The sequence below is a fragment of the Herbaspirillum sp. CAH-3 genome, from assembly GCF_009668275.1.
Lineage (GTDB): Bacteria > Pseudomonadota > Gammaproteobacteria > Burkholderiales > Burkholderiaceae_D > Herbaspirillum > Herbaspirillum aquaticum.
This window is the reverse complement of sequence record NZ_VSWE01000003.1, coordinates 1-56,008: the sequence shown is the minus strand read 5'-3', so window position 1 is coordinate 56,008 and position 56,008 is coordinate 1. Positions and strand designations below refer to the sequence as shown.

At 63.2% G+C, this 56,008-nt stretch carries 53 protein-coding genes, 1 rRNA gene and 1 pseudogene (1 of these 55 cut by a window edge); 24 read left to right on the top strand and 31 right to left on the bottom strand.

Features of this window, described 5'->3' with window-relative positions; all coding sequences use genetic code 11:
• The 3 genes from dxs to FYB76_RS04675 all read right to left on the bottom strand — a co-directional run.
• On the bottom strand, positions 1–34 hold the start of the coding sequence (gene dxs, locus FYB76_RS04685) for a 1-deoxy-D-xylulose-5-phosphate synthase (protein WP_154132845.1). The gene continues 1,832 nt to the left of window position 1, outside the view; the window shows 34 of its 1,866 coding nt (coding positions 1–34); the start codon lies at positions 32–34; its stop codon lies off the left edge, out of view.
• Between the two features lie 78 nt (positions 35–112).
• Positions 113–1,060, bottom strand: a complete 948-nt coding sequence (locus FYB76_RS04680) for a polyprenyl synthetase family protein (RefSeq protein WP_154132844.1) — start codon at positions 1,058–1,060, stop codon at positions 113–115.
• On the bottom strand, positions 1,060–1,332 hold the full coding sequence (locus FYB76_RS04675) for an exodeoxyribonuclease VII small subunit (RefSeq protein ID WP_088755705.1): 273 nt from the start codon (positions 1,330–1,332) through the stop codon (positions 1,060–1,062). Before FYB76_RS04675 ends, FYB76_RS04680 begins: the two co-directional genes overlap by 1 nt.
• 267 nt (positions 1,333–1,599) lie before the next feature.
• Between FYB76_RS04675 and FYB76_RS04670 the strand changes: the two genes are divergently transcribed.
• The 3 genes from FYB76_RS04670 (at position 1,600) to FYB76_RS04660 (ending at position 4,784) form a co-directional block, all read left to right on the top strand.
• Positions 1,600–2,721, top strand: coding sequence for an aromatic ring-hydroxylating dioxygenase subunit alpha (locus FYB76_RS04670; protein ID WP_088755706.1), 1,122 nt, complete (start codon positions 1,600–1,602; stop codon positions 2,719–2,721).
• A gap of 221 nt (positions 2,722–2,942) precedes the next feature.
• Entirely contained in the window at positions 2,943–3,860 is a 918-nt protein-coding gene (locus tag FYB76_RS04665) for a DMT family transporter (protein WP_088755707.1), read from the top strand.
• Between the two features lie 66 nt (positions 3,861–3,926).
• On the top strand, positions 3,927–4,784 hold the full coding sequence (locus tag FYB76_RS04660; protein ID WP_154132843.1) for a sulfurtransferase: 858 nt from the start codon (positions 3,927–3,929) through the stop codon (positions 4,782–4,784).
• 25 nt (positions 4,785–4,809) lie between these two features.
• On the opposite strand, the gene FYB76_RS04655 is transcribed toward FYB76_RS04660, so the two are convergent.
• From FYB76_RS04655 to FYB76_RS04635, 5 genes and pseudogenes are all read right to left on the bottom strand, one after another.
• Positions 4,810–5,751 carry a LysR family transcriptional regulator gene (locus FYB76_RS04655; protein WP_154132842.1) on the bottom strand — a complete coding sequence of 314 codons (942 nt, stop codon included), beginning with the start codon at positions 5,749–5,751 and terminating at the stop codon, positions 4,810–4,812.
• Positions 5,752–6,004: 253 nt separating this feature from the next.
• Positions 6,005–6,739 carry a ZIP family metal transporter gene (locus tag FYB76_RS04650; RefSeq protein WP_241517345.1) on the bottom strand — a complete coding sequence of 245 codons (735 nt, stop codon included), beginning with the start codon at positions 6,737–6,739 and terminating at the stop codon, positions 6,005–6,007.
• Positions 6,740–6,843: 104 nt separating this feature from the next.
• Positions 6,844–9,021: a chemotaxis protein CheA gene (locus FYB76_RS04645; protein WP_154132841.1), complete on the bottom strand. Its 2,178-nt coding sequence runs from the start codon at positions 9,019–9,021 to the stop codon at positions 6,844–6,846.
• An 11-nt stretch (positions 9,022–9,032) separates the two neighbouring features.
• A pseudogene (locus FYB76_RS04640) lies at positions 9,033–11,250 on the bottom strand (methyl-accepting chemotaxis protein).
• Between the two features lie 128 nt (positions 11,251–11,378).
• Complete coding sequence (locus tag FYB76_RS04635; RefSeq protein WP_154132840.1) at positions 11,379–11,963, bottom strand: chemotaxis protein CheW; 585 nt, start codon at positions 11,961–11,963, stop codon at positions 11,379–11,381.
• A gap of 95 nt (positions 11,964–12,058) precedes the next feature.
• On the opposite strand from FYB76_RS04635, the gene FYB76_RS04630 reads away from it, so the two are divergent.
• Complete coding sequence (locus FYB76_RS04630; RefSeq protein WP_154132839.1) at positions 12,059–12,265, top strand: hypothetical protein; 207 nt, start codon at positions 12,059–12,061, stop codon at positions 12,263–12,265.
• A 147-nt stretch (positions 12,266–12,412) separates the two neighbouring features.
• Here the strand turns inward: FYB76_RS04630 and FYB76_RS04625 are convergent, their stop codons facing one another.
• Complete coding sequence (locus tag FYB76_RS04625) at positions 12,413–12,565, bottom strand: rubredoxin (protein WP_006461975.1); 153 nt, start codon at positions 12,563–12,565, stop codon at positions 12,413–12,415.
• 98 nt (positions 12,566–12,663) lie between these two features.
• Between FYB76_RS04625 and FYB76_RS04620 the strand changes: the two genes are divergently transcribed.
• Together FYB76_RS04620 and hemL are read left to right on the top strand one after the other, a co-directional pair.
• Entirely contained in the window at positions 12,664–13,512 is an 849-nt protein-coding gene (locus FYB76_RS04620) for a bifunctional hydroxymethylpyrimidine kinase/phosphomethylpyrimidine kinase (protein ID WP_088755713.1), read from the top strand.
• A gap of 34 nt (positions 13,513–13,546) precedes the next feature.
• Complete coding sequence (gene hemL, locus FYB76_RS04615; RefSeq protein ID WP_154132838.1) at positions 13,547–14,830, top strand: glutamate-1-semialdehyde 2,1-aminomutase; 1,284 nt, start codon at positions 13,547–13,549, stop codon at positions 14,828–14,830.
• 164 nt (positions 14,831–14,994) lie between these two features.
• On the opposite strand, the gene erpA is transcribed toward hemL, so the two are convergent.
• From erpA to rplM, 6 genes are all read right to left on the bottom strand, one after another.
• Positions 14,995–15,360: an iron-sulfur cluster insertion protein ErpA gene (erpA, locus tag FYB76_RS04610; RefSeq protein WP_008331898.1), complete on the bottom strand. Its 366-nt coding sequence runs from the start codon at positions 15,358–15,360 to the stop codon at positions 14,995–14,997.
• A 73-nt stretch (positions 15,361–15,433) separates the two neighbouring features.
• Positions 15,434–15,829: a polymer-forming cytoskeletal protein gene (locus FYB76_RS04605; protein WP_088755715.1), complete on the bottom strand. Its 396-nt coding sequence runs from the start codon at positions 15,827–15,829 to the stop codon at positions 15,434–15,436.
• A 9-nt stretch (positions 15,830–15,838) separates the two neighbouring features.
• Complete coding sequence (locus FYB76_RS04600; RefSeq protein WP_088755754.1) at positions 15,839–16,543, bottom strand: DUF6776 family protein; 705 nt, start codon at positions 16,541–16,543, stop codon at positions 15,839–15,841.
• A 23-nt stretch (positions 16,544–16,566) separates the two neighbouring features.
• Positions 16,567–17,604: an N-acetyl-gamma-glutamyl-phosphate reductase gene (gene argC / locus FYB76_RS04595; protein ID WP_088755716.1), complete on the bottom strand. Its 1,038-nt coding sequence runs from the start codon at positions 17,602–17,604 to the stop codon at positions 16,567–16,569.
• A gap of 280 nt (positions 17,605–17,884) precedes the next feature.
• Positions 17,885–18,277 carry a 30S ribosomal protein S9 gene (rpsI, locus tag FYB76_RS04590; RefSeq protein WP_154132837.1) on the bottom strand — a complete coding sequence of 131 codons (393 nt, stop codon included), beginning with the start codon at positions 18,275–18,277 and terminating at the stop codon, positions 17,885–17,887.
• Positions 18,278–18,286: 9 nt separating this feature from the next.
• Positions 18,287–18,715 carry a 50S ribosomal protein L13 gene (gene rplM / locus FYB76_RS04585; protein ID WP_013235788.1) on the bottom strand — a complete coding sequence of 143 codons (429 nt, stop codon included), beginning with the start codon at positions 18,713–18,715 and terminating at the stop codon, positions 18,287–18,289.
• A 633-nt stretch (positions 18,716–19,348) separates the two neighbouring features.
• Between rplM and FYB76_RS04580 the strand changes: the two genes are divergently transcribed.
• Positions 19,349–19,807 (top strand): OsmC family protein, encoded by a 459-nt coding sequence (locus FYB76_RS04580; protein ID WP_034350979.1) that lies wholly within the window; start codon positions 19,349–19,351, stop codon positions 19,805–19,807.
• 89 nt (positions 19,808–19,896) lie between these two features.
• Here FYB76_RS04580 and coq7 read toward each other — a convergent pair whose 3' ends face one another.
• The 9 genes from coq7 to FYB76_RS04535 form a co-directional block, all read right to left on the bottom strand.
• On the bottom strand, positions 19,897–20,523 hold the full coding sequence (coq7, locus tag FYB76_RS04575; protein ID WP_039786897.1) for a 2-polyprenyl-3-methyl-6-methoxy-1,4-benzoquinone monooxygenase: 627 nt from the start codon (positions 20,521–20,523) through the stop codon (positions 19,897–19,899).
• Between the two features lie 96 nt (positions 20,524–20,619).
• Entirely contained in the window at positions 20,620–21,654 is a 1,035-nt protein-coding gene (pyrC, locus tag FYB76_RS04570) for a dihydroorotase (RefSeq protein WP_154132836.1), read from the bottom strand.
• A 230-nt stretch (positions 21,655–21,884) separates the two neighbouring features.
• Positions 21,885–22,613: an amino acid ABC transporter ATP-binding protein gene (locus tag FYB76_RS04565; RefSeq protein ID WP_006461963.1), complete on the bottom strand. Its 729-nt coding sequence runs from the start codon at positions 22,611–22,613 to the stop codon at positions 21,885–21,887.
• 84 nt (positions 22,614–22,697) lie between these two features.
• Positions 22,698–23,393, bottom strand: coding sequence for an amino acid ABC transporter permease (locus tag FYB76_RS04560; protein ID WP_006461962.1), 696 nt, complete (start codon positions 23,391–23,393; stop codon positions 22,698–22,700).
• A 3-nt stretch (positions 23,394–23,396) separates the two neighbouring features.
• A complete protein-coding gene (locus tag FYB76_RS04555; protein ID WP_088755719.1) occupies positions 23,397–24,146 on the bottom strand; it encodes an amino acid ABC transporter permease in 750 nt (249 codons plus the stop codon).
• Between the two features lie 187 nt (positions 24,147–24,333).
• Positions 24,334–25,281 carry an amino acid ABC transporter substrate-binding protein gene (locus FYB76_RS04550; RefSeq protein ID WP_088755720.1) on the bottom strand — a complete coding sequence of 316 codons (948 nt, stop codon included), beginning with the start codon at positions 25,279–25,281 and terminating at the stop codon, positions 24,334–24,336.
• A 927-nt stretch (positions 25,282–26,208) separates the two neighbouring features.
• Positions 26,209–27,501 (bottom strand): Glu/Leu/Phe/Val dehydrogenase, encoded by a 1,293-nt coding sequence (locus FYB76_RS04545; RefSeq protein ID WP_039786889.1) that lies wholly within the window; start codon positions 27,499–27,501, stop codon positions 26,209–26,211.
• A gap of 329 nt (positions 27,502–27,830) precedes the next feature.
• Complete coding sequence (locus FYB76_RS04540) at positions 27,831–28,847, bottom strand: LysR family transcriptional regulator (RefSeq protein WP_154132835.1); 1,017 nt, start codon at positions 28,845–28,847, stop codon at positions 27,831–27,833.
• 87 nt (positions 28,848–28,934) lie between these two features.
• A complete protein-coding gene (locus FYB76_RS04535) occupies positions 28,935–30,839 on the bottom strand; it encodes an ABC transporter ATP-binding protein/permease (RefSeq protein ID WP_154132834.1) in 1,905 nt (634 codons plus the stop codon).
• Positions 30,840–31,005: 166 nt separating this feature from the next.
• Between FYB76_RS04535 and FYB76_RS04530 the strand changes: the two genes are divergently transcribed.
• Both FYB76_RS04530 and FYB76_RS04525 read left to right on the top strand, forming a co-directional pair.
• Positions 31,006–31,440 carry an acyl-CoA thioesterase gene (locus tag FYB76_RS04530; RefSeq protein ID WP_008331921.1) on the top strand — a complete coding sequence of 145 codons (435 nt, stop codon included), beginning with the start codon at positions 31,006–31,008 and terminating at the stop codon, positions 31,438–31,440.
• 110 nt (positions 31,441–31,550) lie between these two features.
• A complete protein-coding gene (locus FYB76_RS04525) occupies positions 31,551–32,501 on the top strand; it encodes a 2-hydroxyacid dehydrogenase (protein WP_154132833.1) in 951 nt (316 codons plus the stop codon).
• A gap of 728 nt (positions 32,502–33,229) precedes the next feature.
• Here the strand turns inward: FYB76_RS04525 and FYB76_RS04520 are convergent.
• The 3 genes from FYB76_RS04520 to FYB76_RS04510 form a co-directional block, all read right to left on the bottom strand.
• On the bottom strand, positions 33,230–34,930 hold the full coding sequence (locus FYB76_RS04520; RefSeq protein ID WP_154132832.1) for a long-chain fatty acid--CoA ligase: 1,701 nt from the start codon (positions 34,928–34,930) through the stop codon (positions 33,230–33,232).
• 253 nt (positions 34,931–35,183) lie between these two features.
• A complete protein-coding gene (locus FYB76_RS04515) occupies positions 35,184–36,341 on the bottom strand; it encodes an aminopeptidase (protein WP_154132831.1) in 1,158 nt (385 codons plus the stop codon).
• A 9-nt stretch (positions 36,342–36,350) separates the two neighbouring features.
• Positions 36,351–38,453 (bottom strand): molybdopterin-dependent oxidoreductase, encoded by a 2,103-nt coding sequence (locus FYB76_RS04510; RefSeq protein WP_154132830.1) that lies wholly within the window; start codon positions 38,451–38,453, stop codon positions 36,351–36,353.
• Positions 38,454–38,560: 107 nt separating this feature from the next.
• Between FYB76_RS04510 and FYB76_RS04505 the strand changes: the two genes are divergently transcribed.
• Entirely contained in the window at positions 38,561–39,370 is an 810-nt protein-coding gene (locus tag FYB76_RS04505) for an AraC family transcriptional regulator (RefSeq protein WP_154132829.1), read from the top strand.
• Here the strand turns inward: FYB76_RS04505 and FYB76_RS04500 are convergent.
• The gene (locus FYB76_RS04500; protein ID WP_229296874.1) at positions 39,367–39,993 is read right to left on the bottom strand and encodes a LysE family translocator; all 627 of its coding nucleotides are present in this window, start codon (positions 39,991–39,993) and stop codon (positions 39,367–39,369) included. The two genes, FYB76_RS04505 and FYB76_RS04500, sit on opposite strands and share 4 nt — an antisense overlap.
• A gap of 154 nt (positions 39,994–40,147) precedes the next feature.
• Here FYB76_RS04500 and FYB76_RS04495 point away from each other — a divergent pair, with 154 nt between their 5' ends.
• From FYB76_RS04495 to FYB76_RS04480, 4 genes are all read left to right on the top strand, one after another.
• On the top strand, positions 40,148–41,341 hold the full coding sequence (locus FYB76_RS04495; RefSeq protein ID WP_154132828.1) for a M20 aminoacylase family protein: 1,194 nt from the start codon (positions 40,148–40,150) through the stop codon (positions 41,339–41,341).
• 131 nt (positions 41,342–41,472) lie between these two features.
• Positions 41,473–41,823, top strand: coding sequence for a DUF1304 domain-containing protein (locus FYB76_RS04490; protein WP_088755729.1), 351 nt, complete (start codon positions 41,473–41,475; stop codon positions 41,821–41,823).
• A gap of 15 nt (positions 41,824–41,838) precedes the next feature.
• On the top strand, positions 41,839–42,357 hold the full coding sequence (locus FYB76_RS04485; protein WP_154132827.1) for a DUF695 domain-containing protein: 519 nt from the start codon (positions 41,839–41,841) through the stop codon (positions 42,355–42,357).
• Between the two features lie 162 nt (positions 42,358–42,519).
• A complete protein-coding gene (locus FYB76_RS04480; protein WP_088755731.1) occupies positions 42,520–43,239 on the top strand; it encodes a DUF4088 domain-containing protein in 720 nt (239 codons plus the stop codon).
• A 19-nt stretch (positions 43,240–43,258) separates the two neighbouring features.
• Here the strand turns inward: FYB76_RS04480 and FYB76_RS04475 are convergent, their stop codons facing one another.
• Positions 43,259–44,044 carry a DUF3047 domain-containing protein gene (locus FYB76_RS04475; protein WP_088755757.1) on the bottom strand — a complete coding sequence of 262 codons (786 nt, stop codon included), beginning with the start codon at positions 44,042–44,044 and terminating at the stop codon, positions 43,259–43,261.
• 228 nt (positions 44,045–44,272) lie between these two features.
• On the bottom strand, positions 44,273–45,256 hold the full coding sequence (locus FYB76_RS04470) for a LysR family transcriptional regulator (RefSeq protein ID WP_088755732.1): 984 nt from the start codon (positions 45,254–45,256) through the stop codon (positions 44,273–44,275).
• 242 nt (positions 45,257–45,498) lie between these two features.
• On the opposite strand from FYB76_RS04470, the gene araD1 reads away from it, so the two are divergent.
• The 10 genes from araD1 to FYB76_RS04420 all read left to right on the top strand — a co-directional run bounded on the left by araD1 (position 45,499) and on the right by FYB76_RS04420 (position 55,278).
• Entirely contained in the window at positions 45,499–46,494 is a 996-nt protein-coding gene (araD1, locus tag FYB76_RS04465; protein ID WP_088755758.1) for an AraD1 family protein, read from the top strand.
• 172 nt (positions 46,495–46,666) lie between these two features.
• Positions 46,667–47,350 carry an amino acid ABC transporter permease gene (locus tag FYB76_RS04460; protein WP_088755733.1) on the top strand — a complete coding sequence of 228 codons (684 nt, stop codon included), beginning with the start codon at positions 46,667–46,669 and terminating at the stop codon, positions 47,348–47,350.
• A gap of 9 nt (positions 47,351–47,359) precedes the next feature.
• Complete coding sequence (locus FYB76_RS04455) at positions 47,360–48,010, top strand: amino acid ABC transporter permease (protein WP_088755734.1); 651 nt, start codon at positions 47,360–47,362, stop codon at positions 48,008–48,010.
• Positions 47,994–48,728, top strand: a complete 735-nt coding sequence (locus FYB76_RS04450; protein WP_034333235.1) for an amino acid ABC transporter ATP-binding protein — start codon at positions 47,994–47,996, stop codon at positions 48,726–48,728. Before FYB76_RS04455 ends, FYB76_RS04450 begins: the two co-directional genes overlap by 17 nt.
• A gap of 69 nt (positions 48,729–48,797) precedes the next feature.
• Positions 48,798–49,604, top strand: a complete 807-nt coding sequence (locus FYB76_RS04445; protein ID WP_039786863.1) for a transporter substrate-binding domain-containing protein — start codon at positions 48,798–48,800, stop codon at positions 49,602–49,604.
• A gap of 93 nt (positions 49,605–49,697) precedes the next feature.
• The gene (locus FYB76_RS04440) at positions 49,698–51,233 is read left to right on the top strand and encodes a UxaA family hydrolase (RefSeq protein WP_154132825.1); all 1,536 of its coding nucleotides are present in this window, start codon (positions 49,698–49,700) and stop codon (positions 51,231–51,233) included.
• 248 nt (positions 51,234–51,481) lie between these two features.
• Positions 51,482–52,657, top strand: a complete 1,176-nt coding sequence (locus FYB76_RS04435) for a fumarylacetoacetate hydrolase family protein (RefSeq protein ID WP_154132824.1) — start codon at positions 51,482–51,484, stop codon at positions 52,655–52,657.
• A 16-nt stretch (positions 52,658–52,673) separates the two neighbouring features.
• Entirely contained in the window at positions 52,674–53,438 is a 765-nt protein-coding gene (locus FYB76_RS04430; RefSeq protein WP_154132823.1) for an SDR family oxidoreductase, read from the top strand.
• Between the two features lie 175 nt (positions 53,439–53,613).
• Complete coding sequence (locus FYB76_RS04425; RefSeq protein ID WP_154132822.1) at positions 53,614–54,564, top strand: SMP-30/gluconolactonase/LRE family protein; 951 nt, start codon at positions 53,614–53,616, stop codon at positions 54,562–54,564.
• Between the two features lie 159 nt (positions 54,565–54,723).
• Complete coding sequence (locus FYB76_RS04420; RefSeq protein ID WP_088755739.1) at positions 54,724–55,278, top strand: acyloxyacyl hydrolase; 555 nt, start codon at positions 54,724–54,726, stop codon at positions 55,276–55,278.
• Positions 55,279–55,887: 609 nt separating this feature from the next.
• Here the strand turns inward: FYB76_RS04420 and rrf are convergent.
• Positions 55,888–56,000, bottom strand: a 5S ribosomal RNA gene (rrf, locus tag FYB76_RS04415).
• Positions 56,001–56,008: the final 8 nt, after the last annotated feature.

Below are 56,008 nucleotides of genomic sequence, written 5' to 3'. Positions count from 1 at the left end.
GGTCGGCCGGGTCGTTGATGGTATTGAGGAGCATCTGTTCTTACCGTGTTGGGGTCTGAAGGCCGCGCCTGGCACATGCCGCGCGGTCCGTCTTCATGCCTGGTTACGTCGCTTAAGTTTTTCTCTGCACGATCAGGTCGGCCAGCTCACGCAGGCGGCGCGCCTTCTCGCCGAAGGGCGCCAGCGCCGCATGGGCATTGCCGCGCAGCTTCTCGGCCAGCGCCTGCGATTCGGCCAGGCCCAGGATCGAGACATAGGTCGGCTTGTTGTCCGCCGCATCCTTGCCCGCCGTCTTGCCCAGCGTGGCCGAGTCGGCAGTGGCATCGAGGATGTCGTCCACTACCTGGAAGGCCAGGCCGATGGCGCGCGCGTAGTCGTCCAGCGCGGCGGTCTCATCGGCGGTGAGCGTCTTGCCGCCCAGCGCGCCCAAGAGCACCGCTGCGCGCAGCAGGGCACCGGTCTTGAGGCGATGCATCTGTTCCAGCTCGGCCAGCGACAAGGTCATGCCCACGCTGGCCAGGTCGATGGCCTGGCCGCCGCACATGCCCACCGAACCTGCGGCCTGGGCCAGCAGGTTCATCATGCGCAACTGGCGTGCAGTCACACCGGCGTCGCTCTTGCCCAGCTCGGCCTCCAGCGGTGCCGACAAGATATCGAAGGCCTGCGCCTGCAGGGCATCGCCGACCAAGAGCGCGGTGGCCTCGTCGTACTTCACATGCACCGTGGGCTTGCCACGGCGCAGGGCATCGTCATCCATGCAGGGCATGTCGTCATGCACCAGCGAATAGACGTGGATCATCTCCACGGCCGCCGCCGCCCGGTCCAGCAGCGCGCGCGGGGTATCGAAGATGTCGCCGGCGGCATAGACCAGCAGCGGACGTACGCGCTTGCCGCCATCCATGGCGGTGTAGCGCATGGCTTCGTGCAGGCGCGCCGGCACCACCGAGGTCGCCGGCAGGAAACGGTCCAGCACGTCTTCCATGCCGCCCTGCACCTGGCGCATCCAGTCGACAAACGCTAGCGGGGCCTGCGCACTGGCGGCCGGCATCTGTGCATTCATCAGTCGTCCCCGCCGGCAGCATCGGCTGCATTGAAGGGCTTGAGCATGTCGCCTTCGAGCAGCTTGACCTGGCTGTCCACCTTGTCGAGCTGGCCGGCGCAGAACTTCACCAGTTCGGAGCCGCGCTTGTAGGCGGCCACCGACGCTTCCAGCGGCAGTTCGCCGGCTTCCATGCGGGCCACGAGCTGCTCCAGTTCGGCCATCGCCTCTTCGAAGGAGGCAGGCAAGGCAGCAGCGGAAGCCGAAGGTGCGGCAGCAGAGGTTCTAGGCATATCGACCCATTCAAAATTCCAACCCGGTATTTTAGAACAAACCGGCGATACCCAAGTCAATCAAGGGCGTGGAAATGTCAGCGGATTTCGCGCCGAGCTTGTAAATTCGGCCAATTTACTGGCATTTTGGCCACAAAACCCGGCCCCTTATGGGGGTTTTGTGGCATAATCCACGGTTCTGTCCAAAATTTCCTCTTCATATTATTTGAACATAGGTTTTTGCGGATTTTCTTCCTTAGGTTGGTGCAAATTAATTTGGGGGCGGAAATGTCCGATCTTGCTACTTTTGCCAAATTGGCGCGCTCAAACGCGCAACTTCCAGTCCACGTCTACTTTGACGAACCGCTTCATCAGCGGGAACTGAAACAACTCTTCCAGCAGGGACCTCGTTACGTCGGCCATGAGCTGATGGTGCCCGAAGCCGGCGACTATTCCACCCTGCCGTGGGAAAAAGAAGGCCGCATGCTGGTGCGCAATGCGCAGGGTATTGAACTGCTGTCCAACGTATGCCGCCACCGCCAGGCCAAGATGCTCGACGGCCGCGGCAACGCCAGCAACATCGTCTGTCCCCTGCATCGCTGGACCTATGATCTGAAGGGCGAGTTGATCGGCGCGCCGCATTTCGGCGAGACGCCGTGCATGAACCTGTCCAAGACCCCGCTGCAAAGCTGGAACGGACTGCTGTTCGAGAACAACGGCGTCAACATCGCCGACAAGCTCAAGAACCTGGGCGTAACGCGCGACCTGGATTTCTCCGGCTACCTGTACGACCACACCGAAGTGCACGAGTGCGACTACAACTGGAAGACCTTCATCGAGGTCTACCTGGAGGATTACCACGTCGAGCCCTTCCATCCCGGTCTCGGCAACTTCGTCAGTTGCTCCGACCTGAAGTGGGAATTCGGTCGCGACTACAGCGTGCAGACCGTGGGCGTGAACCACGGCCTGATCAAGTCCGGCTCGCCGACCTATGCCAAGTGGCAGGAAAAGCTGCTGCAGTTCTCCAACGGCAAGCCGCCCAAGTATGGCGCCATCTGGCTCACGCTCTACCCCAACATCATGGTGGAGTGGTACCCGCACGTACTGGTGGTGTCCACGCTTTGGCCGACCGGTCCGCAGAAGACCACCAACGTGGTGGAGTTCTACTATCCGGAAGAGATCGCCCTGTTCGAACGCGAACTGGTCGAGGCCGAACGCGCCGCCTACATGGAGACCTGCGTCGAGGATGACGAGATCGCCCTGCGCATGGATGCCGGCCGTCGTATACTGATGGATCGCGGCACCAGCGAAGTCGGTCCCTACCAGTCGCCCATGGAAGACGGCATGCAGCACTTCCACGAGTGGTATCGCCAGCAGCTGGACGTGCCGCAAGGAACCAGCACACCATAACCAGGCCAACAGGCCGCGCAGGGGGAAAGCAGATGCAGGCAACGCGGCAAGCTCGCGACGGACGTAGTCTGCGCCGTCATTGTCGCCCGCCCTCCGGCGTCCGCTCCTCCCGCTCCCGCTGCACGACGGCAGCCCCGGTTCACGCCGGGGCTGCCGTTTTCTTTGGTGCGCGCCACGCGTGCGCCTTGCCCATTCTCCCCTCACCCTACTGAACCGCCGCCATGCAATCGCTCTGGATGCTCGTCGCCTCATTCCTCTTTGCCGTCATGGGCGTGTGCGTCAAGCTCGCCAGCCAGTACTACACGACCTCCGAGATCGTGCTCTGCCGTGGCGTGATCGGCGTGCTCTTCATCCTCTGCCTGATCCGCCTGCGCGGGGGCACGCTGCGCACGCCGTTCCCGCGTGACCACCTCATCCGTGGCGGCGTGGGCGTGGTCTCGCTGTGGATGTGGTTCTATTCCTTCAGCCTGCTGCCGATTGCCACGGCCACGACGCTGAACTACATGTCCTCGATCTGGATCGCGGTGATGCTGTTCGTGGCCGGCTGGTGGCAGGGCCACAAGAAATTCGAATGGGGCCTGGCCGGTACGGTGGCACTGAGCTTCCTCGGGGTGGCGCTGCTGATGCGACCATCGCTCAATGCCGAGCAGCTGCTGGGAGGCGCCATCTCGCTGGCCTCGGGCGTGCTCTCGGCACTGGTCTACCTGCAGGTGCGCAAGCTGGGGCTCTTGGGGGAACCGGAGTACCGCGTGGTGTTCTACTTTTCTGCCACGGGCGTCTTGGCCGGCCTGGTCGGCAGCGTGGTGACGGGCCGCGTGCCGCTGTGGCACAGCCACTCCTGGATCGGTGCGCTGCTGGTGCTCATGATAGGCTTGACGGCCACCACCGCGCAGATCGCCATGACGCGCGCCTACCGGCTCGGCAATACGCTGGTGACCGCCAACCTGCAATACACGGGCATCGTCTTTTCCAGCCTCTTCGGGGTGCTGATCTGGGATGATGCGCCGGGCTGGATAGGCTGGCTGGGCATGGCGATCATCCTGGCCAGTGGCATGCTGGCGACCTATCGCAACCAGCGCAAGAGCCAGGCCGTGGCCAAGAACGTACCCAAGGTGGACCCGATCGCCACCGAAGTCTGAATCCATGAACCCCCGAATCCCTGAATCCTGCCCGCCTGCAGGGCTTATGAACAAAAGGAGAGCCGCATGACCTACCAGACCCTCATCAGCGCCAGCGAATTGAAATCGCGCGCGCAGTATCTGAACATTGTGGTCGTGGACTGCCGTCACGACCTGACCAACCCGGCCTACGGCCGTGAAGCCTATGCCGCCGGCCATCTGCCCCAGGCGCGCTTCGCCCATCTCGATGAGCTGCTCTCCGGCGCCAAGACCGATGCCGCCGGCCGCTTCCATGGCCGCCATCCGCTGCCGGACCGCCAGCAATTCGTGCAGGCCATGCGCGAGCTGGGCATCAACAATGACACGCAAGTGGTGGCCTACGACGCGCATGGCGGCATGTATGCCGCGCGCCTGTGGTGGCTGCTGCGCTGGATCGGCCACAGCGACGTGGCCGTGCTCGATGGCGGCATGGCCGCATGGCAGGCGCTGGGTGAGACGCTGACCAGCGAGGTGCCGGAGGCGGCTGTACCGGGCAACATCCAGGATCTGTCCTCGCTGGTCAAGACCGTGGATGCACAGGCATTGCTGGACAATCTCAAGAGCCAAACCCTGCAAGTGGTCGATGCACGCGCACCGGATCGTTTCCGTGGCGAGAACGAAACCATCGATGCGGTGGGCGGACATATCCCGGGCGCGAAGAACCGCTTCTTCAAGGACAACCTGCAGGCTGATGGCCACTTCAAGAGCGCCACGCAATTGCGCGAGGAATGGCTGTCGGTGTTGGGCGATCCGCAGGCTGCGGTCATGCAGTGCGGCTCGGGCGTCACGGCCTGCCACAACCTGCTGGCGCTGGAAGTGGCCGGCCTGCCGGGCGCGCACCTGTATCCCGGTTCGTGGAGCGAGTGGAGTTCCGATCCGCAACGCCCGGTGGCCACGGGCAACTGATCCTGGCACCGGTGCGTGCGGCACCCTACGACAAGTCGGGTGCCACGCTCCCTGCCATTGCCGTGATCCCCGCCTCTTGCAGGCGGGCCACGAACGTCTCCACGAACTGCTGCACCATGGCCGGCGCATCGCGTCGGCGCAGCAGGGCCACTTCCGAATGGAAATCGGCATCCTTGAGTGCGGGAAAACTGACGCCGGCCGACAGTGAAATACTGGCCATGCTCTGCGGTACGACAGCGATGCCGAAACCTGCATTGACCAGGCTCAGCAAGGAATTCTTGCGCGAGGTGGCGCGCGCCACGCGCGGATAGAAACCGTGCGCAATGCAGCGCTCGGCCACCAGGTAGCTCAAGCCGCCGCGATCGCGGTGCGGCACCGTCACGAAGAAATCATCCCGCAATTCCGCAATCTCCACTTCGCTGCGGCCAGCCAGCCTGTGCGTGGCCGGTACGGCCGCCACCAGGCGCTCGCGGTAGAGCACGGTGCTCTCCAGATTCGGGTGCGCACGCAGGATGGGCAGCCGCGCCAGGCCGATATCGGCGCTGCCTTCGACGATCTCGCGGGCCTGGTATTCGGAAGGGGCCTGCGAGATTTCCAGCGAGATGCCGGGGAAATCCTTCAACGCTGCATTGAGGGTCGGACCCAGCGGTGCCGACAGTGGCACCGAGCTGGAGTGCAGCAGGCGCAAGGCCCCGTGCTCGCCCTTGCCGATGGTGCGTGCCTGCGCCACCGCGCGGTCCAGGTCAAGCAGGATGCGGCGGCTGCGTTCATAGAAATCCTGGCCCGCCTGGGTCAGTTCGAACGCCTTGGCCTCGCGCTTGATGAGCACCACATCCAGGTCCGCTTCCAGCTCCTTGACCTGGCGGCTCAGCGCTGACTGCGCGATGAAGAGGCGCTCGGAGGCGCGGGTGTAGCCGCGTGCCTCGACGATCTCGACGAAGTAGCGCAACTGCCGGATGGAAATCATGCTGTTCTCCCCTGCCCGGTTCTGGCGGCGCATCCATCTCGTTTCGAGATGGCGGGCCGGCTGATTTGATATTGGCGTACCGCGCGCGGCACCCCTACAGTGAAGCCATCCGCAACCCCGCCTGCGGCGATGAAAGGATGGATCGTGCTCCAGGATCTCTTGTTGTTCCTCGGCCTGCTGGGCCTGGTCTGCAGCGTGGGCATGCGCTGGATCTTGCGCCGCCAGCGCCCCACGCCTGAGCGGCCTGATCCCCTCAGTGAGCGTGCGCCTGATGCGTCAGTGCCAGCACGATCAGCACGCCCGCTGCAATCAGGATCACCTGCGGGATCGTCTCGCGCAGGGTGGCGCGGCGCTGCATCTGCGGCATCAAATCGGAAACGGCGATGTAGATGAAGCCCGAGGAGGCAAACACCAGCACGAAGGGAATCCATTCCATGCCACGCTCCAGCATGAAGTAGCCCAGCACGCCGCCGGCCACCGCCATCAGGCTGCAGATGAGGTTGTAGACGTAGGCGCGGGTGCGCGAGAAACCGGCATTGAGCAGCACGATGAAGTCGCCAATCTCCTGGGGGATCTCATGCGCGATGATGGCAAGCCCGGTGACCAGGCCCAGGTGCGGGTCGGCCAGGAAGGCCGCTGCAATCAGGATGCCATCGGTGAAATTGTGCAGGCCGTCGCCGACCAGGATCATCCAGCCGGCCTTGCCGGCTTCTTTCTTGTCGTGCCCGTGGTGATGGCCGTGGCCATCGTCTTCGTGATGGTGTGAATGCCGCAGGATGGCCGTCTTCTCCAAAAGGAAGAACACCAGCAGGCCGCCCAGCAGCACCGCGAAGAGCGTGTGCGGTTCAGCCCCGGATTCGAAGGCTTCCGGCAGCGCATGCAGCAGCGAGGTCGACAGCATGATGCCCACCGACAGGCTGACCATGCGCTCGACCACCTTCGACAGCAGTGCGAAGGAGAACACCGCCGCAGCGGTAATGCTGACCACGCCGGCCAGGGTGGTGGCCAGCAGGATGGAGACGAGTGTGGAGTCGATGACGGACCTCGGGCGAAAGACGATGCAGGGGCAACAGCAGGCGCACCCAAAGCCCGTTATTGTACGCCCGCCGCCCTGCCGCTGCCATCTAGGCGGCGCGAGCCAGCCAGCAGCAGTGGATTGATGATGAGCACGATCTGCCCATCCCCCAGCACGGTGGCGCCGACCATGCCGGCCAGCGTCGCCACCTGCGGCCCGACCGGCTTGACCACCACTTCGCGGTTGCCGCTGACGTGGTCGGCCATGATCACCATCAGTTCATCGCCGTTCTTGATGAGCAAGGCAAAGGCCGTACCGGTTTCGCTCGAGCCCGGCAGCGGCACCGGCGGCGGCTCGTCCAGCAGCACGTGCAGCGGGTGCAGCCGCAGTTCGCGGCCATTGATTTCCAAAGCGCGCCGCGCCAGGGCCTGGCGCGCCTGCTCGCTGCGCAGCTGGATGACGCTGTCGATGAGGGTGGAAGGAATGGCGTACTGCTGCTGCCCGTGATGCAGCAGGCAGACCTGCTGCACCGCCAGGGACAGCGGCAGGTAGAGCGTGAAGAGCACGCCCTGCCCGGGCTGCGAGTGCACCGTCATGCGCCCGCCCAGTGCGGCCACTTCGGCACGCACCACATCCATGCCGATGCCGCGTCCGGCCAGGGCAGAGACTTGCGACTGCGTACTGAAACCGGGTTCGAAGATCAGCTCGGCCAGGCGCGCCTGGCTCCAGTGCTCCACACCCGCCACGCCGCGCTGCATCGCCTTGTGGCCGATGGCGGCCAGGTCCAGCCCGCGGCCATCGTCGCTGACGCGGATGACCGCTTCATTGCCCTCGTGCCCCGCCTGGATGCGCAGGCGGCCACTGCCCGGCTTGCCGGCCGCGCGCCGCACCGCTGCATCCTCGATGCCATGCACGGCGGCATTGCGCAGCAGGTGTTCCAGCGGTCCCATCAGGCGTTCGAGGATGGCGCGGTCGATCTGCAGCCGGCAGTCCGACAGGTCCAGAGCCAGCGGCTTTCCGGTCTCGGCCGCGACCTGGCGTACCAGATGCTGCATGCGCGGCTCCATGCTGTTGAACTTGACCATGCGCGCATGCATCAGCTCCTGCTGCAGCTCGCGCGTGGTACGCCCCTGCAGGCGCAGCCCTTCGCGGGTTTTCAGCACCCGTTGCAGCAGCCGCTTCTGGCGCGCCACGGCAGCGCCCAGGGCGGCTTCCATGGCTTTGGCCAGTTCCGTCAGGGCGGTGCCGGCCTCGTGGGGTACCGGTCGGTCGCCATGCTCCCAGTTGCGCTGCCACTGCTGCAGCTGCAGGGCCAGCGCGTCCAGTTCTTCACCCAGCTCACGGGCGTCGCCCTGCATGGCGCCGATTTCGTTATCCAGCTGGGCACGGCTGATGGAAACTTCACCGACCTGGTTCAGCAGCTTGTCCAGCACGGTGGTGCGGATGCGTACCAGGGGCGCGCTCAGCCGCCCTTCCACCGCCGTCACGCCAGGTGCAGGCGTGGCAGGCGCCGCAAGCGGCAAGGCCGACATGCCCTGCTCCAGGGTACTGAAGTGTTCCACCGCCTGGTCATACAGGGCCAGCAGCGCAGCCACGGAGTGCGGTGCCGGGCTGCCGTCGGCCAGGCGCTGCAGGGCGCCTTCCATGTCGTGCAGGCAGCGGCTCAGGTGCAGCGCACCGACCATGCGGGCGCTGCCCTTGAGCGTATGCAGGGGCCGCGCCAGCTCGGCCAGCAGGCCGGTATCAAGCGCCGCGGGATGCTCGCTCTCGGGTAGCACCAGCAAGGTCTCGCCGATGCTGGCGATGAGTTCCTGCGCCTCTTCCAAGAAGACCGGCAGCAGCACCGGATCGATCAGCTCGGGAGGGACGGCGGGCGCGGGCGGTGTCAGGGGCGCTTCCAGCTGTGCCGCCAGGGCCTGGATGCCGGCGTCGAGCAAACCGCGTGTACGCGCCTGTGCGGCGATATCGCTGCCCTGGTTCTGTACGGAGGCCAGCAAGGCCGAGGCCGATTCGGCAAAGGCCGTGGCCCCGCTGCTGCCGGCGTAATCTCGCAGGGCCGCCAGGGCGCGCAGCACCAGTGCCGGCAGGCCACAGCTGACTCCCTCCTGGCCCAGGCGCGCAAACCAGGCTGCACTTTGCTGGCGCACGATGGCCAGCAGCGGGCGCAAGGTCTGGCGCAGGCGCTCGTCATCGCCGGCGGTGCGAGCCGTGCCGTCAATGAAATGCCCTGGAGCGCGCTCGGTGCTGGTAGTCATGGGGGCCTGGCTCAGGAAACCTTGACGCGGAAGCGCGAGACCGAGCTTTCCAGCTGGCGGGCGGCATCCCACAATTCCTCATAGAGCGTGGCGACCTGCTCGCGGCTTTGCTCGATGATGTCGTTCTCGCTCAGGATGCCCTGGATCTGCTGGGCCACGCCATTGGCCGAGACCGCCTGCTCGCGGGTCGACACCGCCATGCCCTGGATCAGGTCGGCCAGGCGTTTGGAGACGCTGCGGATATCGGCCAGTGCGCTGCCGGCGGCGTCCGACAGCACGGCGCCATCGGTGACCCCGTTGGTGGATTTTTCCATGGCCACCACCACGTCGCGGGTGTCGGCCTGGATCATGCGCACCAGCGCGCCGATTTCGCGGGTGGCGGCGCTGGAGCGCTCGGCCAGGTGCTGCACTTCCTCGGCCACCACCGAGAAGCCGCGCCCGGCCTCGCCCGCCGAGGCGGCCTGGATGGCAGCATTGAGGGCCAGCACATTGGTGCGTTCGGTGATGTCGGAAATCAGGTCGGTGATCTCGCCAATCATCTGCGAGGACGCCCCCCAGCCGCTTGATGCGCTCGGAAGTTTCGCGGATCTGCTCGCCGATGCCATCCATGGCCTTGACCGCGTCTTCCACCGCACGCGCGCCGCGTTCGGCCACCACCACGGCGTGACGGGCCACATCGGCGGACTCATCGGCCGAGACCGAAATACCGGTGATCTGGTTGGACATCTCCAGCATGGCCTGCGCGATGCGCTGGATGCGCCGGGCCTGCGCACGTGCAGCCGCGCCCAGCTCGGTGGTGGTCCCGCGCACGTGTTCGGAGCTCCAGGCCACCTTGGCGGCCATCTGCGTGACCTGCTCGACCAGCCCGCGCAAGGCTTCCACGGTGTAGTTGACGGAATCGGCAATGGCACCGGTGACATCGTCCGAGACCGTGGTGTGGACCGTCAGGTCGCCATCGGCCACGCGCTGCAGCTCGGTCATCAGGCGCAGCACGGCGGCCTGGGTCAGGTGGTTGGCGCGCATGGCCTTTTCTTCTTCCTGCTGGGCCAGCTGGCGCTGCAGTTCGGCTTCCTGGCGCCGGGCTTCGGCGGCAGCGGCATTGTTGCGGCTGCTCTGCAATTGCACCAGGGCGATGCCGATGGCGCTGAGCAGGGCCATCGCCATGGCGCACAGCATGGCCCAGAAAGTCCAGGAGCGCGCCTTCAGGGCGAGACGGTAGGCGTCTTCCAATTCGGTGAGATGGCGTTTCAAGGTTTCGTTTTCCATGAACACCAGTTGCTCGGAACGCTTGGCCGCGATGAAATTCTGCAGGTTGCCGAGGATGCCGGCGATCTGCGGCTGGTACTCGCCGAAGACCCGCGTGAGTTCCTGCAGCTTGCTGCGCAGGTCGGCATCGGTGGCGGCGCGCAGACGCAGCATCTCGTTGCCTGCCAGCAGGCTCTTCAACAGGTCGCCAAAGGTGGTCAGGTCCTTGCCGAGCATGAAGGCGGTTTCCGCGTTGACGCCCTCGGAGGTCAGGAACTCATTGGAGCTGCGGCCCAGGCGCAGGGTCAGCATCACCAGCTGGCTGGCGGCGGCCATCTCGCGCGTGGTCGGCCGGCCTTGCGACTGCAGCATGGCGATCTGCTCGCTCAGGTCCAGCATCACGGGCAGCAGCTGGTTGAGACGTTTCAAGGTGGCGCCGAAACCGGTCAACTCCTTTTCCATGCCGAGGATCGTCTCGGCAGCCAGGTCGGTGCGGCGCCACATGCGGGCCACATTCTCCAGCGCCGGCTTGAGCGCCGGGTCGGGCAAGCCGATGTTCTGGCCTTGATATGGACCACCGCTGCTCAGCAGCAGCAGGCCGCGATTGAATTCGAGCCGGCTTTGCGCCAGCTGCACGAAGGCCTGCGGATTGCCCTGGATGGCATTGGGCACGGCCTTGCCGATGCGCTGGGAATGCATCACCAGGTCCGAGGCCAGGTTGGTCTGCAGCGTAGCCAGCAGGTACAGCCGCGCACCCAGCCACATGAACAGGCACAGGGCAGCCAGCGACAGCGCCAGCACGCCCAGCAGGACCCTCGTCTGGGTACGCAGTGAATAAGCTTGCAGCCATGGCAGGCGCAGGCCAGCAGTGCCCCGCCCGTCCACCCTGGCCGGATCGGCGCTGGCTGAGGTGGCGTTCCCGTTGACGGACCCACGGGCGGCCGGGAGCTTCTTTTTCGACAGGTACGGCAAGGTCGGTTCCATGGCCGGCGTTCCTATTCCCTCTTTACAGATCTCGCAGATCTTCTGGATTTCTCAGGTTTTTCTGATTTACAGGCCTGGTGGTGCAATGGCTTGCAGAGCAGGCCTCGCCGCCGCTTGGGGCGCGGCAGCTAGCGGCCGATCTGCAGAAAACGGCTGTCCTGGCTCAGCAGCGACAGGTCAAGTTCATCCCATTGCTGGTCACCGCTGTCTTTATAACGTCCGGCAAGGCCCGGCAAGGGCATTTCCGCATCGTAATTTTTCGATATTTGCGTCATTTCTGTGATGTCACGCAGTCCCAATACCCTTGACACCAGCAAACCGCATTGCGGTGCCAGGCCCTGGGCCAGCAGCAGGACGTGGCTGCTGCGTCCGATTTCCTGGGGAACGGCACCGGCCAGGCCCATGAGGTCGGCCATGCCGATCAGGCTGCCCCGCAGGTTGAGCAGGCCGCGAAACCAGTCGCGGGTGGCGGGGACGGGGGTGATGGCAAGCCCGGAGAGCGGCACGATCTCGCCGGCCTGGGCCAGCGGGACCAGATAGCAGTGTTCGCCCATGGCCACCGCGAGGCGGCGCGAGCGCATGCTTTCGTTGTCGGAGGCGGCCATGCGGGCCAGCAGCGAGGCCTGGAACTGCTCCAGCCCCTCGCGCTCCGGCACGCCGTGAAAGCTGCGCGCGGCCGGCGCGTTGATGACGAAATCCTTGGTGTGTGGCATACCAGCCCTCATGAAACGGTTAAGAAAGGCCATGCCGCCGCACGCTTGCGCGCACGCCGAACCGGGCCAGCGGCGCGATGGCGGGGCTGGGCTCAATGGACAAGACCGAAGGGGGAATGCCGTACTGGGTCCGGGCGGACGTCTGTGCGTCCTGTTATCCGGTCATGCGGGCAAAGCTGGTACTGCAGCAGATTTTACCCAGAAAAGTTCGCCGCTTTTCCGCCCGGCAAAGACATGGCACCAGCAGGCAGAAGAAAATGATGGGAAAACGAGACGAAAATCGTGACAAAGCGGGAGCTTGATGTAGATCAAATCCCGTTAGGCAGGAAAACAGGGGGGGGTGAGCGGCGACTCCCGGCAGGACGGAAGCGCCGCCAGCGCCGCCGGGCAGATGACGGCGGGACGCAATGCCGAAGCCGTCGGCGGCGGTACAGCTGATCAGGAAGCGATCAGATCGCGACCATCTCGAAATCTTCCTTGCGGGCGCCGCATTCCGGGCAGGTCCAGTTGATGGGCACATCGTCCCAGCGGGTGCCCGGGGCGATGCCTTCTTCGGGCAGGCCTGCTTCTTCGTCGTAGATCCAACCACAGATCAGGCACATCCAGGTTTTGAATTCGGTTTGGCTGCTATTCGTCACGGCTGACTATCCCTAAAATCAATCAAGTAAAATGCTAAGTCAGCTATCTTAATCTACTCGACGTGCAAAACCAAACTCCTCCCCTCATCCTCAGCTTCGGCGCAGCCGATCCGGTCGGCGCCACGGGCGTGCAGGCCGATCTCGCCACTTTCGCCGCCATGGGCTGCCACGGTTTGTCGGTGGTGACGGCTTTGCTCATCGGTGACACCGCCCGCGTCGAAGACGTGCAGGTCGTCGAAGTCGACTGGGTCGCCGACCAGGCCCGCGTGATCCTCGAAGACATGGCGGTGGCCGCCTTCAAGGTGGGCGCGCTGGGCAGCATCGAGAACATCTCGGTGATTGCCGAGATCGTCTCGGACTATCCCGACGTACCGCTGATCCTGGATCCCTTCATCAGCGCCCTGGCCAACCAGGAAGACGAGGATGATCGCCTGATCGCCATCCGCGAACTGCTGATCCCGCAAGCCACCGTGCTGATCTGCTCGGCCGGCGAACTGACCCGCCTGGCCGAAACCTGGCGCGAGCCGGTGCCAGGCGATGCGCTGGAGCTGGACGCCATGCGCATCATCGAGATGGGCTGCGAATACCTGCTGGTGACCAATACCCAGACCGACCTGCAGGAAGTGGCCAATTCGCTCTTCGACGAATCCGGCCTGGTGCGCCAGGATGCCTGGCCGCGCCTGCCGGGCTCCTTCGTGGGTGCCGGCAGCACGCTCTCGGCGGCCATGGCCGCGATGCTGGCCAATGACCTGGAGGTGCCGCTGGCCGCTTCCGAGGCGCAGGAGTTCACGCTGGCCGCGCTGGCCAATGCGCAGCGCATCGGCATGGGCAAGCTGCTGCCGGACCGCTATTTCTGGGCGCGCGAATCGGAAGATCCTGCCGATCTGGACGCGCCGCCTTCCATCAACTGATTTTCTGTATCCGGACTGAATCGTCCGCACACTCATGACCAAGACCAATGCATCCCTGTTCGCCCGCGCCCAGCAAAGCACGCCGGGCGGCGTCAATTCCCCGGTACGCGCCTTCCGCTCGGTAGGCGGCACCCCGCGCTTCATCGAGCGCGCCGAAGGCCCCTGGTTCTGGGATGCCGAAGGCAAGCGCTACATCGACTACATCGGCTCCTGGGGCCCGGCCATCGTCGGCCATGCCCATCCGGAAGTGGTCAAGGCGGTGCAGCAGGCAGCCGCGCGCGGCCTGTCCTTCGGTGCACCGACCGAGGCCGAGATCGAGATGGCCGAAGAGATCATCAAGCTGGTGCCCTCCATCGAGCAGATCCGCCTGGTCTCCTCGGGTACCGAAGCCACCATGAGCGCACTGCGCCTGGCGCGCGGCGCGACCGGCCGGGACAAGATCATCAAATTCGAAGGCTGCTACCACGGCCACGCCGACTCCCTGCTGGTGAAGGCCGGCAGCGGCTTGCTGACGTTCGGCAACCCGACCTCGGCCGGGGTCCCGGAAGACTTCGCCAAACACACCCTGGTGCTGGACTACAACAATGCCGCCCAGCTGGAAGAGGCCTTCAAGAATGCCGGCAACGAGATCGCCTGCGTGATCGTGGAACCGGTGGCGGGCAACATGAACCTGGTGCGCGCTTCGGACGAGTTCCTGCGCACCATGCGCCGCCTGTGTACCGAGTACGGCGCCATCCTGATCTTCGATGAAGTGATGTCGGGCTTCCGCGTGGCACGCGGCGGCGCCCAGGAATTGAACGGCATCGTTCCCGACCTGACGGCGCTGGGCAAGGTGATCGGCGGCGGCCTGCCGGTGGCCGCTTTCGGTGGCCGCGCCGAGGTGATGAAGCACCTGGCGCCGCTGGGTGGCGTCTACCAGGCCGGCACCCTCTCGGGCAATCCGGTGACCGTGGCGGCCGGCATGGCGACCCTGAAGATCATCCAGCAACCGGACTTCTACACCCATCTGACGGCCCAGACCCGCAAGCTGGCCGATGGCCTCACCGCTGCGGCCAAGGCGGCCGGCGTGAGCTTCGCGGCCGATGCCATCGGCGGCATGTTCGGCCTCTACTTCGATGCCAAGGTGCCGACCAGTTACGCGGAGGTGATGCAGGGTGACAAGGAACGCTTCAACCGCTTCTTCCACAAGATGCTGGATGCGGGCGTGTACTTCGCGCCTTCGGCCTTTGAAGCCGGCTTCGTGTCGGCCCAGCACAGCGATGCGATCATCGAGGAAACCATCGCCGCTGCGGCCAAGGCCTTCACTGAACTGGGCTGAGGCTGGCGCGGGCGTTTCCGGCCGCGGCGGGCCGCTCCCGGAAATGCCCGTCGCATGGAGGGTCCGGGGCCATATGAAGGTTCCGGAAATGAAAAAAGGACGCCGCGGCGTCCTTTTTCTTCATCTCCCCGCAAAGCTGCACCAGGCGGGGAATCTGGCGGCGCTTACACCGAGAACGAGGAGCCGCAACCGCAAGTGGTCGTGGCGTTCGGGTTCTTGATGACGAATTGCGCGCCTTCCAGGTCGTCCTTGTAGTCGATCTCGGCGCCCACCAGGTACTGGTAGCTCATCGAGTCGATCAACAGCTGGACACCGTTCTTGCTCATGGTGGTGTCGTCTTCGTTGACGATTTCATCAAAGGTGAAACCGTACTGGAAACCCGAGCAACCACCGCCCTGCACGAAGACGCGCAGTTTCAGGTCGGGATTGCCTTCTTCCTCGATCAGCTGGGCCACCTTGGCGGCTGCGCTGTCGCTGAAGTTGATCGGGGCGGGCATGTCGGTTTGTTGCAGTTCGGCTACGGCGTTCATTTCGGGCTCCTGCTGGGCTTGAGGCGGATCAATACATTAGATCGATAAAGCCATTATAAGCGCTTGCGGATTTTCATGCTTCCGACGATGCAGCCAGCTTCAGCAGCGGCGTCTCGACCTGCTGGTCATGGCTGAGCTTGCCCGACACCAGGGCACCGCCATGCATCTCCAGCGCCTTGTAGAAGACATTGCCGGTAATGCGAGCCTTGGGCTGCAGCTCCAGCAGTTCGCTGGAGTGGACGTCGCCGACGATCTCGCCGTTGACGATCAGGTGCGCCGCACGCACCTCACCGACCACCTTGGCGTGCTCCGAGATGACCAGCACGCTGGGCTGGCCGGCTTCGGCATTGATGTTGCCGGTAATGGCGCCGTCGATGCGCAGGCCGCCCTTGAAGCCGACATCGCCCGTGATGCTGGTGGACATGCCGATCAGGCTGTCGATCGTGCTTTTGGTCTTGCGTGTAAACATGGAATCACCTCACAGATCTACCGACTGCTGGGCACGCACCTGGCCGCGGTCGAGAACACGGACGGCCACCGACTTGACGATGGCGCCCTCAGGAATGGTCAGCAGGCCCTCGACCCGCTGGTAGTACTTGAATGCGAGCCGGTAACGCGCCTGGTCAGAGGAATTGCTTTCCGGGAAGTTGATGGTAACACCTTTGCCGCCCTGCACCATATTGACACTAAGTTGCAGGTTTCCTGCAAACTGTTGCGTTCCCCCACCACCTTGCATGACCAGCACGCGATAGCGCAGTTGGTTGGGCGAGGCCTGTTCGGCCTTGAAGCGCTGGATGGTGATGCCGGGTGCGCCCAGGTTGGTCGGCAGCAGGCTGTCGAAGAACGCCAGGTCTTCCTTCTGGCGGTTGATTTCCGCCTCCAGGTTCTTGACCTGGGTGGCCAGCGTGGCTTGCGCCGTCTGGGCAATCTTCAGTTCATTTTGCGACGCGTTGGAGGCCGATTGCAAGCGCTCATTTTCGGCGGTCAGTTTCTTGACCTGTTCGCTGAGCTCCTCGATCTGTTCGCCAGCGTCACCATGCAGTCCAGGCAGGTTGTTGCGTCCCAGCTGGTAGGTCCAGACCGCCGCCGCCGCCCCCACGGCCACCACCGCTGCCCACAGCAGGATCAGCAGCGGCAGCGGGAGATGGCGCTTGATGGTCATTTTCGGCGCAGAAATGCTCATGCGCCGACGCCACAAGCGGTACTTCACGGCAGGACCGGGACCTGCTGCAGGCCGGTGGTTTCATCCAGTCCAAACATCAGGTTCATGCACTGCACGGCCTGGCCGGAAGCGCCCTTGACCAGATTGTCCTGGACCACCAGCACCACCACCGTGTCGCCATTGTCAGGACGATGCACGGCCAGGCGCAGCATGTTGGAGGCGCGCGTGGTGCGGGTCTCGGGATGCGAACCGAAGGGCAGCACGTCGACGAAGGGCTCATCCTTGTAGGCCTCTTCGAACAGGGCCTGCAGGGCGGCATTGTCGATATCCTTGGTCAGGCGCGCGTACAGGGTGGAGTGCATGCCACGGATCATCGGCACCAGGTGCGGCGTAAACAGCAGGCCGACCTTGTCACTGGTCAGGTGCGACAGGCGCTCGATGGTTTCGGGCGAGTGGCGATGGCCGGAGACGCCATAGGCCTTGAAGTTGTCGGAGGCTTCCGAGAACAGCAGGCTCAGTTCCGCCTTGCGGCCGGCGCCGGAGACACCGGACTTGCAGTCGGCGATCAGGTGCGAGGCATCGATCACGCCGGCCTTGAGCAGCGGCGCAAAGCCCAGCTGCATGGTGGTCGGATAGCAGCCGGGATTGCCCACCACGCGCGCCTTGCGGATGGCTTCACGGTTCAGTTCGGGCAGGCCGTAGGCGGCTTCCTTCAACAGGTCGGTGCAGCTGTGCGGCAGCTTGTACCACTTCTCGAAGGCGGCCACGTCCTGCATGCGGAAGTCCGCTGCCAGGTCGATCACCTTCACGCCAGCAGCCACCAGTTCGGGCGCCTGGGCCATGGCCACGCCGTGCGGGGTGGCGAAGAAGACCACGTCGCAATCGGTCAGGCGGGCCTTGTCGGGGGAGGAGAACGCCACGTCCACGCGGCCGCGCAGGGACGGATACATCTCGGCCACCGGCATGCCGTCTTCCTTGCGCGACGTCACGGCCTGCACGCGGGCCTGTGGGTGCGTCGCGAAAATACGCAGCAATTCGACGCCGGTGTAACCGGTTCCGCCAACGATACCTACCTTGATCATGTCTGGTCCTTGCGAGAAAAGGCGAAGAAAAAACGCCGTGGCGGACGAGCGCCGGACGTGCGTGCATGGCACGCTGAAAAGCGGTCAATTTTAGCAGGAGAATATTTCCCGCTGATTTCCGCTCGGACAGTAATTTCCGCAAATAGCCGAAATTATCGTCACACTACGAGACGTTGCGCAAGCAAGTGCAAAACTCCCCATGCAAAAGCACAGCGGCAACGCAGAAAAGCAAAAAGCCGCCGGCACAGATGCCGACGGCTTTCCGTAATGCAAGAAACGATTAACGCTTCGAGAATTGCTTTGCGCGACGTGCCTTGCGCAGACCAACCTTCTTACGTTCGACTTCACGCGCGTCACGGGTGACGAAGCCTGCGTTGGACAGGGCCGGCTTCAAGCCAGCATCGTAGTCGATCAGGGCGCGGGTGATGCCGTGGCGAACAGCGCCGGCCTGGCCGGATTCGCCGCCACCGTGGACGTTCACCTTGATGTCGAAACGCTCGACGTTGCCGGTCAGTTCCAGCGGCTGACGGATCACCATCAGGCCGGTTTCGCGGGAGAAGTACTCAGCGGCGGGCTTGCCATTGACGACGATGTTGCCCGAACCTGCCTTGATGAAAACACGCGCCACTGCACTCTTGCGACGGCCGGTTCCGTAATTGTAGTTACCGATCATGTCTGTTCCTTAGAGGGCGAGGGGTTTCGGTTGCTGCGCGGCGTGCGGATGGTTGCCATCTGCATAAACCTTCAGCTTCTTGATCATGGCGTAGCCCAGCGGACCCTTGGGCAGCATGCCCTTGACGGCCTTCTCCAGCGCACGGCCGGGGAAACGCTGTTGCATCTTCAGGAAGTTGGTTTCGTAGATGCCGCCCGGATAACCGCTGTGGCGGAAATAGGTCTTTTCAGTGGCCTTGGTGCCGGTCACGCGCAGCTTGCCTGCGTTGACGACGACGATGAAGTCACCGGTATCGACGTGCGGAGTGAATTCGGGTTTGTGCTTGCCGCGCAGTCGGAGTGCCACTTCGCTGGCAACACGTCCGAGGACCAAGTCCGTCGCGTCAATCACGAACCACTCGCGCTGAACCTCATGGGCTTTAGCGGAAAAGGTCTTCATGTTTGACTTTCTCTATCAGTATATAAACGCTCAAATGGCGGTTCCGCTCATGCGGGCCAGCGGGCCGAAACCTGCTGTCCTTTGTACTTCGCTTCGCGGACTCATCCTTTTATCTTCCCGAGCGCATGGGAAAGCCGGCAAGTATAGCCTTTTCAAGGACTTAGCGTCAAAAGGTTTTGGGGGATTGTGGCGTCGATCCGGCATTCTGCCTGGCTTTTATCGCCGGAAGACGGCATTTAGTTGCCCTCAGCGCAACTTTGCGAAGCGCCTGGCCGGAAAATGGACAAAAAAAACCCGGACACTCAGGTTCCGGGTTTAATCCACACCAATGAGGAGGGTGGAGGAGACATCGTTACGTGCTGCAAAAACTTCCGTTGAATTCAATATAGCAAAGCGGTTTGTGCAACGCAATAACGCGAGGCGAATAAATTTGTAACTGTCTGCAAGCAGCGTCACTATTGGGTTACAAGTTCCTGCAAGCCCTTCCGGAATGCGAAACAGGAATAATCATTCGTCAATTTTTCTGCAGCGCAAAAATCACCAAGTTTCATATGCCCTGCCCTGCACCGGCTGCAGGCGGGCGCGTCAAAAGCTACAATACGCAGCTTCATTGAACCCATTGGGACGAGACAGATGGAATGCACAGTACGTTGGACCGGCTTGTCCGGCATGACCTTCACGGCGGAAACCGGTTCGGGCCACCTGCTGACGATGGATGGCGCCCCTGATGGCGGCGGCCGCAACCTGGCGCCGCGCCCCATGGAAGTGGTGCTGGCCGGTACCGGTGGCTGCACCGCCTACGACGTGGTGGTCATCCTGCGCAAGAGCGGCCAGGACGTGCGCGGCTGCGACGTGACCCTGAAGTCCGAGCGCGCCGAGACCGATCCCAAGGTGTTCACCAAGATTCATTTCCACTTCACCGTGCGCGGCCGCAACCTCAAGACCAACGTGGTCGAGCGCGCCATCAAGCTGTCCCACGACAAGTACTGCTCGGCATCGATCATGCTGGAGAAGACAGCCGAGATCACGCACTCCTTCGAGATCATCGACGACCTGACCGATACCTCCTCGGCAGCCGCCCAGCAGCAGTAAGTGCCAAGGCAGCCAAGGCAGGATGCAGCAAGAAAAAAAGCGGCCGAGGCCGCTTTTTTCATGTCCGGCGATCCGGCCGCCTTCCGGGTTCAGATCCGGTAAGCCACCGTGGTCATGACCTTGGCCATGGCCTTCATCAATCCACGTACCGGTGCCGGCACTTCGGCTGCGCCCAGGTCACGCGCGGCCTGGCCGTGCTCGATCTCATCGAGGCGCATCTGGTCGACGATGGCGCGCGAGCGGTTGTCCTGGGCCGGCAGCTTGTCCAGGTGGCCCAGCAGGTGGTGCTCGACCTGGCGCTCGGTCTCGGAGACGAAACCCAGGTTGCGCGCATCGCCCAGCCGTGCCGCGATGCTGCCCAGCACGTAGGCGCCGCCATACCACAGCGGATTGAGCAGGCTGGTATGCGACCCCAGTTCGCGCAGGCGTTCGGCGGTCCAGGCGAGGTGATCCTCTTCCTCGATGCCGGCGCGCTTGAAGGCCGCTTTGATATCTTCCGTCTGGGCAAAGCGGCCCTGGGCGTCGTAGAGCGCCTGGGCGCAGACCTCGCCCACGTTGTTGACGCGCATCAGCCCGGCCGCATGGCGCTTCTCGGCCTCGTTCATGACACCGTCCGGCAGGCCACGTCCCGGGTTGGGACGGCTCTCGAACACCACGCCGCTGATCACGCGCAGCGCCTTGTCGAAATCGGTAATCAGTTCATCGACGACTTGCATACAGCTCGCCTTTCTCTCGTTGTGATGGACATCCCGGCCGCGCCACTCGTGCGGGCTGGCCGGGGACGAAGGAACATGGCTGATCCCTGAACCGGATCAGACCATCTTCCAATGGATCTGTTCGCCCGCCGACAGGGGCACCACGGTGGCATCGCCCATGGGCAGCTCGGCGGGAATGGCCCAGGTCTCGCGCTTCAGGGTGACGGTACCGGTGTTGCGCGGCAGGTTGTAGAAGTCCGGACCGTTGAAGCTGGCGAAGGCTTCGAACTTGTCCAGCGCACCGGCGCTGTCGAAGGCCTGGGCATACAGCTCCAGCGCATGCAGCGCGGTGTAGCAGCCGGCGCAGCCACAGGCGTGCTCCTTGGCCCCCTTGGCATGCGGGGCCGAATCGGTACCGAGGAAGAACTTGTCATTGCCCGACGTGGCTGCTGCTACCAGCGCCTTGCGATGGGTCTCGCGCTTCAAGACCGGCAGGCAGTAGTAGTGCGGACGGATGCCGCCCTTGAAGATCTCGTTGCGGTTGAAGAGCAAATGGTGCGCCGTGATGGTGGCGGCCGTCGGACCAACGCCAGCCAGCACGTAGTCGGCCGCTTCCTTGGTGGTGATGTGCTCGAAGACCACCTTCAGTTCCGGCATGGCCTTGCGCAGCGGCGTCATGATGCGGTCGATGAAGACGGCTTCGCGGTCGAACAGGTCGATCTCGGGATCGGTCACTTCGCCATGGACCAGGAAGGGCATGCCCACTTCCTGCAAGACTTCCAGGGTCTTGTAGCACTTCGACAGGTCCGTCACGCCAGCGTCGGAGTTGGTGGTGGCACCGGCCGGGTAGAGCTTGACGGCCTTGACGAAACCGCTTTCCTTGGCGCGGCGGATTTCTTCGGGCGGGGTATTGTCGGTCAGGTAGAGCACCATCAGCGGCTCGAAGGACATGCCTGCCGGCAAGGCGGCCAGGATGCGATCGCGATACGCACCGGCCTGTTCGGTGGTGGTCACCGGCGGCTTCAGGTTGGGCATGACGATGGCGCGTGCGAACTGGCGTGCCGTATGCGGCAGCACGTCCTGCATGGTGGCGCCGTCGCGCAGGTGCAGGTGCCAGTCGTCCGGGCGGGTGATGGTCAGTACGTTGCTCATTGCGGATCTTTCGGTCTTGGAGTGGTGTCGGTCTGAGGATTACGGATCAGGCAAGGCATCCCGGCCGATGCGGGCTGTGGAGAGCCAGCCGCGATGTCTTCAAGGGCGACATTCTACCGTAGCCGTCAAGCACCCCGGGACGCAAGGCCTGACCCGCTTTTGACCTGGCACAAACGACAAGGGCCGCCCCGTTGCCGGGGCAGCCCTTGCTGCGATACGAACCAGCGCGATCAGTGGGTGATGATCTTGGCCAGGAAGTCGCGTGCGCGTTCCGAGCGCGGCTGCGCGAAGAACTCGTCCTTGGCGCAGTCTTCCACGACCAGACCCTTGTCCATGAACACCACACGGTTGGCGACCTTGCGGGCGAAGCCCATTTCGTGGGTCACCACCATCATGGTCATGCCTTCCTGGGCCAGGCCCACCATGACGTCGAGCACTTCATTGATCATTTCCGGATCCAGCGCCGAGGTCGGTTCATCGAACAGCATGGCGATCGGGTCCATCGACAGTGCGCGGGCAATGGCCACGCGCTGCTGCTGGCCGCCGGAGAGCTGGCCGGGGAACTTGTCCTTGTGCGCCAAGAGGCCCACGCGGTCCAGGTACTTCAGGCCCTTTTCGGTGGCCTCTTCCTTGGAACGGCCCAGCACCTTGATCTGGCCGATGGTCAGGTTCTCGCGGATGGAGAGGTGCGGGAACAGCTCGAAGTTCTGGAACACCATGCCGATGCGCGCACGCAGCTTGGACAGGTTGGTCTTGGGGTCACCGACGGAGACGCCATCGACGGTGATGGTGCCCTTCTGGAACGGCTCCAGGCCGTTGACGGTCTTGATCAGCGTGGACTTGCCGGAGCCGGACGGGCCGCACACCACCACCACGTCGCCCTTCTTGACGGAGGTCGAGCAGTCGGTCAGGACCTGGAAGCTGCCGTACCACTTGCTGACATTGTTGAGTTCGATCATTTGGATTCTCCTGGATTTCTGAATTCTGGATTCACTGGCCGCCAGCTGGCGCTGCAGAGCGCGGGCGGCGGCCGTCAAAGACATTTAGCGGATGATGGCAATCTTCTTCTGGAAGCGCTTGACCAGGGTCGACAGGCCAAAGCTCAGCACGAAATACACCACGGCCACGAAGAGATACATTTCCACCAGGCGGCCGTCACGCTGCGCGATCTTGGAAGCGCTGGTGACGAAGTCCGGCACCGAGCCCAGCACGTAGACCAGCGAGACGTCCTGGAACAGCACGATGGTCTGCGTCAGCAGGATCGGGGTCATGTTGCGGAAGGCCTGCGGCAGCACCACGTTGCCCATCATCTGCCAGTAGTTCATGCCGATCGCATAGCCGGCAAACACCTGGCCACGCGGGATGGACTGGATGCCCGAGCGCATGATCTCGCAATAGTAGGCGGCTTCGAACAGGATGAAGGTGATCAGGGCCGACTGGAACGCACCGACCTGGATGGGTTCGGAGGCACCGATGATCCAGGCGCCGATGAAGGGCACCAGGAAGTAGAACCAGAAGATCACCAGCACCAGCGGAATGGAGCGGATCAGGTTGACGTAGGTGGTCGCGATGAACGACAGCGGCTTGTTGGACGACAGGCGCATCATGGCCAGCAGCGTGCCCAGGATGATCCCGCCCAGCATGGCCGAGAAGGTCAGGATGAGCGTGAACTTCAGGCCCGTCGTGAAGAGGTAGACCCACGAGCGCTGGATGACGTCGAAATCGAAATTGCTGAACATGGATCAATGCCCTCCTGCGCTGGTGCTGCCGCCGGTGATGTAGCCCGGAACGGCCGTAATCTTTTCCAGCAGGCGCGCCATGAACAGCGCGATCACGGAAATGATCAGGTAGATGATGGTGGCACCGGTCAGGGCCTCGAAGGTCTGGAAGGTGAATTCACGCATCGAGTAGGTCGCGGCGGTCAGCTCGACCAGGCCGATGGTCAGGGCCACCGAGCTGTTCTTGATGATGGCGGCGAACTCGTTGGTCAGTGCCGGGATGATGATGCGGAAGGCCATCGGCAGCAGCACGTAGCGGTAAGTCTGCACCGGGGTCAGGCCCAGGGCGGCACCGGCCATGCGCTGGCCGCGCGGCAGCGCCTGGATGCCGGTGGTCACCTGCACGGCCACACGCGAAGAGGTGAAGAAACCCAGGGCCAGGGTCGCCGTCACGAAGGACGCATCCGGCAGGCTCTTGATCCAGTCACCGATGGCGCCGGGCAGCAGCTCCGGCATCACGAAATACCACAGGAACATCTGGACCAGCAGCGGAATGTTGCGGAACAGTTCCACGTAGCCGTTGGCAATGCGCACCACCCAAGGTTTGGTGGTGGTACGCAGGGTACCGAAGATGGTGCCCAGGATCAGTGCCATGATCCAGGCGCAGGCGGCTGTGGCCAGGGTCCATTTCAGGCCCGCCAGCAGCGTGTCGATGTAGGGGATGCCATCGGGAGACATCTCCCAGAAGATTCCCCAATTCCAGTTGTAATGCATAAATGGCCTCGTCTGTGTTCGAAGTCTGTGTTCTCGGGCGCGGTCACCAGGCAAATGCCGCGCCGCTTCTTGTCTGGTCAGCGCCGGCTCTTTCCGCGCCTTGCCGCAAGGCAAGCGGGACGGTCCCGGCTAAACAAAACGGGGGACAGGCCCCCGTTTTGTTCGATTGCACGAAGCAATGCGCTTTTTACTTCTTCTTGCCCAGGTTCTTCTGCGCTTCCGGCACGGCAGCGTAGGCAGCCGGATCGTAGGAGTCGGTCGGCTTGGCCAGGACGGCTTGCAGCTGCGGGCTCATCGGCACGTTCAGGTTGACACCCTTGGGCGGGATCGGCGACTGGAACCACTTCGCGTAGATCTTCTTGATGTCGTCACCCTTGTAGACCACGGTCAGGGCATCGTCGACGACCTTCTTGAAGTCGTTGTCGCCCTTCGGCAGGATCAGGCCGTACGGCTCGACCGACAGGGCTTCCGAGGAAACCTGGTAGTCAGCCGGTGCCTTGGAGTTGGCGGCCAGCGAGGACAGCAGGATGTCGTCCATCACGAAGGCGGCGGCACGGCCGGTTTCCACCATCAGGAAGGCTTCGGCGTGGTCCTTGGCAGCCAGGATGTTCATGCCCAGGTTGCGTTCGGCGTTCAGCGCGGTGATCTGCTTCAGGTTGGAAGTACCGGAGGTCGAGACGACGGTCTTGCCCTTCAGGTCGTCCAGCGTCTTCAGGTTGGCTGCCTTCTTGGACAGGAACTTGTTGGCGGTCACGAACTCGGTCACCGAGAAGGCCACCTGGTTCCAGCGTTCCTGGTTGTTGGTCGCGGAGTCGCAGGAAATGTCAGTGGTACCGTTGGCGATCAGCGGGATGCGGGTAGCCGAGGTCACCGGAACCATCTTGATGTTCAGCGAGGTCAGGCCCAGCTTCTTCTGGATCGCGGTCGCGGCCTTCAGGCACAGGTCGATCGAGTAGCCCTGGTAGGACTGCTTGTCGTCCAGATAGGAGAAGGGAATCGACGAATCGCGCACGCCCAGCGTCAGGGTGCCCGAGTCCTTGATCTTCTTCAGACGGCCGGTGAATTCCTCAGCATGCACCGAGCTCATCAGTACGCTTGCCCCAACCAAAACCCCTGCTAGCTTCAATAACTTCATTGTGTGACCTCCTGGAAAAATTTTTTACGTAACGGTTCAAATGGCCTGGTAGCGAATCCGCTTGCGCGCTGCCCCTACCGGGCTGGCCGGCCGTATTGACGAGCCTGTTATTGTTTTCTGCCGTGTCGCCTATTCTGTGTGCTAACACAGTTCTTTGCCAGCATTGTTTGCTCCACCACTGGCGATCTGTGGCGATGACCACCCCCTCGGTGGAGCACACACTGGCAAATTACCCAAGCGCAACTGTCGGCGGGCGCATTGTACGACATATGCCGCCCGGGCTGGCAATCCGCAAAAACCCTCATGGCGCCAGTACCACGATCCGACCCGATGAGGAGCGCTTCGCACCTCGCAGGAAGCGCTGGCGCGGACCTCGGCGGCACGGCAGCAACCCCATTCCGTTCAGCAATATCCATGCCAGAAAAACCCGCCGCACGATGCACGCGAGCGCATACGCGTGCAGCGGAAGGCAGCATCGTGACAGGGGAAACCGGGGAACGGGAAGAATCAGGAAGCACCGGCCGAGAGCCAGTGTGGACGCCGCTTGCGGGGCGATGTGCAGGAAAGTGCAGGGAGGAAGAGATACCAGCGCCAGGGCGGCCAATGCGAGTGCGGCACGCATGAAGCCATGTGCCAAGCGCGCGCCGCCCCATTACGTGCACGACATCGGGATGGCAAGCCGCAGCGGCCCGTGCCGAATCGTGCGCACATGCGGCAGCGCCCGGCATGGTCATGCCGGGTCCGTCACTGAAGATCTTGCGCCGCAAGGCTGGTTGGCCTGCGGTGCGCATGCGCACAGCAACCACGTCTCCTCCGAACCAGAGTGCTCTGGAATCATGCGACCGACGATCTGTGGCGCAATGCGCCGCCGTCTTTGGCCGTGGGTGGTCCGGTGCTCGCCGGACCGGTCTTTACTGCATCACTGCATCACGGATACAGGCCGCGCATTTCGCGCGCCTGCAGCACGCGGGTACACGCCACGATGAAGGCCGCGGTACGCAGCGACACGTTCTTCTCTTCGGCCAGCTGCCAGACGGCGGCGAAGGCTTCGCGCATGATGCGGGTCAGGCGCAGGTTGATTTCGTCTTCGGTCCAGAAGAAGCTGGAGAAGTCCTGCACCCATTCGAAGTAACTCACCGTCACACCGCCGGCGTTGGCGATCACGTCCGGCACGATCAGCACGCCCTTGTCGCGCAGGATGTCGTCGGCCGCCGGGGTGGTCGGGCCGTTGGCGCCTTCCAGGATGATCTTGGCCTTGATGTGATTGGCGTTGGCTTCGGTGATCTGCTGTTCCAGTGCGGCAGGCACCAGAATGTCGCAGTCGACCGACCAGAATTGGGCGCGGTCGGTGATTTCATCCGCACCTTCGAAGCCCTTCACGCTGCCATGCTTGGCCACGTACGCCTGCAGTGCAGGAACGTCCAGGCCGCCGGCATTGAAGACGGTGGTCACGTGATCCTGCACCGCCACCACCTTGGAACCGGCTTCAGCGAACAGGCGCGCAGCGATGCCGCCGACGTTGCCGAAACCTTGCACGGCAACCTTGGCATCCTTGATGTCCATGCCGCGCTTGGCAGCGGCTTCGCAACCGACCACGAAGACACCGCGACCGGTGGCTTCATGGCGGCCCAGGCTGCCACCCAGCGAGATCGGCTTGCCGGTGACCACGCCCGAGGACGTGCTGCCCTGGTTCATGGAATAGGTATCCATCATCCAGGCCATGATCTGCGAATCGGTGTTCACGTCCGGCGCCGGGATGTCCTTGTTGGGACCGATGATGATGCCGATCTCGCTGGTGTAGCGGCGCGTCATGCGCTGCAGTTCACCACGGGAGAGCGTCTTGGGATCGACACGGATACCGCCCTTGGCACCGCCATAAGGGACGTTCACGGCCGCATTCTTGATGGTCATCCAGGCCGACAGGGCCATCACTTCGGACAGCGTCACATCCTGGTGGAAACGCACGCCGCCCTTGCCGGGACCGCGCGAGGTATTGTGCTGCACGCGATAACCCTCGAAGTGGGCAATGGTGCCGTCATCGCGCTCGATGGGCACGTCGACCACCAGGATGCGCTTGGGACGCTTCAAGGTTTCCACCCAGCGTGCCAGCGAGCCCAGGTGGGGCGTGACGCGGTCGATCTGTTCGAGATAGACGCCCCACGGACCGATGCCGTGCGGGACGAGGTAGGATGGCACTTCGTGATTAGGTACGTTCGACATGATGCAATCGCTCCTTTGGATAGCCGTGCTGTTCAAAGACAAAAGGCCTGCAAATTCCGAAAGTCCGCCAAGCATGTTACTCCGTCGGCAGCGGCCTGCAAGCCGCACCACAAGGCGCGCAAGAAGGCGGCGACGGAGGCGCGCCCGCCAGCGCGGCGCGGGGTGCGCCTGCTGGAAATTCGTGCCTGTCCGATTCAGCGCCGCCATCGTAGCCAGCCGCTCAAAACAAGGCTAATGCTTTGTGAGCATGCAATTATGCAAGGCATGCATAACCTTGCAAATCCCTTGATGGATAAGGGATTGCGACATTTTCACCTGTTAATTTTTGATCAGGAATCGCGTTTTTCAGCAGTTCGCGGACTTTTTCCGCCAGGCGTCTTGGGACGCTCCCCGCGTTCGTTGCGCTCGGCCTTTTCTTGCCGCTGCGCATCCAGCTCCACCAGGTATTCCCAGAGCCGCGCCACCAGTGCCTTGCCGGTGCGCTGGGCGGTCGGACGCTCGCGATAGAGGCGGATTTCCATTTCGACTTCCCACTCCCCGGTAGGCCCGTCGGTGCGCGCCAGCTGGCGGTTGCGCACTTCGCGCAGCACCGAGGACTCCGGCAGGAAGGCCACCCCATGGCCCTCCAGCGCCATCATCTTGAGGCTTTCCGACATGTCGGTCTCGTAGTGCTTCATCAGGTGCAGCGGGCGCTTGGTATCGGCCATCATCAGCTCCACCATGCGGCCCAGGTAGGCATTGCTGGTGTACGAGAGGAACGGCACGGGGGCCTTGGCGCTGCCCGGAAAGACGTAGTCCGGCTTGCCGTTGCGGTCGCAGCGCGAATACGGGCGCAGGGTTTCGGTGCCCATGGTGAGCATGTCGTAGCGGCTGGCATCGAGCTGCACCGGCTGGCGCGGATGGTGATAGCACAGCAGCAGATCGCAGCCGCCCTCGACGATGGTCATCACGGCGTCGTGGACGTTCAAGGCGATCAGGCGCGTGTTGATGGAGCCGAAGCCGGACTCCAGGGCGCTCAACCACTTGGGCATGTAGGTCAGCGAGAGCGTATGGGGGACGGCGAAGTCGATGGTGGTCTGCGCCGTGGGGCGCTTGCCGCGCAGCAGCGCGCGCGTGTTGTTGATCTGGCCCAGCATGGCCACGGCCTGTTCGTAGAAGACTTCGCCGGCGGCGGTCAGGCGCGTGGGGTAGGAGGTGCGGTCGATCAGGTCGGTCCCCAGCCAGGCCTCCAGCGACTGGATGCGCCGCGAAAAGGCCGGTTGCGTCACATGCCGCAACTCCGCCGAGCGACTGAAACTGCGCGTTTCCGCCAGGGAGACGAAATCCTCAAGCCATTTGCTTTCCATTGCCCGCCCACTTCCCGTTCTAGGTCGAATGCGCGAATTGTGCCGCTGTGCCCGCGCCGGCGCAAGCAGCGCGCGCGGGCTCAGGCATCAGCGTCGTTCGGCCGGCATCAGGACCGTGGGTTCGGCACCGGGCTCGGCTGCCGGCACCACGCCCCCCGGCTGCGGCAGCGCCGATGCGCCCTCTTCTTCCGCGCCAGCCTGCTGGCGCAGCCACATCTGCGCATACAGGCCATTGGCCATGAGCAGTCCGGCGTGGGTCCCGCGTTCGACGATGCGGCCGTGATCCATCACCAGGATCTGCTGCGCATTGACGATGGTGGACAGGCGATGCGCAATGACCAGCGTGGTGCGCTCGCGCGCGATCTCTTCCAGCTGCTGCTGGATGGCCTGCTCCGCACGCGAATCGAGGGCCGAGGTGGCTTCGTCGAAGATGAGGATGGCCGGGTCCTTGAGCAGGGTGCGGGCGATAGCCACACGCTGCTTTTCACCCCCCGACAATTTCAGTCCACGCTCGCCGACCATGCTGGCATAGCCTTCCGGCAGCGATTCGATGAAGTCGTGGATGTAGGCCGCCTTGGCCGCTGCCACGATCTGCTCGCGCGTGGCACCTGGCTTGCCGTAGGCGATGTTGTATTCGATGGTGTCGTTGAAGAGCACCGTATCCTGCGGCACGATGCCGATGGCCTGGCGCAGCGAGGCTTGCGTGACGTTGCGCAGGTCCTGGCCATCGATGCGGATGGCGCCCTGGTCGACATCATAGAAGCGATACAGCAGGCGCGAGAGCGTCGACTTGCCCGAGCCGCTATGGCCGACCACGGCCGTGGTGGTGCCGGCCTGCACCTTGAAATCGACATCGAAGAGGATCTGGCGATTGCGCTCGTAGCTGAAGTCGACATGCTCGAAATGCAGCTCCGCGCCCTGCGTCTTCAAGGGCTGGGCACCGGGCCGGTCGGCCACTTCGCGGTTTTCTTCGAGCAGCGAGAACAGGCGTTCCATATCGGCCAGGCTCTGCTTGATTTCGCGATAGAGCACCCCCAGGAAATTGAGCGGGATGTAGAGCTGGATCATGAAGGCATTGACCAGCACCATGTCGCCCAGCGTCATGCTGCCATCGATGACGCCCGCGATGGCGCGCCACAGGATGAGCGTGACGGCGATGGCGATGATGGCGGATTGTCCGGTGTTGAGCAGCGACAGCGAACTCTGCGATTTGACGGCCGCGCGTTCATAGCGCTGCAGGCCTTCGTCATAGCGGCGCGCTTCGAATTCCTCGTTACCGAAATACTTCACCGTCTCGTAATTGAGCAGCGAATCGATGGCGCGCGTATTGGCGTGCGAATCCAGTTCGTTCATGGTGCGGCGGAAATGCGTGCGCCACTCGGTGACCGTGATGGTGAAGAGGATGTAGAGCACCAGCGCGCCGGCCGTGATGAGCGAGAACCAGATGTCGTAATGCGTGCTCAGGTAGGCCAGTACCAGCACGATCTCGATGATGGTCGGCAGGATCGAGAAGAGCGTATAGGAGACCAGCGTGGAGACCCCGCGCGTACCGCGTTCGATGTCGCGCGTCATGCCGCCGGTCTGGCGGTTCAGGTGGAAGCGCAGCGACAGCGCATGCAGATGGCGGAAGACCTGCAGCGCGATGGTGCGCACCGCACGCTGCGTGACGCGGGCAAACATCAGTTCGCGCAATTCGGTGAAGAGCGCCGTGGCCAGCCGCAGCGCGCCGTAGGCCACCAGCAGGCCCAGCGGCAGCACCAGCAGTGCTTGCGGATGGGTCGGCGTAATCGTCATGGCATCGACCAGCTTCTTCAACACCAGCGGCACGCCCACGTTGGCCAGCTTGGCCCCGACCAGGAAGGCCAGCGCCAGCATCACGCGCCATTTGTAGGTCCACAGGTAGGGCAGCAGCGTGCGGACGACTTCCCAGTCGCCGCGCTGGCGTTTGACGGGGGCTTGCGGTGAGGAGGCGGAATTGGGATAGCGGCGCATGGGCGGGTCAGGATGAAAGGGTCGGGCACGGCAAACCAGCAGGAGGTCAACATCCGATACACTAGGCTGTTGCCGCGCCTGCGGGCGCACAGCCGCACACCCGCAAACCCGAATTATAAGAGCCATCCCGGCGCGCCGCCGGACATCACCTGCAAAGGAGCCTTCCATGTCATCCACCGTTTCCCAACTTCCGCCGGGCAAGGCACCGCAGCTGCGCGTCATGCCCATGCCGTCGGATGCCAATGTGTATGGCGACGTCTTCGGCGGCTGGATCATGGCCCAGGTCGACATCGCCGGCTCGCTGCCGGCCACGCGCCGCGCCAACGGGCGGGTGGCGACCATTGCGGTCAATTCCTTCCTGTTCAAGAATCCGGTGTTCGTGGGGGACCTGCTGTCCTTCTATGCCGATATCGTCAAGGTCGGCAATACCTCCATCACCGTCAACGTTGAAGTCTATGCAGAGCGCAATCGCCTGCAGACCGAGATCGTCAAGGTGACCGAAGCCACCCTCACCTACGTGGCCACCGATGAAAACCGCAAGCCGCGCCCGCTGCCGCCGCTGGATCCGGTACGTGAAGCGGGGGCCAGCCCGGCGATCTGAGCGCCGCCCTTCCCCTCCTGCGGGCTTGAAAATTTTTCAGCCTGCAGGGTGCGGCACAGACGTATCGTTATGCCTCCCTTACTGTCTTCCCCTTCCTCTTCATATTGCCCATGACATCCCCCAACCGCCCTGTCGTCCTCATCGTCGCGCGTCTGCCGCAGCACCTGCTGGACTTGCTGCAGCAGAACTTCAGCTGCCACAACCTCATTCTCGATCCGCTCACCGATGAAGCGCTGGCTGCCATTGCGCCGCAGGTGCGCGGCATTGCCGCCAATGGCGAAGCCAAGGTCGGGCGCGAATTCATGGCGCGCTTCCCGGCGCTGGAGATTGTCTCGGTGTTCGGGGTCGGCTATGACGGGGTGGATGTGCCGGCCGCCCGCGAGCGCGGCATCCATGTGACCCACACGCCTGACGTGCTCACCGAGGATGTGGCCGACATGGCCATTGCCCTGATGCTGGCCGTGGCACGCAATGTGGTGCGGGCCGACCGCTTTGCCCGCAGCGGCGAATGGAAGAAGGGCCCCTTCCCCTTCACCACCAAGGTCAGCGGCGCGCGCCTGGGCATCGTCGGCCTGGGCCGCATCGGGCAAGCCATCGCGCAGCGCGCGGCGGCGTTCGACATGCAGATTGCGTATCACAACCGTTCGCGCAAGGATGTGCCTTACACCTATGTGGAAAACATCGTCTCGCTGGCGCGCGAGGTTGATTTCCTGGTGATGATCACGCCGGGTGGCGCGGGGACGCGGGCGCTGGTCAATGCCGAGGTGCTGGAGGCGCTGGGACCCAAGGGCTTCCTCATCAATGTGGCGCGTGGTTCGGTGGTGGATGAAAAGGCGCTCATCGCGGCGCTGCAGGCTGGGACGATTGCCGGTGCGGGGCTGGACGTGTTCGAGAATGAGCCGAACATTCCGGCCGAACTGGCCGCGCTGGAGAACGTGGTGCTGACGCCGCACATGGCCAGCGGCACGCTGGTGACCAGGACGGCCATGGCGGAACTGGCGTTCACCAATTTGCAGGCGCATTTCTCGGGCAAGCCGGTGGTGACGCCGGTACCTGATTGAAGCTGCATACAGGGGGAAAGCCGCTGCCGGAGGGGGCTCACGGAAAGCGGCTTTTTGCAGATGGGTTCAGGGAGGGCGGTTTCAGTCCAAGGAGTATTGTCCTGAGTAATTCCGTACTTGGATGCTGACTTGAGTGGCGCCATCACTATTGGGTGTCTGCCTCGTCAAGCCACTCTTCAATGTCGATCCCCGAGAATGGGAATGTCGGCTCGCCGAACATGCGGAGAAGCGTCAGGTGCACATCGGCCTGCTGATTTTCTTGCAAAATTGCCCCCCCTCAATTTGCCCCACCTTCCATTGCCTCCCGAAGCCTGCCACGCGGTCATAAGACCCTTCATATCCCAGCCCTCGTAAGTCCAGGAACATCTGTTTCAGGGTTCGTCTCTGCTTGCGCGATTTGACCACCTCTGCGCTGAGTCAGGCTGAAAGTCGAGGCGCGAATTCATCTAGGGCACTGGATGATTGCCTTGAAGGGTAGGAGGGCTCGATCGCTCCGGATCGGGTATAGCGATGACCCGTGTTTCGAGAGATGTCCAGCCGGCGGGAGATTTCCCTGATCGAGATGCGATCGCGGATGTACCAGCGTCGAGACAATGACGACTCACCACCAGCCATGTCCTGTGAGCCCAAACTGAAAAGGCCTGAGTCCGGTGCAATACCGGACTCAGGCCTTGATGTAGAAAACTGACTGACGAACTTCAGGGAATCAGATTACGGCAGCACTCGCATCACGCCGCCTGCTTCTGCGCTGCCTTCGCAGGATCATCCCGCAACTCGCGGCGCAGGATCTTGCCCACGTTGGTCTTGGGCAGTTCATCCCGGAACTCGATGTACTTGGGCTTCTTGTAGCCGGTGAACTGCTCCTTGCAATAAGCCATCAATTGCTCGCTGGTCAGCGACTTGTCCTTGCGAACCACAAAGAGCTTGACCGCTTCGCCGGTGTGTTCATCGGGCACGCCCACACAGGCGCACTCCAACACGGCCGGATGCTGTGCCACCACGCCTTCGATTTCATTCGGATAGACGTTGAAGCCGGAGACCAGGATCATGTCCTTCTTGCGGTCCACGATCTTGGTGTAGCCCTGCGCATCCATCACACCGATGTCACCGGTCTTGAAGAAACCATCCGGCGTCATGACCTTGGCCGTCTCATCCGGACGCTGCCAGTAACCCGGCATCACCTGCGGACCACGAATGGCGATTTCGCCCGGCTGGCCCAGCGGCACCGGATGGCCATCATCATCGAGGATGGCGATTTCGGTGGACGGCAGCGGCAGGCCGATGGTACCGGTGTATTCATCGATGGTGCAGGGGTTCGCGCTGGCGATCGGCGACGTCTCAGACAAACCGTAACCTTCGATGATGGGGCAGCCGGTCAGCTTCTTCCATTTGTCGGCCACGCTCTTCTGCACCGCCATGCCGCCACCCACGCAGCAGCGATAGCCGGAGAAATCCAGCTTGGCAAAGTCGGCATTGTTGAGCAGCGCGTTGTAAAGCGTATTGACCGCCGGGAAGGTATTGACCTTGTACTTGGCCAACTCCTTGACGAAACCGGGAATGTCGCGCGGGTTCGGGATCAGCAGGTTCAGCGCGCCTTCACGCGTGCCCAGCAGGTTGCAGACGGTGAGCGCAAAGATGTGATACAGCGGCAGCGCGCAGACGAACACCAATTGGTCGATGGGCTTGCCGGACTTCAGCGCCGGGGTCAGCCATTCTTCGGCCTGCAGCACGTTGGCGATCAGGTTGCGATGGGTCAGCACGGCGCCCTTGGCTACGCCCGTGGTACCGCCGGTGTATTGCAGGAAGGCCACATCATCAGGCGTGAGCGCTACCTTCTGCAAGGTCTTGCCCTCGCCCTGCGACAGCGCGCGGCTGAAGGAGATCGCATTGGGCAGCGACCAGGCCGGCACCATCTTCTTGACGTGCCGCACCACCAGGTTGACGATGGCCCCCTTGAGGGTGCCGAGCAGCTCACCCATGCTGGCTACCACAATGTGCTTGACCTGCGTATGGGCCACCACCTTCTGCAGCGTGCAGGCAAAGTTCTCCAACACGAAGATGGCTTCGGCACCGGAATCCTTCAACTGATGTTCCAGCTCGCGGGCCGTGTAGAGCGGATTGACGTTGACCACCGTGTAGCCGGCACGCAGGATGGCGGCGATGGCGATCGGGTATTGCAGCACGTTGGGCATCATGATCGCCACGCGGGCGCCCTTCTGCAGGCCCAGGCCTTGCAGCCAGGCCCCCATGGCGCGCGACATGGCATCGAGTTCGCCATAGCGGAGATACTTGCCCATGCAGACGTAAGCGTTGCGATCGGCATGCTTGGCGAAAGCCTCTTCGATCATCTGCACCAGCGAACCATAGCGGCTGGGATCGATGTCAGCGGGAACGCCTGCGGGATACGATGCAAGCCAGAATCTTTCCATAGTGTGTCCTCTGTCTCCGGTCATAACGTGCGCTGGGGCTGGACGGTGATGCAAGGCCACCGCGTTGGCGCGCACAGCAAAAAAAGCACGAGTGTTTTTTTATTTATCGCAGATGCTATCCAGCATTCGACTGCGGGGCAAGCTTTTTGCGCCCCAAATTTGAGATTTTTTGCAAAATGGCTGGCAACGGCGGCGATATCACGGCCGGTCTGCGTGCATTACCTTGTCCAGGCCGCCGGTCGCGCGCGCAAATTCATCCGGCATGATACGCCGGGTCGCCGTCCTTGGGCCGGTCATTGGTGCAGGCGGGAAACATTTCTGCCTCTGCCTTGCCCGTGGTCAAGGGCATGTCACCGAGAGCGGCATGGCGTGCCGCCTTGTCCATGCGCGCCAGGGCGCGCACCTTGTCATAAAAATCCGGGAAGCCGCTGCTGCGGGCAAACAATTGGCGGAAGGCGGGGACCAGGTCGTGATACGCCCCAACCAAGGCGAGGTGCGCATTGGACAGCGGCATGGCGAACCAGCGGTCATAGCCGGCATAGCCATTCCATCGGGTGACCTTGATCCGGGCATATTCAGCACGCAGGGCATCGAAGATGGCCGCCTTGCGCTGGCGCTTGTCGGCATCGCTGGCGTCGCTGTCGTAGTTGTCCTTCAATTGGGCGCGGTACTTGTCCAGCAAGGCCAGGAATTCACGTTTGCGGGCGGCAAAGCGCTGGTAGGCCTCGACCATCGCCGGATCATGGCGCGCCGCCAGCCAGCGTTCCACACCCAGCTCTTCCACCGCCACCGCAAACCCTTCATTGAAGGAGGTATCACCGGGCGCATACACGGTCTGGTGCGCCAGCTCATGGAAGATCAGCCGCGCCAGTTCGCCATCGGGATACTGGATGAAGGTCGAGATCACCGGATCATTGAACCAGCCCAGCGTGGAATACGCCGGCACCCCTGCAACCTGGACGTCATACCCTTCGGCCTTGAGCGTCTCGGCATAGGCCTGCGCATCATTGAGGTGATAGTAGCCGCGATAGTCCACGCAGCCGGCAATGGGGAAGCACCACTGCCGGGGTTTCAACGACAGCTCGGGTGCGGCCACCACGTTCCACAGCACGAAGGGCCGGTCCAGTTGCGCGTAGCTGCGGTAGCTGCCGTTGTCAGGCAGATCGAGTTCGGTAACGGCATAGCGGCGGATCTCGCGCACCGTCTGCAGCTTGGCCTTGAGCGCAGGCGAGGTGGCCGGGTCATCGAGCCAGTCCTCCAGCGGTTTGGCTTGGGCCAGCAGCGAGAACTGGCCGTGCGCAGCCTGGGCGTAATACGACACGGTGGAGCAGGCGGTCAACCCGCACGCCGCTGCCAGCACGCCCAGTGTGAGTGCCCAGCGCACAGAGCGACGCAAGCCACGGCGCAGCATGGAAAACGCTCAGGCGGTCACGACCGGCTGCTGCAGTTTTTCCACCTGCACCAGCACGTCATAGAAGGTCGGCGCATTGCCCATGTCGGTCAGGCGCTGGCTGGTGACTTCGTTGGCGTTCTTGCCATCGGCAGCAAATTTCTTCCACCAGATCGACAGGCCCACCACCAGTCCCACACGCGCCTTGTCGGTCACGCGCACGCGTGCCTGCATGCTGCCGCGATCATTGAAGATGCGTACCGTATCCCCTTGCGCAATGCCGCGCGCGGCGGCGTCCTGCGGATGCATGTCGAGGTGCGGTTCGCCCTCCGTATCACGCAGGCTCTGCACGTTGACGAAGGAGGAATTGAGGAAATTGCGCGCCGGCGGCGAGATCATCGCCAGCGGGTATTTCGCGCCCAGCTGCGGATTGCTGGCCACCGATTCATAGGGCGCGATATAGGTCGGCAAAGGATCGAGACCTGCGGCCTTCATCTGCCCGGAATAGAACTCGCACTTCCCCGAGGGCGTGGCAAACCCGCCTTCGGCAAAGGGGGCCACCGGCACCGACAGGCGCTGCCAGCCCTTCTCTTTCAACTGTTCCCAGTCGTAGCCGGCGCTGCGCGGATCGTCGCGCTTGAAGGCCACGGCGGCCAACTGATCGTCGCTGTCCTTGAAGCAGTCTTCTTCAAAACCCATCGCTGCGGCCAGCAGGCGGAAGATCTCGGTATTCGGTTTGGCCTCGCCCAGCGGGGCGATGGCGGCATTGTTGGCCATCATGTAGACGTGGCCATACGAGGCATGCACGTCGATGTGCTCCAGCTGCGTGGTCGCGGGCAGGAGGATATCGGCGTAGTCGGCGGTATCGGTCTGAAAATGTTCCAGCACCACCGTGAACAGATCCTCGCGTGCAAAGCCCTGCGCCACCTTGCCCGACTCCGGGGCCACCGCCACGGGGTTGGAGTTGTAGACGATCACCGCCTCCACCTGGGGACCGAAGTCGGACGAGGCCGGCTTCAACAGGTCATCGCCAATGGTGCTCATGTTGATGACGCGGCTGGGCTTGCCATGACGCGCGGCCAGGTCGGGACGGCTCAAGGCGGCCGTATCCTTGGGGAAGCTGTCCGACACCGACAGCTGGATGCCCCCCGAGGCATGGCGCCAGGCCCCCACCAGCGCCGGCAGGCAAGCCACGTTGCGCGCGGCCATGCCGCCGCCGCGCACGCGCTGCAGGCCGTAATTGGCGCGGATGAAGGCGCCCTCCCCGGCCAGTGCGACGCGGCCGTATTCGCGTGCCAGGTTCCGTACTTCGTCCGCACTGATGCCGCACACCTCGGCGGTACGGGCCGGCGTCCATTCGGCCACGCGCTCCTTGAGCTGCTCGAAGCCCAGCGTGTAGCGTGCAATGTAATCGTGGTCCAGCAAGTCTTCTGCGATCAGCACGTGCATCAGGCCCAGCGCCAGGGCAGCATCGGTCCCGGGCAAGAGCGCGATGTGCTGGTGGCATTTGTCGGCGGTCAGCGAGCGATACGGATCGATGGCGATCAGGCGTGCCCCGTTGCGCTTGGCCGCTTGCACGCGGGTCCAGAAATGCAGGTTGGAGGCAATCGGATTGCCGCCCCAGATGATGATGAGCTTGGCGTGATCGACCTGCTCCAGGTCGGTACCGATGCGCGCACCGATGGTGTAGCGATAGCCGGCGCCACCGGCGGAGGCACAGATGGTGCGGTCCAGCTGCGATGCGCCCAGGCGGTTGAAGAAGCGGCCGGCCATCGATTCGCCCTGCACCTGGCCCATGGTCCCGGCATAGCTGTAGGGCAGGATGGCTTGCGGATCGCGCAGGGCGATCTGGCCGAGGCGCTGCGCGATGGTGGAGATGGCCTCGTCCCAGCTGATGCGTTCGAACTTGCCCTCGCCCTTCTTGCCCACGCGGCGCATGGGGTGCAGCAGGCGGTCCTGGTGATAGGTACGCTCGGCATAGCGCGAGACCTTGGTGCAGAGCACGCCGGCCGTCGGCGGGTGCGCCGGATCGCCGCGCACTTCGGTGGCGACGCCGTCCTTGACGGTCACCAGCAGGGCGCAGGTATCAGGGCAATCATGGGGACAGGCGGCACGGACGATGGTGGTGGTCATGGCAGAGAAGAAAGCGGGGAAAGAAATCAGGGATGTCCTCGGCGCAGGCGAGGCAAGCAGCTACTTTATCTTAAAATGGCGCGTCACGACTCTTCCGTAGTGCTGCCATGCCTCCTTCACCGCACTTCTGGCGTCCTCCCGCCCTGCCCTTCTTAGAAGGCCGCCGCGCCACCGGCAGCCTGTCCTGCTATGCGCCGCATACGCATGACAGTTTTTCCATCGGCATCGTCGACGCCGGGCACAGCATCTTTACGCTGGCCGATCGCAGCGAGCCCATTTTCCCTGGCGACGTGATCCTCGTGCGGGCCGGCGATGTGCACAGCTGCAATCCGGCCGACCTGCAGCGCTGGAGCTATCGCATGTTCCATCTGGACACCAACTGGCTGGCCGCCCTGCTGGCGCAAACCCCGGCCACATGCGGGTTGCTGGCGCGCATGCCGTCGCAGGTCGTGCGTTCGCCGGAGGCACTGCAATGGCTGGACCGCATGACGCATGCGCTGGAGCATGGCCACCCCGACCTGCAGCGCGAAGTGATACGTTGCCTGCAGCACGTGATGCGCGCGTGCGCCGATGCCTGCGCGCCCGCGCGGCACGGCGATGCGCCCGAAGACGACGGCCTGCAGCGTGCCCATGATTTCCTACTGGCCCATTGCCGCGACCGCGTCTCGCTGGCGACCCTGGCGGAACTGGCCGGCACCAGCCGCTACCAGGTGATCCGCCAGTTCCGCCGCCGCTTCGGGCTGACCCCGCATGCCCTGCAGCTGGACATGAAGATCCGCCAGGCGCGCACCCTGCTGCAGCAGGGTGCCAGCACCGTCCATGCCGCGCTCGATACCGGCTTTGCCGACCAGAGCCACTTCCATCGCGCCTTCAAGTCGCGGGTGGCGGCCACACCGCTGCAATATCGCCGCGCCTAGCTGCGGCTGGCCACCAGTGCTGCGGCAGCGAGCATCAACAGCAAGCCCGCGCCCCGCTCAATGAGCGGCAGCGCGCGTGTGAGCGCCCGCATCACGCGCTGCTGCGCGATGAAATACACCAGCCCCGCATCCCAGGCCAGCACGGCCCCAAACATCCAGATGCCATAGAAGAGCTTGGTCGACGCACCGGTCTGCGCGGACACGATGACGGTGAACAGGCCGAAGTAAAACACGCCATTCTTGGGGTTGAGTGCGGCCGATAGAAACCCCGTCCCCAATGCGGCCCATGGCGCGACCTTGGCAGTCGACATTGCCGCATCAGGCAAGACCGCCGGGGGTCGTCCGGCGCGCCAGAAGACCCATCCCAGCCAGGCCAGGTAGCACGCCGCCAGCCACTGCATGGCCGCCAGCAGCAGCGGCGCTCGCTGCAACAGGCTGAAACCGCCGATGGCCAGCGCGATGTAGAGTCCGTTGGCCAGCGCAATCCCCAAGGCTGCAGCCAGCCCATAAGCGCGCCCATGGCGCAAGCTGCCCCGCAGCAGCAAGAGGAAATCCGGACCGGGACTGGCCAGTGCCAGCAGGTGCGCGCCCGCCAGCAGGAAGAATTCGGAAGAAAGCATCATGTGTGTCGACGCCTGCCCGGCGCCCCTGTTAAAAATGCGCATGCTAGGCAGGCTCACGGCCGCTGTATTGAACGAAATTGCACAGGCGCTCCCGTGCCGCCAAGGCGCGGTAAGATAGGCACACTTGTTACCAACGCCAGCGCACCTGACTCCCATGAAACTCATCGACCCCATCGTCCAGTTCCACGCCGACCTGCAGAAGATCCGCCGCGACATCCACGCCCATCCCGAGCTGTGTTACGAAGAAGTGCGCACCGCCGACGTGGTGGCGCAAAAGCTGACCGAGTGGGGGATTCCGGTCGTGCGCGGCCTGGGCGTGACGGGCGTGGTCGGCATCATCAAGAAGGGCGACAGCCCGCGCGCCATCGGCCTGCGCGCCGACATGGATGCGCTGCCCATGTCCGAAATCAATACCTTCGACCATGCCTCGCGCCATCCCGGCAAGATGCACGCCTGCGGCCATGACGGCCATACCGCCATGCTGCTGGGGGCGGCCCGTTACCTGGCGCAGCATGGCCAATTCGATGGCACCGTGTACGTGATCTTCCAGCCCGCAGAAGAAGGCGGCCGTGGCGCCGAGCGCATGATCCAGGATGGCCTGTTCGACAAGTACCCGATGGATGCCGTCTTCGGCATGCACAACTGGCCCGGCATCCCGGCCGGGCACTTCGGCGTGACGCCGGGTCCGCAGATGGCCTCCAGCAACGAGTTCCACGTCACCGTCAAGGGCCGTGGCTCGCACGCGGCGCAGCCGCACAAGGCCATCGATCCGGTGATGACGGCGGTCCACATCGCCCAGGCCTGGCAGAGCATCGTGTCACGCAACGTCAACCCGAATGATCCGGCGGTGGTGTCGATCACCCAGATCCACACCGGCAGCGCCACCAACGTCCTCCCCGACGAAGCCATGATGGTCGGTACCGTGCGTACCTTCAGCCTGCCGGTGCTGGACCTCATCGAACGCCGCATGCAGGAGATCGCCGAGCACACCGCCGCCGCCTTCGATGCCACGGTCGACTTCCGCTTCAACCGCAACTATCCGCCGTTGATCAACCATCCGGAGGAAACCGCCTTCGCCGTCGAGGTGCTGACGGAACAATTCGGTGCCGACCACGTGGACGCCCGCACCGAACCGACCATGGGCGCGGAGGACTTCGCCTTCATGCTGCAGCACAAGCCGGGCTGCTACGTGTTCCTCGGGAATGGCGATGGTGGCCACCGTGACCAGGGCCATGGCCTGGGTCCGTGCAACCTGCACAACCCGAGCTACGATTTCAACGACGACCTGCTGCCCATCGGCGCCACGTACTGGGTGCGGCTGGCCGAGAAATTCCTGCAGCCGAAGTAAGCGCGGCAGCGGTGTGCCAGGCATTGGCGCGCGGGCGCATTTCAGGCATGATCGCCAAAGCCCGCCGCCCGGCGCACTCTGCCATGCCGGGAATGCGCGGCAGGAACGCATAACGACAACAGGGAGAAACCTTGCACACGCTCGCTACCATCCTGGTCCTGCTGGTTGCGCTCGAACATGTCTGGATCCTGATCCTGGAGATGTTCCTGTGGACCAAGCCGCTGGGCCTGAAGACCTTCCGCCAGTCGCGCGAAGCCGCTGAAGCCACCCGCGTGCTGGCTGCCAACCAGGGGCTCTACAACGGTTTCCTCGCCGCCGGGCTGTTCTGGAGCCTGGCCAGGGGCGACCATGCGGTGCAAATCTTCTTCGTGAGTTGCGTGCTGGTGGCCGGCATCTACGGCGGACTTACCGCCAAACGCTCCATCCTTTACATCCAGGGCCTGCCCGCCCTGCTGGCGCTGCTGGCCTTGCTGGCCAGCTGACCGGGCGACGCGACCATGAAACGCGCCCTGCTCTTGACCCTGCTGCTCCTGCTGGCGCGCCATGGGCTGGCGCAGGATCCTGAGCCGGAGTGGTGGAACTACCAGGCCCAGCGCGGCGATCGCCTCAAGGTGGTCAAGCTGGACATGAGCCTGCGGCGCAGCTTCCCGCTGTCCGGGTTTCCATATGTGGTGGTCACGCGGGTGAACTATGCGCCGGGCACGCCCGACGGCTTGCCGGCGCTGGCCGAGCAGGACCGGCTGGAAGCCCTGTCCGACCAGATGGCCGCCGCGATCGGCAAGAAGACCCTCAGCATTTACGCTGGCACCGCCTTCAGCCAGGGCCAGCAGCAATCCTGGTTCTACGTGACCGATCCCAATGGCCTCGAAGCGGTGGTGGCGGGTGTGCATGCCCAGCTCTGCCAGGGCTGCAAGACCAGTACCGCCATCCTGGCCGATCCGGCCTGGGCGCTGTATCGCGACCAATTGTTGCCGGACGGGGAAACCCGGCAGCGCTATGGCTTGCGCAGTTATTGAAGTGCCTGCCGCACGGGCGGCGTAAAGTTTGGCACGACAGTTGCCGATAACAAGTTTCCTGGCAGCATCAGCATTGACACCGCGTCATCACAACCCGTCCGGCGCGCCGCATGGCCTTGCCGGCGCAACAACAACATCGGACACGGTCCGAGGGGAAGCCGCATGAAACAGATCAAACTCATCCTCAAGGATGATATCTACGACTCGCTGGAGCGCGACTATCACAACTTCGTGCGGCTCTCGACCAAGATCGATTCGGGGTTCGTCAAACCTTCCTTCGACAGCTACCTGCTGGCCAAGGTCTCCGAGAACACCAACTTCCTCACCGAAGAGGCGGTACAGCACCTGATGCTCTCGGGCCAATACGCCTGGGCACGCCGGGCGATGGACAAGGAATTCCCGGACGTGGTCCAGATCCTCATCGAACAGGCGGCCAATTACGGTTTCTGGATTGCGGTGCGCCACGACTGGGGCACCGAGGAACTGGTCAATGCATCGCGCGCCTGGGCCGGCGCCATCATCAAGCAGGCCAAGGGCGATGAAACGCAGATCGACGTGCTGGCCTCGCAGATCAAGGCGTCCGCCACCAATATCGCGGTGGTGCAGGAACGCCTGAAGACCCCGGCCTCGCAACTGGCCCATGCGATGGTGCAGGAATTGCGCGAGACCCATATCGCCATCGAACATGCCTCGGGCATGGTGGCGCGGGAAAAGCTGGGGGCGCTGCGCACCCTGTTGAAACTCGGGCGCGCCTATGGAAATGTCTCGGAGAAGGCCGAGCAGGACATGATGGACAAGCTCAAGCGCGAAAAGCCCTGGCTCTTCGAGACCGGCCCCAAGGGCTTCTGGGGCCACGTCGCCGCCTGGTGGCGCGGGGTCTGAGCCCGCAGCAGCTCAGTGCTCAGGGGGCCGGAACCGCCTGGGCATCGCGCATCAGGCGGATGTCACCGTACCAGGCTTGCATCTTCTGGACCGTATTGTCGGTATCGGTGAGCACGCCCACGCCGATCAGGCGGCCGGGCTTTTCACCGAAGGCACGCTCATAGTCTTCGGCGACGTTGCGCTGGTAATTGCGCCACTGCCCCACGTGCTCCGCACCGTTTTCCACCACCAGCATCTGGATGCGACCGGTGCGGCCATTGGCGATCACCGTGCCGACCGGCGCTTTGGGATCCCACACGTACATCAGCGTGGCATAGGGCAGCTCATGCCCGGTCAACAGCTTGGCCGTATCGAAGAGGATGGTATCCATCAGCGAGAGCTTGTCGTGGTCGCCATCGAAGGCCAGCACGATGCGCACCGGCGAATCATCGGTCTCCCGGTGCGTGAGATCGGCCGTGGGAATCAGGCCGGCGGCCTTCCAGCTCCAGGTCAGCCAGGGCTTCTTGTTGATGTCGATGTCGACCGCATGGCGCAGGCCGGATGAAGCGCGATCGGCAAAGGCGTGCAGGACGCTGCGGCCATTGTCCTGCACCAGGCGGTATTCGGTAGGAATCTTCTTGCGGGTGAACACCAGCGGCTCCCAGCCAGCCGGCAAGCCTTCGGGCGGGTTGGCCGAGAACAGCGCCAGGGCCTGGTCCAGCTTGGCCTGCTTGGCTTGCCGGGCAGCTTCATCGAGCGGCGCGGGCTTCTGTGCGGCGCAGCCGGCCAGCAGCAAGGCGCCGCCCACGCAAAGCGAGGCCAGCACGGCACGGGCAGCAGAGGCAGGCAGGGAAACAGGACCGAGAGCAGCAAGGCGCGCGCGCACACGCGTAAGACGCAAATTCATGAAGGCCAACCGGAAAAAGCGGATTCTGAGGGAAAGTCTGCGGCCACCCCGACCGCAGACGAACACTAACAGGAAAATCACGCCTGAAGGCATCCGGAAAAACCCTAGCCAGTAAAAAAACGTCAGGAATGCAACGCAGCCGTTGGCTCAGTTTTGCTGCCGCAGGATCTGGATGAACATCTTGGCCAGCGAGGACAGGGTGCTGTTCTTGCGCGTGACGATGCCGTAATGCTCGATGCGGGTCTTCAGGTTGACCGGCAGGATCCCCAGCATCTGGCGCGCGGCAAAGAAATGCGCGATGTCCAGCGGCATCACGGCCACCATGTTCGATTGCGCCAGCAGGGTGATGGTCACGAAGGGGGAGGCGGTCTCGATCACGTTGCCGGGTACCTTCACGCCTTCCAGCTTGAACTCATGCTCGATCCAGATGCGCATGGGCATGTTGCTCGAATAGAGGATCCAGGAGGCGTCGGCCAGCTCCTGCAGGCGCACCTTCTGCGCCGTGGCCAGCGGATGGTCGATGCCGCTGACGATGCACATGGGCTCGCCGCGCAGCATTTCGTAATGGTAGAGGTTGGGCTGCGAGCTGACCGAGGAACGCCCGATCATCAGGTCGATACGGCCCTGGTCCAGCAGCAGCAGCTGGCGGGCACTGGTGTCCTCGCTGATCTCGATGGAAACGTCCGGCTGGATCTCGCGCAGGCGCGACAGTGCCCGCGTGACGAAGGGTGCCGCCCCCATGATGGTGCCGATGGACAAGCGGCCACCGCGGCCGCTGATCATGTTCTGCAATTCTTCGCGCAGGTTGGCCACGTCGCTCTGGATCAGGCGCGCATAGCGGATCACGCAGCGGCCCAGCTCGGTGGCCTCGATCCCGCGCGGGGAGCGGTCGAACAGGGTCACGCCCAGGGCATCTTCCATTTCATGCAAGGCCTTGGTGGCGGCCGGCTGGGTCATGTGCATCACTTCGGCTGCCTTGTGCAGGGAGCCCTGCTCGTCGAGCGCCGTCAGCAGCGCGACCTGCCGAAAGCGCAGGCGGCTGACGATGGAACCGACCGAAGGCAGCACACCGCCCGCCGCGCCCTCCTCGTCGAGTCGGTTATCACCCGATGAATTAAGCTCATTAGACATCCTTGGTTCAGCCTCTTATAGTCGTCCCGGAAAAAACACAATGCTAGCGCATCTGCCCCCTGCCCACGGCGATGCGTGAAAAAAGCTCAGGAGACGACGGGCAGATTGATCCACAGGTGGCTTCGCCTGGCGGCAGTTTCCTGCCGCGTGCGAATCGCAGCCCCTGTTCTGCACATCGCTCCTTTTATACCTGACCGCCCCTGACCGGCGGCAACGTGGACGACGACGGCAAAGGAGACCTGGTGAGGCTGATTCAATATCGCGACCTGCATGGACAACGCCGGGTGGGTATCGTCAATGGCGCCAGCATCCAGGTATTGGGCGAGGTCGGCACCATGCGCGAGCTGGGCTTGCTGGCCATCGCGCGCAATACCGGGCTGGAACGCCTGGCCCAGCTGCTCAATACCGACCAGTGCGAAGACTATGCCGCCATCCTGGCCGAGGGGCGCATCCTGGCGCCGCTGGATCATCCCGACCCGGCCCACTGCCGCGTCTCCGGTGCAGGCACCACCCACCTGGGCAGCGCCACCACGCGCGACAAGATGCATCGCCGCATCGAAGGCGATGAGCTCGACAAGACCGATACGCAACTGATGATCGAGTGGGGCATCGCCGGTGGCCGCCCCGCGCCGGGCAGCGTAGGCGTTCAGCCTGAATGGTTTTACAAAGGCGATGGCCATTGCATCGTCGCGCCCGGCCAGCCCTTGCCGCGTCCTGATTTCGCCCTTGATGGCGGCGAAGAACCGGAGATCGTCGGGCTCTACCTGATCGATGACGCACTCTGTCCGCGCCGCCTCGGTTTTGCCATCGGCAACGAGTTTTCGGATCACGTGATGGAACGCCGCAATTACCTGTACCAAGGCCACTCCAAGCTGCGCCACTGCGCCTTCGGTCCGGAGCTGCTGGTCGGCCTGCCACCGGCGCACCTGACCGGCATGACCCGCATCCGTCGCCGTGGCCGCGTGATCTGGGAACAGGAATTCCTGACCGGACCCGACAACATGTGCCACTCCATCGAGAACCTCGAATACCACACCTTCAAGTATGCGCACCTGCTGCATGCGGGCGACGTGCATGCGCACTTCATGGGCGCGGCCAACCTGTCCTTCGCCTACAGCGTGCGCACTGAAGATGGTGACAGCATCGAGATCAGCATTCCCGATTTCGGCGCACCGCTGGTCAATGGAATCCAGCACGTGCCATCGACCTTGCGACCGGGTGGCGTCAAGCCGCTGTAGCCACGCCGCCCGGACCCAGGCGCGCCGCAAGGCGCAGCAGTAACGGCAATCATGCCAAGGCCCCGACCTCACCGTCGCACAACAAGAGGCCGCCCCCAGGAAAACCAGAAAAGGAGACCACCCTCATGTTGTTGTATCCCCCTCGCCCTGATGCTGCCCGGACGGAGCGTCGATGAATTACACCTTCGATTTCATGAGCGTGTTCGCCAACTGGGATCGCCTCTTGATGGGCGCCTGGCTGACGATACAGCTCTCGGCCCTGTCCATTGCATTGGGCTTCGTGGTCGGCACGCTCTGCGCCATTGCCGGCAAGAGCCGGCTGGCGCTGGTGCGCGGCCTGGTGCAGGCCTATGTCGAGATCATCCGCAATACGCCGCTGCTGGTGCAGGTGTTCCTGGTGTTCTTCGGCCTGGCCAGCATCGGCTGGAAGCTCACCGCCGAGACCGCTGCCGTCATTGCATTGACCGTCAACGTCGGCGCCTACACCACCGAGATCATGCGCGCCGGCATCAACTCCATCCATCCGGGCCAGATCGAGGCGGCCGAATGCCTGGGCATGTCGCGCTTCCACGTGTACTGGCACGTGGTGCTGCTGCCGGCGGTGGAGCGCGTCTATCCCTCGCTGACCAGCCAGTTCATCCTCTTGATGCTGGCCTCCAGCATCACCTCGCAGATCTCGGCAGAAGAGCTGACCGCCACCGCCAACCTGGTGCAGTCGGAAACCTTCCGCAGCTTCGAGGTGTATGCGGTCATCGCGGTGGCGTATCTCGTTCTGTCCTTCCTGTTCCGTGGCGCATTCTGGGCAATCAGCCAGATGGCCTTCGTGCGCAAGCGCAAGCTTGGCACCAACCTGTAAGGAGGCGCGATGAACGCATTCAGTTTCCTGCACGTGGAGTACCTGTTGCAAGCGGCGGTCTGGACCGTGGTGCTGTCGCTGGTAGCCTTCGTCTTCGGCGGTGTAGCCGGCTTCGTGATCGCTTTGTGGCGGGTCTCGCCCAATGCTTTCCTGCGCGGCCTGGCCAGTACCTACATCCAGGTGGTGCAAGGCATCCCGCTGCTGGTGATCCTGTTCGTGGCCTACTTCGGGCTGGCCATCGCCGGCTTCAAGCTCACCCCGCTGGTGGCAGCCGGGATCTCCTTTGCGATCTACTGCGCCGCCTTCCTCGGCGAGATCTGGCGCGGCTGCATCCAGGCGGTCCCCAAGACCCAGTGGGAAGCCTCGGAATGCCTGGGCTTCAACCGCTTCGAACAGCTCACCAAAGTGATCCTGCCGCAGGCGGTCAAGATCGCCACGCCACCGACGGTGGGCTTCATGGTGCAGATCGTCAAGAACACCTCGCTGGCATCGGTGATCGGCTTTGTCGATCTCTCGCGCGCCGGCCAGATCATCAACAACTCGACCTTCCAGCCGTTCACCGTGTTCGGCTGCGTCGCACTCATCTATTTTTGCCTGTGCTTCCCGCTGTCGGCGCTGTCCAAGCACTTTGAAAGGAAATTGAATGTCAGCCATCGTTAAGATCAATGATCTGCACAAGAGCTTCGGCAGCAACAAGGTATTGAACGGTGTCTCGCTGGATGTGCAGAAGGGCCAAATGGTGGCCATCATCGGCAAGAGCGGTTCGGGCAAAAGCACGCTGCTGCGTTGCCTGAACGGCCTGGAGAAAGTCGATGGCGGCAACATCCATGTATGCGGACATGATATTCATCATCCGGACAAGCTGAACCTGCGCGAATTGCGCAAGCAGGTCGGCATCGTCTTCCAGAGCTACAACCTGTTCCCGCACCTGACGGTGGAGCGCAACATCACGCTGGCGCTGACGACCATCAAGAAGATGTCGACCGAAGAGGCGAAGAAGATCGCCCACAAGGTACTGCAGCTGGTGGGTCTGGAGAACAAGAAGGAAGCCTACCCCGAGCAGCTCTCGGGCGGCCAGGCGCAGCGCGTGGCGATTGCGCGCTCGCTGGCCATGGCACCGGAACTGATGCTGTTCGACGAAGTGACCTCGGCACTGGATCCGGAGCTGACCGCCGAAGTGCTGAAGGTCATGGAAGACCTGGCCCGTGGCGGCATGACCATGGTGCTGGTCACGCACGAGATGGCCTTTGCCCGCAAGCTGGCCGATGTGCTGGTGTTCATGCACCAGGGCCAGGTGTGGGAGATCGGTCCGCCCGACGAACTCTTCAGCAACCCGAAGACCGCCGAGTTGCAGAAGTTCGTATCAAGCGATCTGTAAAAGATCGCATATCCATCTTGTATGGATTTTGTTGTCAGCAGTATCCCTACAATCACCCAGGAGACATCAATGAAAAAACTGTTCAACTTCACCAGGAAGGCCGCCGCCGTCGTGCTGGGCCTGGCTTGTTTTGCCCAGGCCGCGCATGCCGATGCCCTGGCCGACATCAAGGCCCGCAAGAAGGTGCTGATCGCCATCGACCTCGGCGCGCCGCCCTTCGGCATGACCAACGCCAAGCTGGAGCCGCAGGGCTCGGATGTGGAAACCGCACGCCTGCTGGCCAAGGACATGGGGGTGGAACTGGAGATCGTGCAGGTCACCGGCCCCAACCGCATTCCCTTCCTGATGACCGGCAAGGCCGACATGGTGATCTCGTCCTTCTCGATCACGCCGGAACGCCAGAAGGTGGTGGCCTTCACCCAGCCCTATGGCGCCTCGCAGTTCGTGGTGGCCGCGCCCAAGGGCGAGAACATCAAGGGCCTCAATGACCTGGTCGGCAAGCGCGTGGCCGTGGTTCGCGGCAACATGCAGGATTCGCTGCTGACCCCGCTGGCGCCGAAGGGGACCAACATCGTGCGCTTCGATGATGATGCCACCGTGACTGCGGCCATCATCTCGGGCCAGGTCGATGCCCTGTGCACACCCAATTCGCTGGCCTCGGCCATTGCCAAGCAGAACCCGTCCAAGAACCTGGAAACCAAGTTCGCCATCAAGGATATCCCCTATGCCATCGGCCTGCGCAAGGGCGAGCCGGCACTGGAAAAGTGGCTCAACGAATGGATCACCGCCAACCTCAAGAATGGCAAGCTGCCCGGCATCTACCAGCAATGGGTCGGCAGCCCCATGCCTGACCTGGCGCAGTTCGCGCCCAAGTAAGACCGCCGTTTCCGGCATGCCGCGCCCGCCAGCGCGGCATGCGCCCGCCGCCTGCGCGGCCAGCCTGCAGCATCCACGAACTCCGAGACCAACATGAAAGCCAACTCTCCCGTCATCCGCCTGAACCCGGTCGATGATGTCGTCATCGCCCGCCAGCAGCTCATCTCCGGCACCGTGCTGCAGGACGAAGGCGGCCTCAAGGTCCAGGGCCTCATCCCCGCCGGCCACAAGATGGCCACCCGCGCCATCGCTACCGGCGAGCCGGTCAAGCGCTATGGCCAGATCATCGGCACGGCCAGCCAGGACATCGCGCCCGGCCAGCACGTGCACACGCACAACCTGGCCATGGCCGAGTTCTCGCGTGAACACCATTTCGGCGCGGACGTGAAGCCGGTCGATTTCGTCGCCGAGCCGGCCACCTTCATGGGCATCGTGCGCCCCGATGGCCGCGTGGCCACGCGCAACTACATCGGCGTGCTGACCTCGGTGAACTGCTCGGCCACCGCGGCGCGTGCCATTGCCGATTACTTCCGCCGCGACATCCACCCTGAAGTGCTGGCTGACTATCCCAACATCGATGGCGTGGTGGCGCTGACCCACGGCCAGGGCTGCGCGCTGGATTCGCAAGGCGAGCCGCTGCAGATCCTGCGCCGCACGCTGGCCGGCTACGCCACCCATCCCAACTTCGCCGCCGTGCTGGTAGTGGGCCTGGGCTGCGAGACCAACCAGATCTCGGGCCTGATGGAAAGCCACAACCTGAAGGAAGGCGAATACTTCCACACCTTCACCATCCAGGGTACCGGCGGCACCGCCAAGACCGTGGCGCTGGGGATCGAGAAGATCAAGAAGATGCTGCCCAAGGCCAACGACATCAAGCGCGAGCCGGTATCGGCCAAGCACCTGACGCTGGGCCTGCAGTGCGGCGGTTCGGATGGCTATTCGGGCATCACCGCCAACCCGGCACTGGGTGCTGCGGTGGACTTGCTGGTGCGGCATGGCGGTACGGCCATTCTTTCGGAGACACCCGAAATCTATGGTGCCGAACACCTGCTCACCCGCCGTGCGGTCTCGCCGGAAGTCGGTGAAAAGCTGCTGGCCCGCATCGCCTGGTGGGAGGAGTATTGCGCCAAGAACGATGCCGAGATGAACAACAATCCGTCGGCGGGCAACAAGGCCGGTGGCTTGACCACCATCCTGGAAAAATCGCTGGGCGCGGTGGCCAAGGGTGGCACCACCAACCTGGTCGATGTCTACAAGTATGCGGAAACCGTGACCGCGCGCGGCTTCGTCTTCATGGATACGCCGGGCTACGACCCGATCTCGGCCACCGGCCAGGTCGCGGGCGGCGCCAACATGATCTGCTTCACCACAGGCCGCGGTTCGGCCTATGGCTGCGCTCCGGCGCCTTCGCTCAAGCTGGCCACCAATACGGCGCTGTGGCAACGCCAGGAAGAAGACATGGATATCAACTGCGGCGAAATTGCCGACGGCAATGTCACCCCGCAGGAGATCGGCCAGCGCTTCTTCCAGATGATTCTCGATACCGCCTCCGGCAAGAAGACCAAGAGCGAGCTGCATGGCTACGGGCAAGATGAATTCGTGCCCTGGCACATCGGCGTCTACACCTGATGCTGATGCAGATCATCAAGGCCCGGCTGCGGCTGGGCTAATGTCATCCGCAGCGAACCATGCCGATCCGTATTACGCTGGCCCGGCTCACGTAATACGGGCTGCCGGCCAAGCATCCTTGCCTTCGGGCATCCACGAAGAGGAGGATGTTTCGCCCGCAGTCAGTCTCCCCTTGCAGAACCCAAGATCGTGGCGACGCCCGCTTCCCGTGTAGTCCGGGCCCGCCTCCAACATAAGGAACCAAGAACATGGCACACACTTTTTCGCTCCAGGCCCACCTGCCTGAAGACCACGCGCAGGCCACGCTGATCGGACGGCTCTGGCAACCCGGCGTGGGTCCGGTGCTGGTGAGGATCGATGCCGACGGTGCGTATGACCTCACGCTCATCGCCGCCACCTCCAGCGAACTGCTGGAGCTGGACGACCCCGCCGCTGCCGTGCGCGCGGCCACCAACATGAGCCGCATCGCCACCTTGCAGGAGTTGCTGGACAATGCCGACGCCGCCCGCCGTGATACCTCGCGGCCCTGGCTGCTCGCGCCCATCGACCTGCAGGCCGTCAAGGCCAGCGGCGTGACCTTCGTGGCCAGCATGCTGGAACGCGTGATCGAGGAACAGGCACGCGGCGACGCCGGCAAGGCCGAGTCGGTGCGCAAGGCGATAACGGCCGTGATCGGCGACAACCTCTCCAGCGTGGTGCCGGGCTCACCGGAAGCTGCGCGCCTCAAGGAAGTGCTGCTGGAGCAAGGCGTGTGGTCGCAGTACCTGGAGGTGGGCATCGGCCCGGATGCGGAAATCTTCACCAAGGCACAGCCAATGTCGTCTGTGGGCCTGGGCGATGAGGTGGGAATTCACCCCAAGTCGGCGTGGAACAATCCCGAGCCGGAAATCGTGCTGGCCATCAACAGCCGCGGCAAGGTAGTCGGTGCGACCCTGGGCAATGATGTGAACCTGCGCGACTTCGAAGGCCGCAGTGCCCTGCTGCTGGGCAAGGCCAAGGACAACAATGCGTCTTGTGCGGTCGGGCCTTTCATTCGCCTGTTCGACGCAAACTTTTCAATTGACGACGTGCGCCGCGCCGAACTTACAATGCGGGTCGATGGCACGGAAGGCTTCACGCTCAAGGGCAGCAGCTCCATGTCCATGATCAGCCGCGATCCGCTGCAGCTGGTGGAACATGCGATCGGTCCCAATCACCAGTATCCGGATGGTCTGGTGCTGTTTTTGGGGACCATGTTCGCACCGACCCAGGACCGTTTCGGTCCCGGCCAGGGCTTCACCCACCAGGTCGCCGATATCGTGACGATCTCCACCCCGAAGCTGGGCGCGCTGGTGAACACGGTCAACTTCAGCGACCAGACCGCACCGTGGACCTTCGGGCTCACCGCGCTGTACAAGAACCTGGCCAACCGCAAACTCGTTTAATCGCAAAGGAACAAGCATGTCCGCATCCACTGGCCGCCTCGCCGGCAAGACCGTCCTCATCACCGCTGCAGCCCAAGGCATTGGCCGCGCCTCGACCGAACTGTTTGCGCGCGAAGGTGCGCGCGTGATCGCTACCGACATCAGCAAGACGCATCTGGATGAACTGGCGTCGATCGCCGGCGTGGAAACACATCTGCTGGATGTGACCGATGACGCCGCCATCAAGGCGCTGGTGGCCAAGGTCGGCAGCGTCGATGTCCTCTTCAACTGCGCCGGTTATGTGGCGGCGGGCAACATCCTGGAGTGCGATGACAAGGCCTGGGACTTTTCCTTCAACCTCAATGCCAAGGCCATGTTCCACACCATCCGCGCGGTGCTGCCGGGCATGCTGGCCAAGAAGGCGGGCTCCATCGTCAACATCGCCTCGGCGGCCTCGAGCGTGAAGGGCGTGGCCAATCGCTTTGCCTATGGCGCCTCCAAGGCGGCCGTGGTGGGACTGACCAAGTCGGTGGCGGCGGACTTCGTGGCGCAGGGCATCCGTTGCAATGCGATCTGCCCGGGCACCATTGAATCGCCCTCGCTGAATCAGCGCATCAGCACGCAAGCCAAGGAAACCGGCAAGAGCGAAGACGAAGTACGCGCCGCCTTCGTGGCGCGCCAGCCCATGGGCCGCATCGGCAAGGCCGAGGAAGTGGCGGCCTTGGCGCTGTACCTGGCCTCGGACGAGTCCAACTTCACCACCGGATCGATCCACATGATTGATGGTGGATGGTCCAACTGAGCTGGTGATTGAACAGCGTTTGCCGTTCGGGTGCCACGCGGCCCCGGAGGAGCGAGCGCTCAGGTACGTCGGACGGCATGCTGCACGCATGCCGTTTTTTCTTTTCGGAATCGCAGCGGTCCGTCTTCCATCGCTGTTGCGGATCAGGTTTATCAAAAGGAAGGCTCGCGGCATAATGAGCGCTTCCTCATTCATGCTTACAGGCAAGCTCATGTCCCAGGCATCTCCGGCGTTTTCTGCCGACACGCTCACTCCCGTGACTTCCGAACCGATGCTGCTCGGTGAATCGCCCTTGTGGCACGCCGAGGAAGGTGCGCTGTACTGGATCGACATTCCAGGCAAGGCAGTGCACAAGCTGGTGTTGGGTACGCAGCAGCATCAGCGCTGGGATATGCCGGAAGAACCCGGCAGCATCGTCAAGCACGCCCAGGGCGGGCTGGTGGTGGCGTTGCGCACGGGCATGTTCCATCTCAATACCGGCAATGGCGCACTGTCCTTGCTGCTGGAGGCGCCCTACGATACGGCGCGCATTCGTTTCAATGATGGCCGCTGCGATGCTGCCGGCCGCTTCTGGTGCGGCACCATCTATGAGCCGCGTGACCGCGATGGCGGCACGCTCTACTGCTTCGAGCGCAATGCGCTGCGCGATGCGCATCATGCGGTGGTGACATCCAATGGCGTGGCCTTCAGCCCGGACCAGCGCCTGATGTATCACGCCAATACGCCGGCACACCGCATCAATGTCTATGACTATGATCTCGCCACGGGCCAGACCAGCCAATGCCGTCTGCTGCGTCAGTTCGACAGCGACAAGAGCGCGCCCGACTATGGCGGCCGGCCCGATGGTGCGGCGGTCGATAGTGAAGGCGCTTACTGGTGCGCAATGTTTGAAGGGGGCCGGGTGTTGCGGCTCTCGCCGCAAGGGGAGATCCTGCAGGAGATCCGGCTGCCGGCGCGATGCCCGACCATGGTGGCTTTCGGTGGCGAGGATCTGCGCACGCTCTTCATCACCACGGGGCGCAATGGCCGCAGCGATGCGGAGCTGGCGCAATATCCCCTGTCCGGCCATGTGCTGGCCATCCGTGTGGCGGTTCCGGGAAGACTTGAGTACAGCTATCGTCCCTGAGGCTGGAAGCTGTCTGTGGTAAGGACGCGGCAGAATCTTTCACGCGAGTATGCATTTGTGACGATTATGAGAGAATATCGCGTCCTCGCGGATGCCCTGGCGCCGCGCCGAATACAAGCAAAGATCCTTCAAAACACTTTACGCGCTGAAAGAGAATCCATGACTAAAATGAAGAGCCTGGTCGCCAAGATCGCTTTTGCTGGCGTCGCCGCCATTGCCATCCAGTCGCCCAGCTATGCCATCGACGGCATGTCGCTGGAATACGGTACCGGCAACAGCACCCAGCTGGCCCGTATCGGTGCCCAGTTCAACTGGGGCCCGAACTGGAATTTCTGGCAGTCCAACGGCACCCACATCGGTGGCTACTGGGATCTGTCGCTGGCGAACTGGCGCATGAACCACTACAACAACACCAGCAGCAGCGGCAACCTGGTCGACCTGGGCCTGACCCCGGTGCTGCGCTTCCAGCGTGACGATGGCAAGGGCTTCTACGGCGAAGCCGGCATCGGCGTGCACCTGTTCTCCAAGCTCTACCGCAACAACGACAAGGTGCTGTCGACTGCCTTCCAGTTCGGTGACCACGTGGGCGCCGGCTATGTGTTCAGCAATGGCCTGGACCTGGGCATCCGCCTGCAGCACTTCTCCAACGGTGGCATCAAGCAGCCCAACGGCGGCGTGAACTTTGCCGTGGCACGTGTGGCTTACAAGTTCTGATGACCTGAGCTTGTACTGCTGAAAATGAAAAAGCCGGCTATGCCGGCTTTTTTATTGTCTGTTGTTCGGGAAAGATGAGGGCGCACTGCCATTGCCTGCTGTTGCATATCGGCGTGTGACTTCCTTCCCACCCTTAGATTTTTACCTGTGCATAAATTAACTGCTGCCGGCGCTGTTGACGCAGGCTGTGCATAAATCTAAGGTTTGGATTTCCAGCAGTGGTGTGCCACGCGGTTTTGCGGCCGATTGAGTGCTTCAAATCTTAAATGCCTGTGTATAAAAAACTGCACAGCGGCGAGGGAAACCATTTTCGCCTGTGAATAAAACTAAGAACAGACCTTGTTCGTCAGCAGGAGGCGTTGGCAGTAGCAACTGTCCTCGCTGCGCTAGTTGGTGGGCGAACTGCGCTTGGCACCGGCCTGAATGAGCGCAGAGCATCGGTTCTCGTGCTGTTCAAACCTGTTTTGCCCTCATCCGAACCGCACTTGGCCGCGAATGCCCGCAATCACAACACAGCAGAATTCACTCCGCTAGGAGAGAAAAAAAGAATCGAACGCGCAAAGCAAAAACCCTCGCTACTTGCGTAACGAGGGTTCTTGGGAGTAACAAGCCTGACGATGACCTACTTTCACACTGGTTGCAGCACTATCATCGGCGCGAAGTCGTTTCACGGTCCTGTTCGGGATGGGAAGGGGTGGTACCAACTTGCTATAGTCATCAGGCATAACTT

What these genes read in the sequence shown, in the direction of transcription:
- FYB76_RS04450 (WP_034333235.1), top strand. Translation starts at nt 47,994, where the DNA reads ATGTCAGCCATCGTTAAGATCAATGATCTGCACAAGAGCTTCGGCAGC.
- FYB76_RS04530 (WP_008331921.1), top strand. Translation starts at nt 31,006, where the DNA reads ATGTCATCCACCGTTTCCCAACTTCCGCCGGGCAAGGCACCGCAGCTG.
- FYB76_RS04670 (WP_088755706.1), top strand. Translation starts at nt 1,600, where the DNA reads ATGTCCGATCTTGCTACTTTTGCCAAATTGGCGCGCTCAAACGCGCAA.
- FYB76_RS04515 (WP_154132831.1), bottom strand. Translation starts at nt 36,341, where the DNA reads ATGCTGCGCCGTGGCTTGCGTCGCTCTGTGCGCTGGGCACTCACACTG.
- FYB76_RS04600 (WP_088755754.1), bottom strand. Translation starts at nt 16,543, where the DNA reads ATGAGCATTTCTGCGCCGAAAATGACCATCAAGCGCCATCTCCCGCTG.
- FYB76_RS04460 (WP_088755733.1), top strand. Translation starts at nt 46,667, where the DNA reads ATGAATTACACCTTCGATTTCATGAGCGTGTTCGCCAACTGGGATCGC.
- FYB76_RS04680 (WP_154132844.1), bottom strand. Translation starts at nt 1,060, where the DNA reads ATGAATGCACAGATGCCGGCCGCCAGTGCGCAGGCCCCGCTAGCGTTT.
- pyrC (WP_154132836.1), bottom strand. Translation starts at nt 21,654, where the DNA reads ATGAGCAACGTACTGACCATCACCCGCCCGGACGACTGGCACCTGCAC.
- FYB76_RS04510 (WP_154132830.1), bottom strand. Translation starts at nt 38,453, where the DNA reads ATGACCACCACCATCGTCCGTGCCGCCTGTCCCCATGATTGCCCTGAT.
- FYB76_RS04660 (WP_154132843.1), top strand. Translation starts at nt 3,927, where the DNA reads ATGACCTACCAGACCCTCATCAGCGCCAGCGAATTGAAATCGCGCGCG.
- FYB76_RS04485 (WP_154132827.1), top strand. Translation starts at nt 41,839, where the DNA reads ATGAAACGCGCCCTGCTCTTGACCCTGCTGCTCCTGCTGGCGCGCCAT.
- FYB76_RS04540 (WP_154132835.1), bottom strand. Translation starts at nt 28,847, where the DNA reads ATGGAAAGCAAATGGCTTGAGGATTTCGTCTCCCTGGCGGAAACGCGC.
- FYB76_RS04520 (WP_154132832.1), bottom strand. Translation starts at nt 34,930, where the DNA reads ATGGAAAGATTCTGGCTTGCATCGTATCCCGCAGGCGTTCCCGCTGAC.
- FYB76_RS04645 (WP_154132841.1), bottom strand. Translation starts at nt 9,021, where the DNA reads ATGACTACCAGCACCGAGCGCGCTCCAGGGCATTTCATTGACGGCACG.
- FYB76_RS04635 (WP_154132840.1), bottom strand. Translation starts at nt 11,963, where the DNA reads ATGCCACACACCAAGGATTTCGTCATCAACGCGCCGGCCGCGCGCAGC.
- FYB76_RS04665 (WP_088755707.1), top strand. Translation starts at nt 2,943, where the DNA reads ATGCAATCGCTCTGGATGCTCGTCGCCTCATTCCTCTTTGCCGTCATG.
- FYB76_RS04430 (WP_154132823.1), top strand. Translation starts at nt 52,674, where the DNA reads ATGTCCGCATCCACTGGCCGCCTCGCCGGCAAGACCGTCCTCATCACC.
- FYB76_RS04500 (WP_229296874.1), bottom strand. Translation starts at nt 39,993, where the DNA reads ATGATGCTTTCTTCCGAATTCTTCCTGCTGGCGGGCGCGCACCTGCTG.
- rplM (WP_013235788.1), bottom strand. Translation starts at nt 18,715, where the DNA reads ATGAAGACCTTTTCCGCTAAAGCCCATGAGGTTCAGCGCGAGTGGTTC.
- FYB76_RS04565 (WP_006461963.1), bottom strand. Translation starts at nt 22,613, where the DNA reads ATGATCGAACTCAACAATGTCAGCAAGTGGTACGGCAGCTTCCAGGTC.
- FYB76_RS04440 (WP_154132825.1), top strand. Translation starts at nt 49,698, where the DNA reads ATGAAAGCCAACTCTCCCGTCATCCGCCTGAACCCGGTCGATGATGTC.
- FYB76_RS04655 (WP_154132842.1), bottom strand. Translation starts at nt 5,751, where the DNA reads ATGATTTCCATCCGGCAGTTGCGCTACTTCGTCGAGATCGTCGAGGCA.
- FYB76_RS04550 (WP_088755720.1), bottom strand. Translation starts at nt 25,281, where the DNA reads ATGAAGTTATTGAAGCTAGCAGGGGTTTTGGTTGGGGCAAGCGTACTG.
- FYB76_RS04630 (WP_154132839.1), top strand. Translation starts at nt 12,059, where the DNA reads ATGGACAAGACCGAAGGGGGAATGCCGTACTGGGTCCGGGCGGACGTC.
- FYB76_RS04455 (WP_088755734.1), top strand. Translation starts at nt 47,360, where the DNA reads ATGAACGCATTCAGTTTCCTGCACGTGGAGTACCTGTTGCAAGCGGCG.
- coq7 (WP_039786897.1), bottom strand. Translation starts at nt 20,523, where the DNA reads ATGCAAGTCGTCGATGAACTGATTACCGATTTCGACAAGGCGCTGCGC.
- hemL (WP_154132838.1), top strand. Translation starts at nt 13,547, where the DNA reads ATGACCAAGACCAATGCATCCCTGTTCGCCCGCGCCCAGCAAAGCACG.
- FYB76_RS04445 (WP_039786863.1), top strand. Translation starts at nt 48,798, where the DNA reads ATGAAAAAACTGTTCAACTTCACCAGGAAGGCCGCCGCCGTCGTGCTG.
- FYB76_RS04605 (WP_088755715.1), bottom strand. Translation starts at nt 15,829, where the DNA reads ATGTTTACACGCAAGACCAAAAGCACGATCGACAGCCTGATCGGCATG.
- FYB76_RS04480 (WP_088755731.1), top strand. Translation starts at nt 42,520, where the DNA reads ATGAAACAGATCAAACTCATCCTCAAGGATGATATCTACGACTCGCTG.
- FYB76_RS04675 (WP_088755705.1), bottom strand. Translation starts at nt 1,332, where the DNA reads ATGCCTAGAACCTCTGCTGCCGCACCTTCGGCTTCCGCTGCTGCCTTG.
- FYB76_RS04505 (WP_154132829.1), top strand. Translation starts at nt 38,561, where the DNA reads ATGCCTCCTTCACCGCACTTCTGGCGTCCTCCCGCCCTGCCCTTCTTA.
- erpA (WP_008331898.1), bottom strand. Translation starts at nt 15,360, where the DNA reads ATGAACGCCGTAGCCGAACTGCAACAAACCGACATGCCCGCCCCGATC.
- argC (WP_088755716.1), bottom strand. Translation starts at nt 17,604, where the DNA reads ATGATCAAGGTAGGTATCGTTGGCGGAACCGGTTACACCGGCGTCGAA.
- FYB76_RS04580 (WP_034350979.1), top strand. Translation starts at nt 19,349, where the DNA reads ATGGAATGCACAGTACGTTGGACCGGCTTGTCCGGCATGACCTTCACG.
- FYB76_RS04435 (WP_154132824.1), top strand. Translation starts at nt 51,482, where the DNA reads ATGGCACACACTTTTTCGCTCCAGGCCCACCTGCCTGAAGACCACGCG.
- FYB76_RS04495 (WP_154132828.1), top strand. Translation starts at nt 40,148, where the DNA reads ATGAAACTCATCGACCCCATCGTCCAGTTCCACGCCGACCTGCAGAAG.
- FYB76_RS04625 (WP_006461975.1), bottom strand. Translation starts at nt 12,565, where the DNA reads ATGTGCCTGATCTGTGGTTGGATCTACGACGAAGAAGCAGGCCTGCCC.
- FYB76_RS04425 (WP_154132822.1), top strand. Translation starts at nt 53,614, where the DNA reads ATGAGCGCTTCCTCATTCATGCTTACAGGCAAGCTCATGTCCCAGGCA.
- FYB76_RS04545 (WP_039786889.1), bottom strand. Translation starts at nt 27,501, where the DNA reads ATGTCGAACGTACCTAATCACGAAGTGCCATCCTACCTCGTCCCGCAC.
- FYB76_RS04555 (WP_088755719.1), bottom strand. Translation starts at nt 24,146, where the DNA reads ATGCATTACAACTGGAATTGGGGAATCTTCTGGGAGATGTCTCCCGAT.
- FYB76_RS04560 (WP_006461962.1), bottom strand. Translation starts at nt 23,393, where the DNA reads ATGTTCAGCAATTTCGATTTCGACGTCATCCAGCGCTCGTGGGTCTAC.
- FYB76_RS04525 (WP_154132833.1), top strand. Translation starts at nt 31,551, where the DNA reads ATGACATCCCCCAACCGCCCTGTCGTCCTCATCGTCGCGCGTCTGCCG.
- FYB76_RS04470 (WP_088755732.1), bottom strand. Translation starts at nt 45,256, where the DNA reads ATGTCTAATGAGCTTAATTCATCGGGTGATAACCGACTCGACGAGGAG.
- FYB76_RS04535 (WP_154132834.1), bottom strand. Translation starts at nt 30,839, where the DNA reads ATGCGCCGCTATCCCAATTCCGCCTCCTCACCGCAAGCCCCCGTCAAA.
- FYB76_RS04420 (WP_088755739.1), top strand. Translation starts at nt 54,724, where the DNA reads ATGACTAAAATGAAGAGCCTGGTCGCCAAGATCGCTTTTGCTGGCGTC.
- rpsI (WP_154132837.1), bottom strand. Translation starts at nt 18,277, where the DNA reads ATGATCGGTAACTACAATTACGGAACCGGCCGTCGCAAGAGTGCAGTG.